A 55564-nucleotide genomic window follows, 5' to 3' on the forward strand; every position below is an offset into this window, starting at 1 on the left:
CGCCGCCGAGTGCGATCGGGGTGATGCCCTTGGCCTTCAACGCCTTGCTGGAGGAGACCAGTTCGTCCCAGGTCTTCGGCGCGGTCAGTCCGGCGTCGGCGAGCACCTTCTTGTTGTGGAACAGCAGCACCGGCTGGGTGCCGCGCATCGGGACGCCGTACGGCTTGCCGTCCACCACGGCCGAGTTGAAGACCGACGGCAGGAAGTTGTCCTTCAAACCGGGGTCCTGGGCGATGAACCCGTCCAGCGGGAGCAGCAGACCGGCCTTGACGAACGGCTGGATGGAGCCGCCGCCCCAGTTGAAGAAGACGTCGGGGGCCTGCGGGGTGTTGATGACGGTCTGGAGCTTCTGCTGGTAGTCCGCGCCGGGGACGGTGTCCAGGACCACCTTGACCTTGGAGGTCTTGTTGAAGGTGTCGACGATCTGCTTCTCGACCTTGTTGGTGGCGTCACCGTAGACCATCACGTGGATCGCCCCGGAGCCGCCGGCGCCTGTGCCTCCGCCGGACCCGCAGGCGGTGACCGCACCCAGAACGAGCGCGGTGAGCGCGCCCATCGCGGCGAATCTCGAACCCATATCCTGCCCTCGGTTTCGAATGTTTCGAGTACATTGCCGAATGTTGTCGGAAACCTAGGGCCGCTCTTCCCGTCCGTCAAGGGCCCGGACGGAATCCGCTCGGGACCTGCGCCGGGCTACGATCCGTCCGACAATGGCCATTCACAGCGGAGTTCGCCCAGCAGGGGCGGTGCAGGAGGATCTCGTGACCAGACCGGCTACCCTCGCCGAGATCGCGCAGGAGGCGGGGGTGTCCGCACCGACTGTTTCGAAGGTTCTGAACGGCCGGGCGGACGTCGCCCCCGCCACCCGGGAGCGCGTGGAGGAGCTGCTCCACCGGCACGGCTACCAGCGCAGGCGCGGCACCGCGCAGGCCAGCCCTCTGCTGGAGCTGGTCTTCCACGAGCTGGAGAGCGCCTGGGCGATGGAGGTGATCCGCGGTGTGGAGAACGTGGTGCGCGAGGAGGGCCTGTCGATCGTCCTCTCCGAGTCCTCGGGCCGGCTCAGCCCGGGCCAGTCCTGGGTCGACGGGGTGCTCGCCCGCCGCCCGACCGGCGTGCTGCTGGTCCTCTCCGGCCTGGACCCGTCCCAGCAGCGGCAGCTGACCGCCCGCGACATCCCGTTCGTGGTGATGGACCCGGCCGGCGACCCCGGTCAGGAGGTGCCCGCGGTCGGTACCACCAACTGGGACGGGGGCCTGGCCGCCACCCGGCACCTGCTCGACCTCGGCCACCGTCGGATCGGCCTGATCAGCGGACCCGGCCGGATGATGTGCAGCCGGGCGCGGGCCGGCGGCTACCGCGCGGCGCTCGACATGGCAGGCGTCGCGCACGACCCCGAGCTGGTCCGCGCGGGCGACTTCCACCACGAGGCCGGGCGACGGGCCGGTCTGGAACTGCTGAGCCTGCCCGACCGGCCGACGGCCGTCTTCGCCGGCAACGACCTGCAGGCGCTCGGCCTGTACGAGGCCGCCCGCGAGCTGGGTCTGCGCATCCCCGAGGACCTCAGCGTGGTCGGCTTCGACGATCTGCCGCTGGCTCGCTGGGTGGGCCCGCCACTGACCACCGTGCGGCAACCGCTGACCGCGATGGCCGAGGTCGCGGCCCGGATGGTCATCGACCTGGCCCGGGGCGCGCGGCCCGCCACACTGCGCGTCGACCTGGCCACCAGCCTGGTCGTACGCAGCAGCACCGCGCCACCCCGCACGCCCGACCGGGCGCCCGCGGCCCCGACGGACGCCTGACGGCACGCCGGAGCTTCCCCCGGGTTCACCGATCAGACTCGGGTCGCCTCGCGACAGTTTCGAGGACGTTGCCACCGGGCCCCGGCTCCGCCGGGAGGCGGCCCGGGGCCCGCTCGGCCAGCCGGATCGCCTGGCCGAGCTGGTGGCTGCGGACGAGCACGTCGTAGCAGAGTCCGCGGTCCCGGACAGCCGCCAACCCGCGTTCGGCATCAGGTCGTTGCAGCCAGCGCGGATCCGGCTCGCCTTGCACGAGATGGCGCAGGGAACGCAGACGGGCGCCGCCGGGCCCGGCGAGCAGCCCGTCGAGCTGGTCAATGATCCCGGGTGACGTGAGGTCGGCCCAGCCGACCACGAGGGCACGGCCGCCGGGGTGTCGAACGGCGTGCGGCAGCCGGGCGCGCCGGCGGGCAGCCGCAGGCCCGGGGTCAGCTTGACGCGTGGCACAGGAGGAACCCCGGCCGGTGCACGGCGGGGGTTCCTCGAGGCGGTGCCGATCAGGCAGGTCAGCGCTTCAGGGTGAGGACACCCGGCCGCCACGGCAGCTGGTCGTAGGGGCCGCCCGCGGTGGGCGACTTGCCCTGGTACAGGAGCTGCAGGTTGCAGGGGTCGATGGTCATGGTCTGGTCGGGGTTGTTGCGGACCAGGTCACCGTGGCTGATGTCGTTGGTCCAGTTGGCACCGCTGTTGGCCTTGCCCGCGAAGGGGTTGCTCTCGCTGGCTGCCTGCGGGGTCCAGGAACCGCTCAGGCTGGAGGCCGTGAACGAGCGGAAGTAGCGCTCCTCGTTGGCACCCCGCGCCTCGACGATCATGAGGTACTGGTTCTGGCCCTGCACCTTGTAGACCTGCGGCGCCTCGAACAGGTTCTTCACCGTGTCGCTCATGACCGTCGTGTACGACGAGCCGAAGTTGCCCGGGAAGTTCCCGATCGGCATGCTCGCCCGGTAGATGCTGCCGTTGTCACCGGCGAAGAACAGGTACATGTTCTGGTCGTCGGCGATCAGGGTCTGGTCGATGGGAGCGGCGCCCGGGATGCTGCCGGTGAACAGCGGCTGCGGCGCGGACCAGCCGTTGGGGTTGGTCGGGTCGCTCGAGGTGCGGTAGATGAAGGGCCACTGACCCCACTGGTACGCCAGCACCCAGATCTTCTTGGGCGCGAAGTAGAACAGGGTGGGAGCCACCGCGGCCTGGTTCATGCCGGTCTGGCCGGCCGACGCCATGTCAGACCAGTTGGTGAAGGGGCTGAACATCATCGAGCCGTACGACGACCCCGCTACGTTCGACGCATAGACGACGTGCTTGCCGTTGTACACCACGTCGGTGAAGTCCTTCAGCGCACCCCACCCGTTCGCCGGCTGCGCCAGCACCCCCGTCGACGACCACCGGTACGTGGACGGCAGAGCGCACGGGCCACCCGTCGGCGCGGGCGTGGTGGGGGTCGGTGTTCCTGACAGACCGGCCCACTTCTGGTTGCTGCCGCCGTTGCAGGTCCAGATCTGCACGGCCGTTCCGTTGGCCGTACCGGCGCCCGCCACGTCCAGGCACAGACCGGACTCCACGCCGACCAGCGTGCCGTCGCCGTTCACACGCCACTGCTGGTTCGCGGCGCCGCTACAGGTCCAGATCTGCACCCGGGTGCCGGCCGTGGTGGCGTGGCCCGGGACGTCCAGGCACTTGTTGCCGTACACGGTCAGCTGGTTGCCGTCCGTCGACGTCCACAACTGGTTGGCTCCGCCGGAGCAGTCGTAGACCTGAAGGGACGTGCCGTCGGCCTGGCCGGCGTTCTGTACATCGAGACACCGGCCGGAACCCGCACCGCGCAAGGCACCGCTGGTGGCCGCTTCGGCCGGGTTGGTGACGAGCAGTGCCGCCAGGGCCACCACGGCCGCGAACGCGGCGGTGAGCACCACCGACAGATGGCTGCGGCCGGAACGTCGTCTGCGCATGGGACCTCCTGTGAGGAACGGATGGAGCCGGCTCACGTGTGCCGGCGTTGACGTGTACGGGGCCCGCCGCTCCGCCCCGGCGGGTCAGCTCACCTGAGGTTCCAGCGCTGGTTCGCACCGCCGTTGGCGTCCCACACCTGGAGCGGGGTGCCGTTGCCGTTCTGTGCCGTGGGACAGCGTGGTCCAAAAGCCGGCCGGCGGGCCGCCGGGGCGGAGACGAGGCTTCTTGTTGAGCCATGACATGGCGGATCGTTCTCCTCGCGTGGGGGGATGACCGCGCACCCGTGGGGACCTGCACCTCGTACGGGCTCTCGTACCGCCAGTATTTGTGAGCGCTAACAATTCACAGAGGCGCAACGTCTCTGACATGTTCAGGTAAATCTCCACCAGGCGATGCGCCGTTGTCAATACGCGGTACGGCGGCGTCGGGGACGGATCACGTCGGCACCAGCCGCCACTGCTGGTTGGCAGGAGTTCGTGCCCGCGTACGGGACGCTCTCGCCGGTCGCGTGGCCCCAACTGCCGGTGCAGGTCACCGCGGAAGCGGCATGGTCGACGGTCCCCGGCGCGTTGCCCAGGCTGAGGTACTCGACCGCGTCGGTGAAGGTGGTGCTGCCCGCCTTCTCGGTCGACAGCACCGGGTGCACCCGGCTGTCGCCCGTCGGCGCGGTGAAGGAGACCGGCTGGGTGACCCGCGAACCGAGCGGGATGGTGAGGGGTGCGTTTCCGGACGCGATGAACGCGCCGTCGGCCCTGTCGCGTCGCGCCTTCCAGGTGAGGTCGACGGCGGTGTCACTCAAGGCGTCGTTGGAGACGGTGATGTTCCGGGTGATGGCGCTGTTGTGGGCGTAGGTGTCCACCGCCTGCGAGAGCGGGAAGCCGCCGTCCGGGTCCGACTGGCCGGAGGCCGACCAAGAGGGCAGGTCGATCGCGGCGACGGGGTGGAACGCGGCCTGGATCCGCTGGATCTGCGGGTTGCTCCACGGGTCGGACAGGTTGTCCGACCCGGATACACCCGCAGGAGCGCCGAGCGGTAGCTGCCCTGTGGGTTCGACTCGGCCCAGTCGGCGGCGTCGGGAACCACGGTCCTGGTCCCCTGCATCAGGCCGTAACGGCCCTTCACGTGCACGCTGATGGTGTGGGTGGTGCCGGGGGCGGCGAGAGCGGAGATGTCGAAGTTCGAAGGGGTGACGGAGGCCGTCCGGGTGGCCACCACCTACCCGTCCACCGACAGCGTCGCCCGATGGTTCACCGCTCCGAACTCGACCCACGTCGCCTGCGGCTGCCCCGTGTCCGGCACGGTCACGGTCTGCGCGGCCGCTGCTTTGCCCGCGGCGGACCCGCTGGTGTCCGCTACCGCCGTGGCGGACGCCGCCCGGGGCGCCGCCAGGGCCCCGGCGAACAGCGCCGCCACTCGTCGTCAACGTCATGACGCCGGCGGGCGTACCGGCCCTGCGGAACCAGTTCCTCAACGGCGCCGTCATCATCGTCGCCCTGGTCATCTCCCGGTTCGCGTCCGGCGAGAAGCAGGAATGGGCACGCCCCCGCACGGCACCTCGCCCGGACGGCATGAATCAAGATTCGGTAACGGCAGGTCCCACCTCTTGTTCGGCCAAATTGTGAGCGTTAACAATCCCCCAGGGGTGAAACGTCGGCGTCATCTCCGGTGCACACAACGAGCGACCTGGAACCAGTGCTGCCCGAACCGCTCGGGGACACACCGTTGACGGAGACCGAGCTTCCCCCGCCGCCTGCGCTCCCCCTCCGCCGGGTGGCACTTGCAGAACGACAGGAGATGTCCATGTCTGCGCTTCGCGCACGGCTGTCGGTGATATTGCTCGCCGTAGGCCTCCTCTTCACGGCCCTGGCCGTGGCCACGCCACAGCGGGCGGCCGCCGCCGCCGACCCCGGTTATCTGATGGTGCACTTCACCGGGGAGGGGTCGGCCAATCAGCAGATGTACCTCTCGCACAGCACGGACGGCGTGCGCTGGAACGACCTCAACGGCGGCGGCATGGTCCTGCGCTCCCCGATCGGCACAAAGGGGGTGCGTGACCCGGCGCTGGTCCGCGCCCCGGGCGGCGACAAGTACTGGATCATCGCGACCGACCTGTGCATCGGCTGCGGACAGTCGTGGGGCGACGCCGTGAACAACGGCAGCCGCAACCTCGTGGTGTGGGAGTCGACGGACCTGGTCACCTGGTCGCAGCCGCGGCTGCTCGACGTCGCCGGCGCGATCCCCGACGGCCGCAACGCGTGGGCGCCGGAAGCGATCTGGGACCCGGAGAGCAACGACTACGTCCTGTACTGGGCGACGAACAAGCCCCTCAACGGCGCCACGAAGCACCGCATCTACTACGCCCACACCAGCGACTTCCGCACCATCACCGCCCCGCAGCTCTACATCGACCGCCCCGGCACCCAGGAAATCATCGACACCCAGATCGTCGAGATGCCCGCAGGCGTCGGCAAGTACCGCTATGTGCGCGCCTCCGGCGACGGGCAGATCACGCTCGAAGGCAGCGACTCCATCCTCGGGACCTGGACCAACCTCGGCGACCTCTCGGGCATCGGCCTCCCCGGCTCGCTGGTCGAAGGCCCGATGTGGATGAAGTTCAACGGGACCAACAAGTGGGCCCTCTACCTCGACCAGTACGCCACGTCCGGCGGGTACATGCCGGTCCTGACGACCGACCCGTCCAACCCGGCCGCCTACCAGAAGCAGGCGGCGGGCAGCTACACCATGGGCGGCACGAAGAAGCGCCACGGCTGGATCCTCAACCTGGCGTCCGCCGAGGAGAGCCGGGTACTCGCCCGCTGGCCCAACACCCCGGCACAGCGGCTCCAGTCGTTCAACTTCCAGGACCGGTACGTCCGGCAGAGCGATTTCGACGTGCGCATCGACCCGAACGTCAACCCCGCCGACGACGCCCGGTTCCGCCTGCGGCCCGGCCTGGCGGGCACCGGCACCGTCTCCTTCGAGTCGGTGAGCTTCCCCGGCTACTTCCTGCGCCACTCCCACTACGACTTCCAGCTCGTCCCCAACGACGGCAGCGACCAGTTCGCCCAGGACGCCACCTTCCGTCAGGTCGCCGGGCTCGCCGACCCGGCCTGGTCGTCCTTCCAGTCCTACAACCACCCCGACCACTACATCCGCCACTACGCCTACCAACTCCGCCTCGACCCGATCACCACCCCGACGGGACGCGGCGACGCCACCTTCCGCGTGACCAACTGACCAGCTGACCAACTGACCGGCTGAACGGCTGACCGGCTGACCGGCTGAACAACTCACCATCCGACCCGAACCGGGACGCCGACGCCTCCGAGGAGAGCTCCTCGACCTGGGGCCGGACGTCACCTGGGCCTAGGGGGTGTCTGACGGATGTCCGCGGCGTCGCGGCGCCCGGCACGCGCTCTCGCCGCACCGACCGAAGACCCGAGTACGTCCAGTACACGGGCCTCCGGTCGGCGCACCGAGAGCACGCACCGGACACCCCTCCTTCCCCACGCACATCCGTCAGACACCCCCTAGCGGGCGGGCAAGCGGGTGGGGTCGGCGATGATCTGTCGCACCGTCGACCACGCCGCGCCCAGGACCGGTCCGCGCCGGCCCAGGGCGGCGGGTCGTACCGCCTCGGGGGCCCAGGGGCGGACCGTGACCCGGGCGGCCAGTTCGGCGCGTACCGGCGGGAGGAGCCAGTCGGCCAGTTCGGCGTAGGCGCCGCCCAGGACCAGGCCGTCCGGGTCGATCAGGTGCACGGCCGAGGCGAGGGCGAGGCCAAGGGCCCGCCCCGCCCGGTCCAGGGCGCGCAGGGTCGCCGCGTCCCCGGCGCCCGCCCGCTCGGCCAGCAGGGCCACCGGGTCGCCGGTGCCCGCCAGCCCCGCCTCCCGCAGCACGGCCGCTTCGCCCGCGTACTGCTCCAGGCAGCCGCGCGCCCCGCAGGCGCAGGGGGCACCCTCCGGGTGGACGGGCAGGTGGCCGAGTTCACCGGCGAAGCCGCGGGCGCCCCGGAACAGCTGCCCGCCGACGATCAGCGCGGCGCCGATCCCGGCCTCGGCGGAGACGTGGACGAAGGTCTCGTCCGGGAGTCCCTGGTGCCACTGCTCGGCCAGCGCCCCGAGGTTGGCCTCGTTCTCCGGCTCGGGCACCGTGTCGGGGTCGGGCCAGTGATCGGCGGGGCGGACCGCCTGCCAGCCGAGGTTGGGGGCGTTCGCGATCAGCCCTCTCGGCGCGTTCGGCACGACCCCCGGCACGGCCAGGACGCGGCCCTCGACGCGCAGGCCGAGGCCCGCGGCCGCGGACTCCGCCTCGGCGCCCAGTACGGCGGCCTCCGCCAGCACCTGCCCGGCCGGTCGGCCCGCGTTGGCCCGCTCCACCCGACGCCACACCCGTGCTTCACCGCGCAGGTCCACCACGCACGCGGCGAGGTGGGTGACGCCGATCTCCAGACCGAGGCCCGCGGGGCCCCGATCGCTGAGGACCAGGGCCCGGCCGGGGCGGCCGACGCGTCCGCTGGGCGCGGTCTCCGTCTCGGTCAGCGCCCCGCGGGCGATGAGTTCGTCGACCATGGAGGAGACGGCCGGCCTGGTCAGGCCGGTCTGTCCGGCGACGTCCGCCCGGGAGAGCGGGCCGTGCGCGGCGACCGCGCCGAGCACCACCGCGAGGTTCTGGCGACGCATCCCCTGCTGCGAGGCGGGCGCGGCCTCCGCGCCCCCGCTCGCCCTGCCGAGCCCCGTCATCGGCCCGCCCTCCTATCGCTGTCCCGGCGCGACCTCCTGCAAGGCCCGCGCCCGCCGCAGCGTACTGGTGATCCGTTCGAGCGTGTCGTCGTCCCGCTCCACGGGCTCCAGCACCCGGCCCTCGGCGGTCCGCCAGCGACGGGCGACGGCGTCGGCGGGCTCACCGGTGAGCAGTGCGGCCGCCTGGGCGGCGGCTCCGAGGGCGACCAGTTCCCGGGCCGCGGGCACCTGCACCGCTCGGCCGGACAGCCGCAGGACGGTCCGCTGCCAGGCCCTGCCGCGGGCTCCGCCGCCGATCAGCAGGAGCGGTTCGTCGGGGGCGGGGTCCTCGCGTCCGGCGCGCAGGACATCGACCAGGGCCGCGAGCAGGGCGTGGGCGGCGCCGTCGTAGGCGGCCTGGAGCACCTGTCCCGGCGTGGTGTCGTGGCGCAGGCCGTGGACCAGTCCGGAAGCGTGCGGGAGGTCCGGAGTGCGCTCGCCGTCCAGGTGGGGAAGCACCACCACCGTGCCCCCCGCCTCGACGTCCTCGCGGTCGCGGCCGACGAGGTCGGCGAAGCGGTCGACGGCGAGGGTGCAGTTGAGCGTGCAGGCGAGCGGCAGCCAGCCGCCGAGGGCGTCGGCGAAACCGGCGACGGTTCCGCTCGGGTCGACGGGCCGGGTCCGGGCGACGGCGTAGACCGTGCCGGAAGTGCCGAGGCTCAGCACCGGACGTCCCGGGGTCAGGCCGAGCCCGAGGGCGGCGGCCATGTTGTCGCCGGTGCCGGCGGCCACCAGCGCACCCTCGCGCAGGGGCGTCCCGGCTCGGACGGCGCCCGCGGGGGCCCCCGGCGGCAGGACCCGGGGCAGCAGCCCGGGGTCGAGACCGATCCGCCCGAGGACCTCATGGTCGTAGCCGTCCGGGCCCCACCAGCCGGTTCCCGACGCGTCACCGCGGTCCGTCACCGCCTCGCCGGTCAGCCGCTCCGTCAGGAAGTCGTGGGGCAGCCGGACGGCCGCGACGCGGTCGGCGGCGGCGGGCTCTTCCGCGCGCAGCCAGGCCCACTTGGCGGCCGTGAAGGCGGCGGTCGGGACGCTGCCGGTACGGCGGGCCAGCTCTGCCGCGCCGAAGGCGGCTCTGAGCGCGCCCGCCTGGGGGGCGGAGCGTACGTCGTTCCACAGCAGCGCGGGGCGCACCGGCCGCCCGGCCGCGTCGAGGGTGACCAGGCCGTGCTGCTGGCCGGCGATCGAGCAGGCGGCGGCGCGGTCGGCCCAGCCGGTGCGGGCCATGGCCTCGCCGAGCGCACGCCACCACTGCTCCGGATCGCTCTCGCGTCCGGCGCCGGTGCTGACGGTGTGCGCCGCGCGGCCCTCGCCGAGGACGGCGCCGGTGTCCAGGTCGACGGCGAGGGCCTTGGTGGACTGGGTCGAGCTGTCGACACCGATCACGACACGCTGTGCGGACATGCGTTCCTCCGATCGGGTTCCTTCTGGCGTCTCGGCATACTAATTTGTTTTTCGTCATTACAAATAGCCCTCGGCCCTGAACCGGAGCGCCTCATGACCAGCGACCCGCTCGCCCCCCGCCCCGCGCACAAGTTCACCTTCGGTCTGTGGACCGTCGGCTGGCAGGGCCGGGACCCCTTCGGCGACGCCACCCGGCCCGTCCTCGACCCGGTCGAGACCGTGCAGCGGCTGGCCGAGCTCGGCGCCTACGGCGTCACGTTCCACGACGACGACCTGATCCCCTTCGCCGCCGGTGACGCCGCGCGCGAGCAGGCGGTCAAGCGGTTCCGCACCGCCCTCGACACGGCCGGCCTGAAGGTGCCGATGGCCACCACCAACCTCTTCACCCACCCGGTGTTCAAGGACGGCGCCTTCACCGCCAACGACCGGGACGTGCGCCGGTACGCACTGCGCAAGACCATCCGCAACATCGACCTGGCCGTGGAGCTCGGCGCCTCGGTCTACGTCGCCTGGGGCGGCCGCGAGGGCGCGGAGTCGGGCGCGGCCAAGGACGTACGCACCGCCCTCGACCGGTTGAAGGAAGCCTTCGACCTGCTGGGCGAGTACGTCGAGAACCAGGGTTACGACCTGCGCTTCGCCATCGAACCCAAGCCCAACGAGCCCCGCGGCGACATCCTGCTGCCCACCATCGGCCACGCCCTGGCATTCATCAACGAGTTGGAGCGGCCCGAGCGGGTCGGCGTCAACCCGGAGGTCGGCCATGAGCAGATGGCCGGGCTGAACTTCCCCCACGGCGTCGCCCAGGCCCTGTGGAGCGGCAAGCTGTTCCACATCGACCTCAACGGCCAGTCCGGCATCAAGTACGACCAGGACCTGCGCTTCGGCGCGGGCGACCTGCGCCAGGCCTTCTGGCTGGTCGACCTGCTGGAATCGGCCGGTTACGACGGGCCCCGTCACTTCGACTTCAAGCCGCCGCGCACCGAGGACTCCGCCGGAGTCTGGGCCTCGGCGGCGGGCTGCATGCGCAACTACCTGCTCCTGGCAGAGCGTTCCCGCGCCTTCCGGGCCGATCCGGAGGTCAAGGCCGCGCTCGCCGCCTCCCGGCTGCCGGAGCTCGCCCTCGCCACCGCGGAGGACGGCCTGGCCGGGCTGCTGGCCGACCGGTCCGCCTTCGAGGCGTTCGACGTCGATGCCGCCGCGAGCCGCGGCATGGCATTCGAGCACCTGGACCAGCTCGCCCTCGAGCACCTCCTCGGCGCCCGCTGAGCCGGTGTCCCGAGGAGCCGGGCCGCGACGTTCCGCGGCCCGGCTCTGTCACGGGGCACCTCCGGCGGCCGACGCCCGCGCCCGGCCGCCGGGTTCAGGCGGGGTGGGCGAGCGTGGCTTCGAGGGTGCCGGCGGGGCGGGCGCGGACGGTTCCGGCCGGCCCGCCGATGCGCACACGTCCACGTTCCTTCCGGGCGGAGCACACCACCGCCTGACGCGTCCATTCCGCGCCGCGACAGGGGGTACGGTCGTCGGCTCCATCCGGGCCCGTCGAATGGAACGGGCACACCACGTCCTGCGGGCCACCACGCTCCCCGTTGCCCGCCGTCGCCGCGCCCGTCGGAGCCGCCGGCGCCGTAGCTCCGTGGCACCGTAGCGCCGTAGCGCCGTAGCGCGTAGCGCCGCTCGTATGCCGAACCGGACGGACACCGATCGAAATCGTCGGCAACCTTTTCCCGTCCTGCGGCGACCAGCCAGTGCACCGAACGTGAATCTTCGAACGGACAGACATGCAGACTGCACGGCAGGCCGCGCGGCAGCGCAGGCGCAGACACAGGCAGATCACCGGAACGGCGCTGGCAGTCGTCGCCGCGGGCGCCCTCGTCTGCCTGGTGACCACCATGCTCCCCGGCCCCAAGACGGGGACGGCAGCGGGGGCCGGGACCGAGGTGGCCGCCTCCACCGCCACCCACGCGGTGACCACGCCCCCGGCCCCGACGAGCCCCGCGTCCCCGACGGGCCCCGCGTCCCCGACGGGCAGCACGAGTCCGTCCGCCGGCCCGACCCCGACGGCCGGTCAGGCCACCGCGACGCCAGGGGCGTCCGCGGAAGCCACCCCCTCCGCGGTGTCCGCCGCGCCGCCCTCGGCAGGACGCATCCAGCCCGGGACCACGTACAAGGGGGTCGCCACCGCCTACGCCGCGGCCGACGGCAACGGCGCCTGCCTGTTCGGCCCGAGCGACGACCTCATGATCGCGGCGATGAACCACACCGACTACGAGTCGTCCAGGGCGTGCGGCGCGTACGTGCGCGTACGGACGGCGAGCGGCGCCGCGATCACGGTCCGGATCACCAACGAATGTCCGCTGCCCTGCGCACCCGGCCAACTGGACCTGAGCCAGCAGGCCTTCGCCAAACTGGCCGATCTCAAGGTCGGCCGCATCCCCATCACCTGGACCCTGCTGAGCTCCCCGAAGTCCGGGACGCTCTCCCTCCGGTACAAGACCGGGTCCAACCCCTACTGGTGCGCCATTCAGGTGATCGACCACCGGAACCCGGTCGCGCGCCTGGAGGTGCGCACCACCCAGGGCTGGCAGAAGCTGCCCCGTACCGACTACAACTACTTCCAGTCCTCGGACGGCAGCGGGTGCGGCGGCGCGGTGAGGATCACCGACATCTACGGAGAACAGCTGACGGTCGACGGGACCAAGCTGTTGCCGAACGTCGCGCAACCGACCGGGGTGCAATTCGCCCCGCACTGATACCGCGCCCCGGCCGCGTGGTGGTGGATCCGGGAGGCGGCGCACCGATAAGCCCCGGTCACAACGGCACTGGTACGCTGCCGCCCGGATGTTAACGCGCACATTTGTCGAGGGGGTCGACCGCCGGACATGGTCCACGAAGACGCGTCCGCGGAGTTCCACGACTTCTTCGAACGCCACTACGCCGGGCTCGCCCGGTTCGCCCATCTCCTCACGGGCGAGGCGGACGAGGCGGACGATCTGGCCGCGGACGCCCTGGTCGCGCTGTGGCAGCGCTGGGACCGGCTGCGCCAGGCCGAGCACCCGCTCGCCTACGCCCGTGGCGTGGTCGCCAACCTCGCACGGTCACGGATCCGCAGCGCGGTGCGCGAGCGCCGCCGGATCACCCTGTTCTGGTCCCGTGGTGCGGAGCCGTCGGACGGCACGGACGTGGCCGCCGTGGTGGACGTACGCACCGCTCTCGCCCGGTTGCCGTTCCGGAAGCGGGCCTGCGTGGTCCTGCGGCACGCCCTCGACCTGTCGGAGAAGGACACCGCTGCCGCGCTCGGAATATCGGTCGGTACGGTGAAGAGCCAGACCTCCAAGGGAATGGCCGAACTGGAACGGATGCTGGGCAGCTCAGAAGCGGCCCGGGAACTGTCGGCGGGGAGGAGGAGCCGTTGAACGAGGAGCTCACCGGGCGGCTGCGCGCGGCCGCCGAGGCCCACCAGCCCGACCGCGCCCGGATGCTGGCGCGCGTGGAACGCGGCATGTCCGGCGCCCCCGCACGCCACCGCGAGTCGTTGGGCGCGCGGTCCTGGACCCGGGCCGCGCTCGCCTCCCTCGGCGCGGTCGGCATCCTGGCGGTCGGTGGTTTCGCCGTCGCCGCCATCGTCCAGTCCCCGCCGGCCCGGCCGGAGGTCCCGGCCGCTCCCGCCTCTCCGTCGGCGCCCTCCACCTCGCCCGGGACGTCCCGCCCGACGCCGACGGCGCCCGCCACCGGCGGCCCCACCGCGCCGGACCGCCCGACCCCGTCGACCCCCGGCCCCACCGCGTCGGGCGACGCGGGCTCGGCCCGGCCCGGCGGCGCGCACGTCCAGGACGGGCCGCTGTGGTCGGCCGGCTCCTTGGGCGCGAACAGCAACACCTACTGGGCGCAGAGCAACGTCACCCTCAAAACGACCCAGCCGCTCACCGCACTCACCATCGAGCTGCGCGTCACGCAGACCGGCGGAGTGCAGAGCACCGGCAGCTGGCGGACACTGCCCGCCGAGGACTTCGCCGTCACCGTGCAGCAGGGTGGCGACGCCGTGGTCTACCGCTGGGTCCTCAAGCCGGGCCGTACGGTCCCGGCCGGGCAGCACGTCTTCGCCGGCCAGTACAACCACGCCGCGGGCGAGCGCGAGGCCAGGCACGACGGCTACCGCGTCGACGCGAACGGCCCCCAGGGCGCCCGCTCGGTCTGGGGCGGCTTCAGCCCGGCACGCTGAGATTCCGGCCGCCCGGCGGCCCTCGTCACCCCGTGTGCGGGGGCCGTCCAGCCACTCGGCGGGGGTGCACCCGACGATCGCCGGATGGTGGACGAAGGGCCCGGGCTTCCAGACTCGTGGCATGACTCACCTTGTATGCGAGAAGGAGCCCGACACCGCCTGCCGGCCCCCGGCCGAGGCGGTGGGGCCCAGCACGGCCAGGCGCCGTAGGAGCCCGCTCTGGGAGTTCCTCGGCATGGCGGTGCCGGCGAGCGCCCTGTGTCTCGCCGTCGTCAGCCCCGACCTCCGCGAGGCGGTCGTGCACATCCTGGCCTCGACGGCCGTCGAACTGACCCGCTGAGCCGGGTTTCCTCCTCCCGGCCGCCGGCCGGATTCGGGCCGGCCCGGTGGTTCGCGCCGGGCCTCACCCGAGCTGGCGGCGGGCCAGTGCGTGGAAGGGGCCGTGGGGGTCCGCGAGGAGGTCGGACGGCGGGCCCTGCTGGACGATCCGGCCCTCCGCCATGACGATGACCCGGTCCGCGTCCATGACCGTGGACAGCCGGTGGGCGATCACGATGCGGGTGGAGCGCAGGGCGCGGGTGGACTCGGTCACCACGCGCTGGGCCTCGTTGTCCAGCGCGCTCGTGGCCTCGTCCAGGAGCAGGACGCGCGGCTTGCGGATGAGGGCCTGGGCGATCATCATCCGCTGGCGCTGGCCGCCGGAGACGGTGCCGCCGCCGTCGGACAGCATGGTGTGCATGCCCATGGGCATGGCCTTGATGTCCTCGGCCAGGCCCGCCATCGCGGCGGCCTCCCACGCTTCCTCGAGCGAGAACGCCTCGGCGCCGCAGATGCAGTCGAGGATCGAGCCGGAGAAGGGCTGTGCGCTCTGCAGGACGACGCCGCACTGCCGCCGCACGGCCGCCTGGTCGAGCGCCGCCAGATCCTGGCCGTCGTACAGCACGCTGCCGGAGAGCGGCTTGTCGAAGCCGATCAGCAGTCGTACCAGGGTCGACTTGCCGCATCCGCTGGCCCCGACGATCGCGACGAACTCCCCCGGCCGCACCTCGAACGACACGTCGTCCAGGACGAGCGGGCCGTCCTCGGTGTACCGGTAGGACAGCTTCTTCGCCTCGATGGCGCCGCTGAGCGCGCCCGGCTGCGTGCGGGAGCCGGACACCTCGGGAGTCTCTTCGAGGAGGGGCCGCAGCTGCTCGAACATCGGCTGCACGGCGGCAGCCGAGAGGAGCGCTCCGGTCAGCTGGGTGACCGAGCCCAGCATCATCGTGACGGCGGTGCTGAAGGTGAGGAACTCGCTTGCGGACATGCTGCCCCGGGCCGGGCCGGCCAGCAGCATGAACATCACGAGCGTGCACAGCGGCAGATAGACCGCGTTGAGCACCGTGACGACGTTCTTGATCCGGCCGATGCGCTGCTGCAGTTCGCGCGTGCGGGCGAACTCCTTCGCCCAGGCGGCGTAGGCGAAGCTCTCGGCCGCCGCCACGCGCAGCTTGGGCAGCCCCCGCAGGGTCTGGAACGCCTGGTTGTTGAGTGTGTTGCCGAGCTTGATCAGCTGTCGCTGATAGCGCAGTTGCCACAGCCCCAGGCCCAGGAAGACCGAGGCGATGACGAGCAGCATGGCGAGCGCCGCCATCGCCAGCGGAACGCTGTAGACGAGCAGCAGTACGAGGTTCATCGCGGCCACGGCGCTCGCCTGTACGGTCACCGGGCCGATGCCGGCCAGTACGCGCCGGATGGCGCTGATGCCCATGGCCGCACCGGCGAGTTCGCCGGTGGAGCGCCCCGTGAAGAACCGCGTCGGCAGCCGTAGCAGCCGGTCCCAGACGGCCGGCTGCAGGGTGGCCTCGATACGGCCCTCCATGCGGAGGATGGAGATGTTCTGGAGCAGCATGAACGCGGCCGACAGAAGGCTGGTCGCGATGAGCGCCACGGCGGTCTGCGCGATGAGACCGTCCTCGGCGTCGGGTACGTATTCGCCGAGGACCCTGCCGGTGGCGATGGGAACCAGGGCGCCCAGGACGACGGCGACCAGCCCGCCCAGGAGGATGTCGCGCAGCTCCTTGCCGGTGCCGCGCACGCTGAAGCGCAGCAGCCTCGGCAGACCGAGCCGCCCGTCGGGCAGCGGGCGGTAGAACATCACGGCGCGCGCCTCGAAGGCCGCCCCGTGGGCCTTCCCCAAGCGTTCCCGCGCGCCGGTGGCGGGGTCCACGGCCTCGTATCCGCCGCGCCGCCACAGCAGGGCGACCGGTGTCCCGTCCTTCTCGCGCCGGCCCACCAGGGGCCCGCTGTTCTCCCGCCACCAGCGGCCGTCGAGCCGGATGCTCCGGGAGCGGACGCGCGAAGCGAGCGCGATGCGTTCGACGGGGTCGAGCTGCGCGGCGGTGGTGGCCGGGCCGGGCTCGGACAGGGTGATGCCCGCCGCGGCGGCGACCAGGCGGCAGGCGGCGAACGTCGCGTCGTCGCCGGCGCCGCGGCGGGAGCTCCCGCGGGAGCGGCCGATGGAGGCGAGCAGCGCGCGGTCCGCCTGGCTGCGGGCGGCCTCGCCGGCTTCGATGCCGGCCGCCGTGCGGTCCTCGTGGGCCCGCTCCAGCCGCTCGATCCAGTCGTCCAGGGCGTACAGCAGCCGGTACTGCTGGTCCACCATGCCCTGCCACATCGCCCCGTCGACGAGGAGCGCTCCGACCGTGCCGTACCCCTCGTACGCCGCGCCGTACTGGATGCTGCCCGGGGTGATCTGCATCCACAGGACGTCGTCGTCCGCCCCGCCCCGGCGGGTGGTGGTCCGGTTCTCCAGGGGCGCCTGGTAGAGCGTGCGCAGACCGCGGCCGATGCCGAGCGCGAAGGCGTGCTCGAGGGGGCTCGGCGGCGCGGCGGCGGCTCCGTACCGGCCCTGGTCGTACCACTGCGCGTCGTACGGCCCCCCGTCGTGTCCGGGGTGGGGCGGCTCGTGCAGCTCGTGCAGCTCGATGCGGCGCAGCCTGCAGCCGTGTACGGGCCGGCCCAGCAGGGTGTGTTCGGGGCCCTCGGGCGGGCCGAGCAGCAGTGTGCCCGCCTCCAGCCGGCCGAGGAAGTGCCAGTGGCCCAGCCGCGCGACGTCGACCGCGAACAGGTCCAGCGCGCCGTCCACGACGAGCCACATCACGAGCGGGCCCTCCAGGGACAGGCCGCGTGTGTCCAGGCCCTCGACCGCCGAGCCGAGGCCGCCCAGGGCCGCCACGACCGGGTCGGGGGCGGGGCCCAGCTGTGCGGCGGTGACCGCGGGGTGGTGCGGGGACGTCACCTCAGTGCTCCTTGACCAGTTCGGCGTACGCGCCCTGCGCGGCGATCAGATGGGCGTGCCGCCCGCGTTCCACCACCGTGCCCCGGTCGAGCACGACGATCTCGTCGCTGTCGCGCACCGTGCTCAGCCGGTGGGCGATGACCACGCAGGCGCAGCCGCGGCGGCGCAGGTTGTCGATGACGACCTGCTCGGTCACCGTGTCCAGGGCGCTGGTCACTTCGTCCAGGATCATCACGCTCGGGCGGCGCACCAGCGCCCGGGCGATCTCCAGGCGCTGGCGCTGGCCGCCGGAGAAGTTGCGGCCGTCCTGCTCGACACGGCTGCGGATACCGCCGGGGCGCCGGGACACCACGTCGTACACGGCGGCGTCCTCGAGGGCGGCGACGACGGCCTCGTCCGGTATGGAGGGGTCCCACAGCGCGACGTTGTCGCGGACGGTGCCCTCGAAGAGGAAGACGTCCTGGTCGACGAAGGAGACGGAGGCCGCCAGCGCGCCGCGCGGGATGTCCTCCAGCCGCATCCCGTCGATGCGGATGGAGCCCTCCCAGGGTGTGTAGAGGCCGGACAGGAGCCGGGAGACGGTGGACTTGCCGCTGCCGGAGCCGCCGACGAGCGCGACCTGCTGCCCGGGGCCGACCGAGAGGGAGAAGTTCTTGAGCAGGGGTGCGTCCAGGGGGCTGTAGCCGAAGGTGATGCCGTCCAGTTCCACCTGGCCCCTGAGACGGCGGGTTCCGGCACGGGGCTCGCGCCGCCGGTAGAGCGGGTCGACGGGGAAGTTCTCGACGTCCTTGAGCCGGGCGACGTCGGCCGCGAAGTCCTGGATCCGTCCGGCGACGCCGTTGAGGCGGGTGATCGGCGAGGTGAAGCTGGTCACCAGCGCCTGGAAGGCGACGAGCAGGCCGACCGACAGGTGCCCCTCCACCGCCCGCAGGCCGCCGATCCACAGGATCAGCGCGCTGTTGAGCGCGGCCAGCGACGGCGCGACGACCGCCAGCCACGCGCTGGGCACGCCGAGCCGCTGCTGCACGTCGAGGGTGACCGCGTGCTGGCCGGCCCAGCGCTGGAAGAAGCCGTTCTCCGCGCCGGTGGCCTTCATCGTCTCGATGAGCTGGAGGCCGCTGTACGAGGTGTTGGTGAGCCGGGCGCTCTCGGCCCGCAGCTTCTGGGTGCCGGTGGCCCGCACCCGGATCACGATGCGCATGGCCACGACATTGAGCAGCGCGATCAGCACGCCCACGACGGTGAGCTGCGGGTCGTACGTCCACAGCAGCACCGCGTAGAGGACCACGACCACCGCGTCCACCCCGGCGGCGGTGAGGTCCCGCGCCAGGGTCTCGGCCACGGCGTCGTTGGACTGCAGGCGCTGGACCAGGTCCGCCGGGTTGCGCTGGGAGTAGAAGGCGACCGGGAGCCGGAGCAGGTGCCGCAGGAAGCGGGCGCTGCTCAGGGTGGAGGAGATGATGCGCCCGCGCAGCAGATTGGCCTGCTGGAGCGCGGTGAGGGTGGCGATGAGCACCAGGGCGGCCGCCATCGACGCGAACAGCACGCCCAGCAGGGACGTCTGGTCGCCGATCAGGAACATGTCGATGTACGTACGGCTCAGCGCGGGCACCGCCGCCCCGACGAGCACCAGCAGGAGGCTGGAGAGCACGGCCGCGAGCAGGGTGCCGGACGTCCCGCGCATGCGGGCCGGCAAGGCGGCCATCACGCCCGGCTTGCGGCCGGCGCGGCGGAAGCCCTCGTCGGGCTGCAGGGTGAGGACGACGCCGGTGAAGCTGCTGTCGAAGTCCTCCATGGGGACGAACCGCCGCCCCTTGGCGGGGTCGTTGATGTACGCGCCCCGGCGGCCGAGCCGACGGCCCATGCCCTCGTAGACGACGTAGTGGTTGAACTCCCAGAAGAGGATGGCCGGCGGGCTCACTTCGGCGAGCGCCGCCAGGTCCATCTGCATGCCCTTGGCCGTCAGCCCGTAACCGCGCGCGGCCTTCAGGAGGTTGCTGGCGCGCGAGCCGTCGCGGGAGACGCCGCAGGCGATGCGCAGTTCCTCCAGGGCGACGAAGCGGCCGTAGTGGCCGAGCACCATGGCGAGCGCGGCGGCGCCGCACTCCACCGCTTCCATCTGCAGCACGGTGGGGGTGCGTACGCTCCGGGGCGTGCGGCCCTTGGGGGCGGACGCGGGCCTGCCGTGCGAGGAGCGGCGTATGCCGTTGCCTCCCCCGGTGTCCGCACGGCGCCGGCGCGGGGCCGGGTGCGACGCGGTCACGGCAGGAGCCAGTCGAGGGGGCGCTGCGCGGCGAGGTGGACGGCGGCGGTGACGGGTGTCGTGGAGTCGAGGGGGTACGGGGGCCCGTCCGCCGAGGACCACCGGTAGCCGGACCGGGTGGCGGCGGAGCGCTCGAGCTGCACGAGCACGGCCACGGGATCGCCTTCCCGGGCGAACTGCGCGGCGAGCCGGTCGTCGCCGAGGAAGCCGTCGAGCTGCGCCCGGGACTGCGGCGCGCGGCCGACGGCCTTGACGCGGCCGCGCAGCACGCCGAACTGCTGCCGGGGCACGGTCTGGACGCTCAGGTCGACCGCGGCGCCGACCGGGATCGCCGCGCCGCTGCCGCCGGGCAGGTAGAGCATGGCCACCAGCGGGTCGTCGGTACCCTTCACACGTTCCACGGTCGCCACGTCCGCCCCGGTCGTGAGGACGGACCCGATCTTCGCGACCAGGGTCGTCACCCGCCCTCCGGCGACCACGCGCACGGTGCGGGCTCCCTGATCCGTACTGACCTGGAGCAGGGGCGCGCCCGGGGGCAGCGGCCGGCCCTCCTCGGCGAGGACCGCGGTGACCTGTCCGGCGAACGGGCTCTGCAGCCGGTAACTGCCGTCGGCGTGCGTGAGGATGCCGCGTGCGCTCAGCTTCGAGGACACGGATCCGGTGCATGCCCAGAAGGTCGCGGCAGCCATGACGATGACGGTGACGGCCAGCACGAGCCTGCCCTGCGGGCGCGCGAATCGTACGGGCAGATCGAGTTCTTCAGGCGATTGCAGCTTGGAAAGCGCCTTTTGACGGAACTGCACGAACCATTCCTTCGACTGCGTTTCGTCACAGGGGTGCCGAATTGCACGGTGAAACCCGGCGGCCGACCGGGCAGGGGGAAGTACGGCGGGCAGCCCGCGCACCCCGGAACGTCAGAATTCCGGGATGCGCGGGCTGCGGGAGATCTCCGGTCAGAGACCGGCGACACCGGCGTTGACGCCGGCGATGCCCGTGGCCAGACCGGGGACGGCCAGCGCGCCCTGGACGGTCTCCAGCGAGGTCACGCCACCCAGCACGGTGTGAACGTCGCTGGTCACGGCGCCGAGGAGGCCGCCGGAGAGGCCGAGGCCGCCGGAGACGGCGTCCAGCTCGGTGTCGGCGATCTCGCGGGTCTCGATGTCGTTACGCATGATGTGCGCACCCTTCATTTGTCTGACTCTTCATCACATGGCTTGGGCGGACCACGACATGACGGTCCGGCCGATTTCCGCGATGGCACGGACGGCGTCAACCACCCTTGCCGTAAACCACCGCGGTGGGCCGATGTAAGCACGTGAACCAGTCACCCGCCCAACCGTGTTGCCGTCTCACGGCATGCGCGGCGACCGCTGCGGAAGATGCCATTCCGATTCATTTATCGGATCACTACAGCTTCTCCACAGGATCGAGTAACAGATTCGCGCGGTGAGCCGCGCCCCACGGACATACCGGAACATAGCCGCGCCAAGCGAAGCGGACATACCCGGCATGGCGCGGAGCCGTGGAAGCGGGCCGCCCCGCCGCCCGCACCCTGTGAAGATTCTCCGAAGCCCGCTGGAGCCGACGGCCGCGGAGGCCTACGGTGGAGTTCCGGCCGTGCCGCGGCGGGACCCGCGGCGGTCGGAGCGGCCGGAGCGGCTGGAGCGGTCGGATGACGAGGCCGGAGAGGTTCTGGAAGCTGCCGTCCCTCGGGCGGGTGGGCAGTGCGGTCCGCCGTGCGCGGGCCGGCCGCCGCTGGGGGCACGTGCGGACGGTGGCGCTGCTGCAGCGCGCCCTCGGCTTCGCGGCCCTCGGCTTCCTGACCCTGGTGCCGCTGCTGATCGTCGTGTCCGCGGCGGACTCGGGCGGCGGCCAGGGCTTCGCGGAGTGGCTCGGGGACGGGCTCGGCGTGTCGGCGACCGCCCGGCTGGAGATCGAGCGGCTCTTCGCCCTGCCCGGCCAGGTGTGGCGGACCACCACGGCCTTCGGCCTCGCCCTGCTCACCCTCTTCGGCCTCTCCTTCGCCACCGCGCTGCAGAGCGGTTACGAGGCGGTCTGGGACCTGCCCCCCGCCCGCTGGTGGGCCAGGTGGCGGCACGTGCTGTGGCTCGGCGTGCTGATCGGGGCCCTGTACCTGTCGGCATTCTCCCCGCCGTGGCGCCTCTCCCCGGCCCGTGGCTTCGTCACGGTCGTCATCGGCACCCTCTTCTTCTGGTGGTCCCAGCGGCTGCTGCTCGCGGGCCGGATCCCCTGGCCCGCGCTGCTCCCCGGGGCGGTGGCCACCATGCTGGGGCTGCTCGGGCTGCGGATCTTCTCCCGGCTCGTCTTCTCACCGCTGATCGCGTCGAGCGCGGTCACCTACGGCGTCTTCGGCACCGTCCTCGTCATCCAGTCCTGGCTCGTCGGCGTCGGCGTCGTGGTGTTCGGCGGCGCGCTCCTCGGGCGCCTGCTCCACGACGAGGTGCGGCGCCGCGCGAAGCCCGCGGATCTCGGGAGCTAGTGCCGCGTACGGTGGCGCGCGCACCCGGGTGCTGTTTGGCTGGAGGAGGCGGCACGCACCACGACGCCGCCCCCGCCCCCGGACCGGAGGACAGCTCATGAGTGATCAGAACCAGCCGAGCGAGCGGGCGCGGCAGATGCGCGACAAGGCCGAGGAGCTGGAGCAGGCGGCCCAGCACGCGGTGGATCCCGCGGAGCGGCAGCGGCTCAGGGACAAGGCGATCCGCATCCGCGAGAAGAGCGAACAGGAGAACGGTCCCGGCAGCGGCACGATGGACCCCATGTAGCCGAGCGGCGCGACCCGCTCTCAGGCCTCCGGCAGGGGCGTGCGCAGGGCGCTGCGCCTCTGGTCCCAGGCCTGCCGGAGGTGGTCGGCGAGGCGGTCCTCCAGGAGGACGGTCGCCGCGCAGCCGAAGGCGACGTCGGCCTCCAGGTCCGGCTCGTCGGCGAGCAGGCCGCCGATGACCTCGTGGCGTACGACCTGCTCGTGGACGGCGTCCGCCTCGACGTGCTCGGTGTAGAAGTGCTCGGCGGCGGGCCCGGCGCCGCAGCGCCGCATGGCGTGCGCGAGCCGCCGGGAGCCGGGTGACGAGGTGACCTCGACGCACGCGAAGTGGCCGACGAGGGCCCCTCGCAGGGCCCGGTGCAGCCCGAAGAGGGACATCAGGTTCACGGTGGCGAGCAGGGGCGCCGGAGCCCCGTCCAGGTAGCGGCCGTACGCGGTGTCCAGGCCCAGGTCCGCCATCAGGTCCGCGAAGAGCCGCGCGTGGATGCGCTCGGCGCGGCCCGCGCCGAACTCGTCGTACTCGATGGCGACCATCGCGGCCTTGGCCCGGCCGGTGAGCCGGGGGATCACCCAGGCGTGCGGGTCGGCCTCCTTGAGGTGGTAGAGGGAGCGCAGGGCCGCGTACTCGCGCAGCTGCCAGAGCTCGCCCTCGGTTTCGAGGCGGTGGCTGAGGCTGCCGGAGAGGTCGACCGGTTCGACGAGGAGCGGGGCGAAGGCGTCCGCGACCGAGCGCGGGGCATCGGCCAGGTCCGCGCGCAGGGCGTGCAGGAAGCGGGCTTCCACGTCCCGGCGCAGCCGCAGCAGGTCGGGGTCCCACTCCCGGGCGTCGTCGACGCCCTCGAACCCGCGGTAGTGCAGTTCGTACAGGAGGTAGAGGGCGAGCTGGAGGTCCTCGCCCCACGGATCGGCCTTGAGCACGGAGCTGGCGGCGCACTCCGGCGGCCCGTCCGACCGCAGCGCCCTGATCACGGCCCCGGACAGCTCGCCGCGCGCCTCGGGGAGGGGCGGGCGAGGCGTGGGGGTGGCGGGCTCGGTGGTCGAGGCGGGCGCGGTCGTCGCGCTCGGGCTCGTGGTCGCGCTCGGGCCGGGAGGGGTCATCGCGGGTTCCTGTCCTCGGGCGGCGCGGCGGCGCGCTCGCGGCGGCGGTGGCTGGTGTCGCACCAGGGGTAGGCGCGGCTGCGGCGGCAGGTGCACACCGCGACCACGAAGCGGTCGGAGCGGGCGACCGTACCGTCGTCCAGGGTGATCTCGACCGGCCCCTCGACCAGGACCGGGCCCTGCGCGTCGACGGAGACCCGGCGGGCCGGCGCCTGCGCGGGGGACGGGCGGGGCGTGCTCGCGCCCGTCGGGCTGTCAGAGGTACCGGGCACGGATGACCACCAGCTCTTCCCGTTCCTCGGCGGCCGCCGCCAGGCCCTGCCGCTCCAGCCAGGCGCGCCGGGACCGCAGGACGGGACCCCACGGCACGTCGGCCCGCGCCGCGACCTCGGCGTCCAGCCGCCCCTCGGCCAGCCGGGCGACGGTCTCCTCGGCCCCGCACATCGCGGAGTGCACCATGAGCAGGACGCCGCCGGGGCGCAGCAGGCCCGGGGCGGCCGCGCAGATGCGGTCGATGATCCCGCGCCCGTCGGGGCCCGCGTCCCAGGACCGCTCCGGGCCGCGCGAGGGGAGCCGCTCGCCCGGGGCGGGCACGTACGGCGGATTCGTGACGACCAGGTCGTAGCGGCGCCCCGAGGTGCGTGCGGCGAAGTCGCCGTGCACGACGCGCAGGGGCAGTCCGCGGCGCAGCGCGTTCAGCCGGGCCGTGGCCACGGCCCGCCAGGACACGTCGACGGCCGTGACCCGGGCGCCGCGCGCGGCGGCCTGCAGGGCGAGGGCGCCGGTGCCCGTACCGATCTCCAGTACGTCCGTACGGGGCCCGAGATCCTCCTGGGCGAGCGCCTCGGCCAGGAGGCAGGTGTCCGCCTGTGGCCTGTAGGTGCCCGGCAGGGCGATCAGGCCGACGGGCAGGGTGTCCCTCGTGAGAGCCGTGCTGGTCACCTCGTACCTCCGGGGTCGAGCGCGGTGCGCGGGCGGACCGCTTCCATGGACGTCACGCTGCGACTGCCCCCGGCAGGGCGCCTCATCCGAAATCCGGCGATCTTCGGATGATCAGACGGAAAACCGCTGGTCGAGGTCGGTGCTCTGAAGCCGGGCTTCACGTGCGGGGCTCGTTCCGGCCGTGCGTCGTGTCCCGGCCGTCCGCGCTGCCCGCGCCGTCCGCGCCGTTCGCGCCGTCCGCGCCGTCCGGTGTCTGCCAGGAGTCTTCGCGGCGCCGGGCCGCGGGGGTCTGTTCGGCGGGCCGCGCGGGGGCCGCGCGCCGTGCGCTGCGGCGGCTGCCGTACCAGAAGGCGCCGATCAGCAGCACGACGACGACCACGCCGGCCAGGAGGAGGAAGAGGGAGCTCCGGCCTTCGGCCGCGAGGAATTCGTTGGCAATCATGACGCGCCCCTACCCGCGATCCGTGGTCTTACGAGGGCGGGGGTCCGAATGGCCCAGCGGCGGAATGGGCGGGCCCGAGAGGGGCGCGCTCACGTTTCGAACAGGGCTTTGCGGCCAGATGAGCCGGTGGAGCGCGTGTTCCGAAGGGCCCGGCTGTAGGAGACGATGGAAATGGCGAAGGTGTCGCATCTGCCCGGGCGGGCGGAGCACCACTGGATATGGCAGACGGACGCCGCGTGCCGGGGCGTGGGTTCGGAGGTGTTCTTCCACCCCGAGGGGGAACGCGGCCCGGAGCGCCAGGAGCGCGAGGAAACGGCCAAGGCCGTGTGCGCGGCGTGCCCCGTACGCGCCCGCTGCCTGGAGCACGCCCTGCGCGTGGCCGAGCCCTACGGGGTCTGGGGCGGCCTGTCGGAGAAGGAGCGGCGCGCGGCCGCCGAATCCGAGACGGCCGCGGCATGACCGCGCGCCGTGACACGGGTTCCGCCGACGGGTCCGGGCGGGGCGGACGGGCCGAGCCGGTCGAGCGGGTCGAGGAGCGGGCTCCCGACCGGCCCTCCGACCTGCCGGGGCGGTCCTGGTGGGCCGTACTGCGCGGGACGGTCAAGGAGTTCACGAACGACGAGCTGAGCGACCGCGCCGCGGCACTGACCTACTACGGGGTGCTCGCGCTCTTCCCCGCGCTCCTCGTGCTCGTGTCGCTGCTGGGCATGGCCGGGGATTCGGTGACCGGAAAGGTGCTGGACAACCTGCGCCGGCTGGCTCCCGGTTCGGTCCGGGACGTGATCGGCGGCGCGGTGGTGCAGTTGCAGGCCCGCAGCGGGGTCGGCTCGGTGATGGCGGTCGTGGGTCTGGTCGTGGCGCTGTGGTCCGCCTCCGGCTACATCGCCGCGTTCATCCGCGCCTCCAACGCCGTCTACGACGTGCCCGAGGGCCGTCCGCTGTGGAAGGTCCTGCCGCTCCGGCTGGCGCTCACCGTCGCGCTGATGGTCCTCGCGTGTGCCGGTGCGCTCATCGTGGTGTTCACCGGGACCGTGGCGCGGCAGGCGGGCGCCCTGCTCGGCATCGGTGACAGCGCGCTGACCGTGTGGTCGATCGCGAAGTGGCCGGTGCTGGTGCTCCTCGTCACGATCATGATCGCGCTGCTGTACTGGGCCGCGCCGAACGCCAGGGGCCGCGGCTTCAAGTGGGTGACCCCCGGCAGCTTCCTGGCCCTGCTGATCTGGATGACCGCCTCGGCCGGGTTCGCGTTCTACGTCGCGAACTTCGCCTCCTACAACAAGACGTACGGCGCCATCGCCGGTGTCGTCGTCTTCCTGGTGTGGCTGTGGATCACCAATCTCGCCGTCCTGCTGGGGCTGGAGTTCGACGCGGAGATGACCCGCCAGCGGGCGATCGCGGGTGGCCTGCCCAAGGACGAGGAGCCGTACGTCGAGCCCCGCGACACCCGGGCCTGGACCGACGAGGACCGTCACCGGATGGAGTGACGGGTGACCGTGCGTCAGCCGTCCATGGCTGTCGTGGAGTTCGCACTGCCCGTACTGCGGCAGCCGGGGTCGGCGTTCGCCCCCGGCCGTCCGCGTCGTCCTGCCTCCGGCGGCGCGGCTGAAGTTCGGTCGCCGTCGGGGTGGGGTCAGCCTGGCCAGGTACCGGTCATGCGGCGTGTGGCCACGGCTCCGGAGCGGTCGACGGCGGCTTTGACCACGGCGAAGATCGCGCCCTGGAGGGCGGCGGCGATGAGGATCTCCTTCCAGGAGCGGTCCTCGTCGGTGGCGTCGGGGGCGTCGCCCTCGCCCTCGATCAGTTTCCAGGCCTTCTTGAACGCCATCCCGGCGGCCATGCCACTGACCGCGCCCAGGGCCAGCCCCACCGGCTTGTACGCGATCGCGGACGCCTTCACTTGCGCCCCCGGCCCCGGCCACGACCCCGACGCACCAGCAAGAACACGACGAAGGCCGCGCCCAGCGCGAGCAGCGGGGTGCGGTTGGCCTTCGCCGTGGTCGCGACCTGGGCCGTCGCGTCGAGGACCGGCTCGGGGGTCTTCTGCTTCACCAGCCGCGCGGCCTGCCCGGCCGTCTCGCGGATCTGGTCGCCGACGAGGGCCGCCTTCTCCTTGGCCTGTGCCGTGACGTCGGCCTTGCTCGCGAGTGCTTCGACGGTGCGGCCGAGCTCGTCGCGGGTGTGCTCGATGCGGTGCCGCAGCTCCTCGGGCGAGGGCGTGGCGACGGAAGTGGGTACGGGAGTGGGGTCGTTGCCGCGCGACGGGTTGCTCATCGGTGGGTCCTCTCCTTGATCTCGGCCAGATCGGCCTTGACGCTGTCGATGGTCTGCTCGGGCACGGGCGGGACGGCCCGCGCGATCTGCTTCCTGCCGGCCCCCGCCATCCCGGCGGCGATCGCCGCCAGCAGCGCGGCGAAGACCAGGGCCGAGGCCCACACCGGCAGTACCAGTGCGAGGGCGGCTATGACGGCCGCGACCACCGCCTGCGCCGCCAGGACGCCGAGCAGTCCGGCGCCGCCGAGCAGGCCGCCGCCCGTCCCGAACCGTTTGCCCTTGCGGCTCAACTCCGCCCGGGCCAGGCGCATCTCCTCGCGGACCAGCTCCGAGATCTGCTCCGATGCCCGCGAGACCAGCTCGCCCACCGAGTCGTCCGCGGGGCGGGGATGCCGTTCGGCCGTACTCACGATGCGTGCCCTCCTCTCCGTCGTCCTGCTCGCTGTCCTGCTCGCCGTCGTGCCGGAAGGGGGCCCGGACCGGGTGCGTCCGGGCCCCCTTCGCGTGCGGGTCAGGCGGGGCGGCCACCGAACGGGATGTCCGGGCCGTAGTACGTGCCCAGTTCGTCGCGGTAGCCGGGGTCGGTGAGGTGCTTGTCGCGGTGGAACTCGGGAGCGTTCTTGATCTGCTCCTTCGTCCGGCCGACGAAGACCTTCTCGTTCTCCCGGTCGATCCGGATCACGGTGCTGGCGGGGAGGAGGACCTCCTTGCCGAAGATCCAGACTCCGGTGTCCACGACCAGGTAGGCGTCACCGACTTCGTCGGAGTGCTTGTCCACCTTGCCGATGCTGCCGTCGGTCGCCTCGACCTTGTACCCGGTCAGATCGGTACCGGCCAGGTGGCCCGAGGCCGACGTGTAACTCCACACATGCTCAGTCACGCGAAAACAACTCCTCCGGTAAGCGGAGGGCGGCGAGGGGTTCCCCTGCCGTCCTTCCATTTCCGTTGCCGTGCGCGGCGGTTGTGTGCTCCGCCTCCACTCCGCCTGCCCCGCCCCCGGCAAGTCATTCGCCCGGCTCCGCCGCCGCCCGGCGTTTCAAGAACGCGCGGGAGGCCAGACGGGCACCGAGCGCGTGTCCGCGTCCGAACCGTCCGAAGGGAGCCCGCCGTGAGCGACGTATCGCGTCCGCCGCGCCGTGCCCGGTCCCCGTGGCCGGGGCCGTGGCCGGAGGAGGCCGAGTGCCGTCGGCTCGGCGCGCGCCTGTTCTTCCGCGCCACCGAGGGGCGGCGCGCCGGAAGACGTGAGCGCGACGGCCCCGCCGACGCGACCGCGACCACAACCGCCGCCGCGGCCACCGCCACCGCCACCGCCACCGCCGCCAAGGAGGCGTGCGCGCTGTGCCCGGTGCAGCCGGAATGCCTGCGGCACGCGCTGGGGGCGGCCGTGCCGGACAGGGTGTGGGGCGGACTCGACGCGCGCGAACGGCGGCGTCTAGCCCGGCTGCGCCGGGCCCCTGAGGTGGTAGATGGCGAAGGCGCCGCCGATGACGGGCATGGCCACGTTGCGCACCCGGATCCCGCCCGCCGTCATGCCGTGTTCGGTCCCGGCGTGGGCGTGGCCGTGGACGGCGAGGTCGGCGCCCGCCCCGTCCATCGCCTCGGCGAGGAGGTAGCTGCCGAGGAAGGGGTAGATCTCCAGGGGCTCGCCCGCGAGGGTGTCGGGCACGGGTGAGAAGTGGGTGAGGGCGATGCGCAGCTCGGCGCCGTCCTCCCGCAGCTCGGACAGGGCCTTCTCGAGCCCTTCGGCGCAGGTGCGGGTGTACCGGATGAAAGCCTTCATCTCCGGTTCGCCGAACTCGCTGCCGCTGCGCCCGGCGAAGCCCCCGCAGAAGCCCTTGGTCCCGGCGACGCCGACCCTCGTACCGTCGATGCCGAGGGCGACGCCGGTGCCCTCCAGCACGTGCACTCCCGCGGCGGTCAGCTCCGCCGCGACGGACTCCTCCTGATCGCTCTGGTAGTCGTGGTTGCCGAGCACCGCCACCACGGGGACGTCGAGGTCCGCCACCTCGGCGGCGACCACCCGGGCCTCGTCCGGGGTGCCGTGCCGGGTCAGGTCCCCGGCCAGCAGCAGGAGGTCCGCGCAGTCGCGCAGGGTGTCGAAGGCGGGCCGGAGGGTGCCCGCGCTGCCGGGGCCGAGGTGGATGTCGCCGACCGCGGCGACCCGGATCACCACAGCTCCTCGGAGTGGTCGGGCGGCCCTGGCCGGCAGACGGTGACGTCCTCGCGCCACTCCAGTCCGGCGAGCTCCTCCGCGGCGATGCGCAGCACCTCGGCGCGGTACTCCGCGCTGGCGACGGTGCCGCGGACCATGGCTCCCGCCCCGTGGGCTTCGATGCGTACGCCCAGCTCCGCGAGGTCCTCGCGGGCCAGCCGGTCGTACAGGCGTCCGATGCGGTACTCCGTCATTCCGCGATCCGCCGTTCCGTGGTCCGTCGTTCCGTGGTCCGTCATGACATCGCCTCCCTGGCGCCGGCCCGGTCGTCCGGCCCGCACGCGTGGTCGTCCCGGACGACGACGCGGCCGTCCCGGGCGCCGCCCCGGTAGCCGATGACGCGGAGCCCCTCCAAGAGGTGGAGGAACGCCTCCGGCAGCGGCTCCGAGCGGTAGGCGCGGTCCAGCCGGTCCCAGTCGATCTGCTCCCGCAGCATGCGCGCCATCGGCAGCAGGTCCCCGAAGTCGCAGTAGTGCTCGCAGAGCGCGGCGAGGCGGCTGTCCATCAGGTCGGTGGGGGCGAGGACGGGCATCCACACCGAGTCCACCGCTTTGACGTGCGCCCGCTCCAGGAGTTCCGTACTCACCGGTCGCCGGGCCAGCTCGAAGATCAGGTCGATCTCCTCCCCGCCGGACCGTCCCTTGACGAGCCAGTCCTCGGGGGCCCGGCGCATCTCGATGCCCCCTTCCTCGAGGGCCTTGATCGCCGCGTCGGCGTCCTGCGGCCGGACACAGAAGTCGGTGTCGTGCTGGAACCGCGCGGCCATGCCGTGGCCGAAGGCGGCCACGCTCCCGGCCAGCGCGAACGGCAGCCCGGACCGCTTCAGCAGCGCGGCCACGAGCTTGGTGGTTTCCAGGATCGCCTGGGTGTGGTCCATGGGCAGGGGGCCGTCGGCGGGCGCGGGCGGGCTCAGTCCTTCGGGACGGGCCTGGCCCGGGCACGCGTCCAGTGGCTCGGGGGATGCGTTCACCGGCTTCGCGGGCGTCATGGGGAGCGGGTACCCGCCCTCGCCGCCGAAACACACCGCGTACGGATCCGGTCGGCCGGGACCCGGGGGCCGGCCGTGACGACCGGGGCGGGGCCGGGGCGGGGTCGTTACGACACGACGCCGGGGGTCGGCTTGACCAGGTGGTCGGCGGCGGCGGCCATGAGGTGCCGGGTGCGCTTCCGGTCCCCGGCGAGCGGGGCGGTGTCCATGCCCGCCCCGGACCGCAGGCCCGCGAGGAACTCCTCGATGGCGTCGGCGGAGGTGTGGGCGGGCTGCCAGGAGAGCTCCTCCCGGGCGCGCGTCGAATCCAGCAGGGGCAGCCGCAGTACGGCGTCGAACAGGTCCGGGGAGGCCGGTACGAGGTGCAGCCGCCAGGCCGCGGCGAGGGCGGCCCGGACGGGGCCCGAGGGCATCGCCAGTTTCCGCGCGTCGAAGAGGCGGACCAGCAGATCGGCGTCCACGGGCGGGTCGGCCGCCAGGTTGAACGCCCCGCGGACCGGCAGGACGACGGCCGCCCGGTAGGCGGCGGCCGCGTCGTCGGTGTGCAGGGCCTGGAAGCGCAGCCCCGGCAGGTCGGGCACCGCGGGGAGGAGCCGGGGGCGTACGAGACGGCCCGGCAGCAGCCGCCCCGCGAAGATCCGGCGCTGCTCGGAGGCAGACTGCCGCTTGAAGAGGAAGCCGGGCCGCATCCGCACCACGCGCAGGTCCGGGTGCCGCTGTTCGTAGGCGTCGAGGACGCGTTCGAGGTAGGCCTTCTCCCGGGTGTAGGCGGCCTGCGGCCAGCCGTGCGTCGGCCAGGACTCGTCCACGGCGCGGTCCTTCGGGCCGGGCGAGTAGGCGCCGACCGAGGAGGCGTGGATCAGGGCGGGCACGCCCGCCTCCGCCACCGCGTCGAACACGCGGATGCTGCCCAGGACGTTGGTGCGCCAGGTCTCGGCGGGGTGGTGGGTGGGCTGGAACTTCCAGGCGAGGTGGATCACGGCGTCCGCCCCCGCGAAGAGCGGGACCAGGTCCGCGCCGCCCGGTTCGACGTCCACGGCGTGCCACCGCGTCCTGGCGGGCCGCCAGCCGGGGACCCTGCGAGCCAGACCGGTCACGGAGTCCACCGCCGGATCCTCTGCGAGGGCCGCCACGACGCTGGTCCCCACGTTTCCGGTGGCCCCGACGACCACGACACGGAGCCCCCCGCCGCGCGACCCGTCCGCGCCGGTGCGCTCCGTGTCGGTGCGTTCCGTGTCGGTGCGTTCCGTGCCGGTGCGCTCCGTGCCGGTGCGCTCCGAGCCGGTGCGCTCCGAGCCGGTGCGTTCCGCGCCGGGCTCGCCTTCGCCGGTCTCGCCGAGGTCCGCCGCCCGTGTGCGTCGCGTCATCGCGTGACTCCTCTCCCGACCGTGCCGGCGCTCGCCGGAGCACGCGCAGAGCGCCTACCCCTGCCCCCGGCCCGCATTCGCCGGGCGGGGCGGGGCCCGGCGGGGCACGGACGCCCGTGCCCCGCCCGGGTCCGGGGCCGCGCCGTCTAGGGATGGGCGGCGTGTTCGTGGGAGGGCGGTGCGGGGGCAGGGGACGCGGGGAGCGCAGGGGAGGCCGCGGAGGTGGCCGGCGAGGGGGTGGACGCCGGTTCGGGGGGCATGTCGTGCGAGCCCATGTGGGTGGCCCCGGACTGGATGGATCCGCCGAGCCGGTTCTGGGCCGGTGCCAGGGCTTCGGCCGAGGCGGCGGTGACGACCCAGCGGGCGCCCACCAGGTACGTACCGCCGTACGTCTGCGATTCGGCCAGCCAGGCCGTCTGGCCCGCGTCGGCGGTGAAGGTGGCCATGCGGTAGGCGTCCTTGCCCGATCCGCAGGCCCCTTCGCGCAGTTCGTCCGCGTCGACCGTGACCTCGGCCGTGCAGCCGAGGGCGGTGGCGAGGTCCTGGAGCGTGAGCGAGCCGGGCGGCGCGGACGCGGCGGCCGCCCGCTGCGCCGCCTGGCCCGTGTGCGGCCGCGTCTCGGTCGGGTGCGAGGCGCAGGCGGCGCAGAGGAGGGCGAGGGAGAGGCCCGCGGCCACGGGCAGGAGGAGGCGGCCGGGGCCGCGCGGAGGATGCGGCACGGATCAGCCCGCCGCCGGGACCTTCTTGCCCGCGTCACTGACCGCGAACCAGAGCCCCTGCTTGTTGTGCCCGTTGGTCTGGCCGGGCGCGGTGTCGCCGGTGAACGTGTAGACCGGCCAGCAGTCGATCGTCAATTGCATCGTGCCGTCGGGCCGCTTCACCGACCCGACCAATGCGGCGGCGATGCCGTTCACCTTGCTCTTGTCGACTGCCGCCGCGGGCTTCCACGTGTCGAGGCAGGCGCCCAGGCAGCCGAATTTCATCGGCCAGGCACTGTCCTTGTTGAACCGGTAAAGAGTCCGGCTCTGACCGTCGACGAGAATGTTCCCGAGTTTCGCGTCATTCATGACGGACACCCCGGCGCCCTGCTGATCCCCGCCCTTTTGTTCTCCGCCCTTTTGTTCTCCGGAGTTCCCGTCCGCCGGTTTCGCCTCCGTGGCCTTCTGGTCGATGGCCTTCTTTCCGTCGGCGGCCAGCGCGTGCCACGTACCGCCGACTCCCTCGCCCTTCGCCTCGCCCGGCTGTGCGTCCTTCGCGTAGCGGTACACGGGCCAGCCCGCGAGGGTGAGCTGCCGGGTGCCGTCCGGGCGGACGACCGCGCCCAGGAGGTCGGCGGACATGCCCGCCGAGGCCGTGGCGTCGTCCGCCGGGACCGCGGGCCAGGTGGTGGCGCAGGCCCCGTCACAAGCGGATTTCGGGGGCTGGGCGGTGTCCTTGTCGAAGCGGTAGAGGGTCGCCCCGGCGCTGTCGGTGACCACGTTGCCCACCGCCTGGACGGCCCGTACGGCCAGCTGGCCGGCCGGTGCGCCCTTCCCGCCGGCGGCGAGCGCCCCGGAACCGGCGGCCGGGTCCGCCGCGGAGTCCGCGCCGTATCCGGAGCCGGATCCCGATCCGTAGCCCGAACCGTATCCGTCGCCGTTTCCGCTCCCCCCGCTCGGGGATTTCGCCCCGGCCGGCTGCGCCGCATTCGCCGTACGGAAGTTCTCGGTGTCACTTCCGCATCCGGCCGCCAACAGCACCACCGCGGCCACTGATCCCAGCATTACTCCACGTCGCCTGTTGTTCACGATGACTCCCTCGAATGAAGACGGGCGCTTTTCACGTCCTGTTCCATTCATAGGGCCCGCGGACCCCATTCCCTTCGGATCACCCGGAATTTGTCAGATCGCGCCAAACGCTGAACTACTCCTGAATACGCAGAGCGAGCGCGGGACAACGGCGCACCGCCCGCAGGGCCTTCGGGCGCAGCGGGGCGGGGACCTCCATGACCCCCTGGGCCGGATAGCCGTCGGCGTCCAGCCGGACGACGTCGGGCAGCAGGTCCACGCACAGCCCGTGCCCCTTGCACAGGGTCCAGTCCACGACGAGCCGTTCGGGGTTGGCGTCGGCGGGCAGCGGCAGGGCCCCCAGGACCCGGCGTCCGCAGCCGCTGCCCACGGCGTGGTCGCGGAACTCGTCGGGGAACACGGCGAGCGCGGAGGCCACGAAGGACGACGTACCGTCGGGGTGGCTGCACGCGCCGCGCCCGCGCACCCCGCGCATCCGGGCCTCCACCGCTTCGAGGGCGGTCCGGCCGCCCCCGCCCACGAGGTCGGCCACGGCTCCGGCGAGGGAGGGCAGCCCGCGGACGCACGGACCGCACTGGCCCGCGGTCTCGTCGGCCATCCAGCGGACCACGCGGGCCACTTCACCCGCCGGGCAGGTGTCCTCGGGCAGCGGCAGTACGGCGCCGGCCCCGAGCACCGCGTCGAACGAGGCGAGGGACTCCCGGGAGAGCACGGCCGACTGCGCGGCGCCCGGGGTCAGCCACCGGCCGTGGTAGCCGCCCACCAGCACGCCCTGGCCGGGACTGGCTCCGCACAGCCCCAGGACGTACGCCAGGGAGGTCCCCATGGGCACCTCCACCACCGTGGAGCCGGAGACCGTCAGCAGGGTCGTGCCCGGTTCGGCGGGCAGCCCCACGGACCGGTAGTCCAGCGCGCCGAGCCGTGCGGCGACGGCGAGCTGGGCGTACGTCTCGGTGTTGGACAGCAGGGTCGGCAGCCCGCCCAGCCCGCGCTCGCTCGTGCGCACCTTCTGCCCGGACGGGAGGGCCTTGCCGCCGTCCAGTCCGGCGATCAGCGCGGTCCCCTCGCCCGTGACGAACCGTTCGGGGAGCCGGGTCACGCGGACCCGGCTGCCGGTGGGGCCGCGTTCGGCCACGGCGGCGCGCGCGGAGCGCTCCACGTCCTCCCGGGTCACGCCGACGACCACCTCCTCCGCGCCCAGCGCGGCGGCGGCCAGCAGCGCGCCGTCGAGGACCAGGTGCGGGGCGTGCAGCCACAGCGCGGCGTCCTTGAGGCAACTGGGCTCCCCTTCCGTGCCGTTGACCACGACGGCGGAGCGTCCCTCGCGGCCGCGGGCGGAGCGGATGACGGCCTGGAGTTTCCGGGCGAAGGGGAAGCCCGCTCCCCCGCGCCCGCGCAGGTCCGTGTTCTCGGCCAGGGCGAGGAGTTCGTCGGGGCGGTACCGCGGCACGCTGCCGTGTACGGCGAGGTGGCCCGGCCGGTCGAGCCGGTCGGCCGCGTCGAGCCCGGCCAGCAGCCGGGGCTGCCCGACGCAGCCGAGGGCCGGGTGGGGCGCTTGCGTCACTGCCGGCCCCGGATTCCGTCGAGGGGCTCCCCGGGCCACTCCACGCCCGCCTCCTGCCCGCCCGCGCTGAACACCGGGCTGTACGGCCCGAACTGCTGCGGTTCGGGCCAGTTCGGCAGGAGGGGCATGGGCGGCGGCGCCGAGCGGCCGGCCACCACCGGCGCGGCCGCCACCCGCGGAGCGAGCGGCGGGTCGGCCTGCGCACCCTGCGCCCCGGCGCGCCGGTCCTGCTGGCGCGCCAGGCGGGCCGTCAGCCGGGCCGCGGGCTGCTCCACCGGCTGGTGTACGAACGCCCGCGCCGCGGCGGGGCGTTGGCCGGGAATCCGGGCGGGGGCCGGGGCCGGGGCCGGGGCGGCGGGACGGGCGGTCAGGGCGCGCAGCCTGGTCCGCAGCCGCAGCGCCAGCAGGACCGCGACCCCGATCAGGCACAGGGCGTAGGACACGCTCACCCAGCCACTGGCGGCGCGACCGGACTTGAGCCCGTGCACCAGGGAGGCGCCCCAGGCCGGGTACGCGCCCATGTGGAGGGCCCGCCACCACAGGGACCGGCCCTTGGTGGCGAACGCGCTGCGGACGGCGCCGGAGACCGCGACGGCGACGAAGAGGTAGCCCGCCAGCGTGCCCAGCCCGATGAGGACGGCCTGGTCCGCGTCGGCGAACGGCACGACCACCGCGGCGGCGGAGGTCCGCGATTCGGCGACCTTGACCCAGACGTGCAGGGCGAGGAACCCCAGCCCGGCGACGGCGAGGCCGCGGTGCGCGCCCTGGGCGGCTATCCGGTGGCCGGAGGCGAGCACGCGGCGGTCCGTGGCGGCCAGGCCCCACAGGACGGCGGAGGTGAGCGAGACGAGCGAGAGGACGCCCGCCCCGTAGTCGAGGAAGTCCCACAGGTGGGACAGGGCGCCCGCCTGGGCGGCCACCCCCAGGGAGACCAGGGCCGCGAGCGCGGCGGCGGCCAGGGCGCCCGGGTGCGGGCCGCCGCCCGCGGAGACCAGGGGCGGCCGTCGCAGGGCGCGGCGGCCGACCGCGGCGGCCGCGGCGGCGCCGGCGTGGCGTCGGGTGCGGCCGGCCCGGTGTGAGCGGGGCGCACGGATCTGGGACAGGGGCATCGAGTTCTCCCATACGCCAGGACCGAGCACTCCACGTCACGCGCTCGGCGCCCGGGGTGATCGTCGGAACTGCTCGGCAGCGGGCGGCGGATGGGTGCCTCGCCGACCGGGGAGCGGGGGCCGGAGTGCAGAAGCATCGTGGAGCTTCGCAACGTCTCCACAGGATTTATCGAAACGTGACAACTTCTGGTGCCCACAGCGTCATCGCATCGAGTATCCCCGGAAGATTCCCTTCCAGTGGTGCGGATGTGACCGGACTGACGCCCGGTTCACCGCTACACAGGGGGAGGCGGGCCCCGACGGGGCGTGCCACCCTCCCACGGGACAGGCCGTACCCCGGCATGAACGAGGTAACAATGTGCGAACTTCTCAACCGCATCTGGTCCCGCCCCCGCGGCGAATGGACCCGGGTCCTGCGAAAGGAACTGCCCGCGCTGGCCGCCGGCATCATGGAGGAACTCCGCGACGAGCTCCCGGAGTTCTCCGCACTGGTCGAGGACCTCGGCGACGAGGTGGTCAGACAGCAGGTGGAGTCGGCCCTGCTCACGGTCCTCGGTTACCGCGAGCCCGCCGCCCGCACGTCCGGCGCCCACCCGTCCGGCGCCGCGCCGGAGAACGCGTCCGAGCACGAACCCGAGCACGCATCCGAGCACGCATCCGGGCACGCACCGGACCAACGGCGGATCCCGGCCCAACGGCGCGCGGCGGAGCCCCGGAAGGCTCCCGAGCCCCCGGGGACTCCCGAGCACCAGAGGGCCTCGGAGCACGGCGACGACGAGCCCGGTGCGCGCGCACCGCGTCCCGCCCTCGCCGCCGTTCCCGCCCAGGGATCCGGCAGCGCCCCCGAACGCGCGCGGCGGGAGCTCTTCGCCGCCCTCACGGGTGACATGACCATGGCTGATTCCGCACTCTGTGAACTGGCCGCGGCGGCCCACTGGCCCCTCCCCGCCACCGTCCGGGCCATCGTCCCGGCCGCCCCCGGGGAGACCCAGCAGCTGGCGGCCGTCCTGGACGACGCCCTCGTGGGCATGGTCGGCGGCCAGCCGTGCCTGCTCGTGCCCAGCCCGGAGCCGGACGCCCGGGGAGCCCTGGAGTGCTCCCTGCGCGGGCGTTCCGCGGCCGTCGGCCACCCCGTCGCGCTCCGCGACACCGCCTCGTCGCTGCGCTGGGCACTGCGGCTGCTGGCCCTCACCCCGACCCGCGCCGGACTGGACGCGCGGGCCGTCTTCGTCGACGACCACCTCTCGACCCTCCTGCTGCTGCAGGACGAGCCCCTGGCGCACGCCCTGGCCGCGCGCTGGCTGTGGCCCCTGAACGACCTCACCCCCCGCCAGAGCGAGCGGCTCGAAGTGACCCTGCTCGCCTGGCTCGAGGGCGGCGGCGCACCCGAGGCGGCGAAGGCGCTGAGCGTGCACCCGCAGACCGTCCGTTACCGCATGCGGCAGCTGGAGAAGCTCTTCGGCCCCGGGCTGCGGGACCCCCGCACCCGTTTCGAGCTGGAAATGGCCCTGCGCAGCCGCCGCCTGATGGCCCAGGTCCGGCGCCAGCACTCGCGGGTGGGCCGCAGGGCCCGTACCGTCACGGCGGACTTCCGCCCCCTGGACGTCATGGCCCGCGTCAACGGCCTCTGATCCGCGCCTCCCTCCCCCACACCACAGGCCCCGGCCCCTCCCCCGCCAGCACGGCGGAGGAGGGGCCGGAGCCACGCTCGGGGCGGCGCGGGGAGGTGGGAGGGGACGCCACCCCGAGGGTCCGGGGGCCGTGCGGCCCGGCTGGGGGCCGCACGGCCGGGGCGGGCGGGCCGCCTCAGCGGCAGGCGCGCCCGTCGTTGATGCAGCGCACCGCGTTCGCCATCAGGCCGTCCGACATCACGTTGATGAAGTCACCGTGGTCGGTCACCGGCTTGTGCAGCTGCTCCGGGAAGCTGTCCACCGCGAACCGCGCGCCCGGCGCCACCCCGTAGACGATCCGCTGCACCAGCTGCGGGATCGCCTTGAAGCCGGCCGGGCAGGCGCCGTTCTTCCCCGCGAAGGCCACGTGCGTACGGTGGTTGGCGCTGTCGCTGTTGCGGCCGTCCCAGCAGCTCTGGAACGAGAAGGTCCGCACGACGTCACTGCCCTTGGGACAGATCGGGTACTTGTCCTTGAGCTGACGGTTCTCGAATCCGGTGCAGCTCCATGACGCGTTGGCATTGGCGGTGCCGTTGGTCAGCGCCTTGGCGTCACCGGTGATGATCCGCAGGAACCGGGGCATGGCGGTGACCTTGGCGGCCGCACTGCCCTTGAACTCGGTGGTGACCTGCTTCGGCTTCAGGATCGTGCCCACGTTCGCGTCCTGGCCGCCGCCGGGCGCCTTGGCGTCCTGCTCCGCCCGGCCGTCGCGCAGCCGCAGCACCGGCCAGTAGTAGGTGGACTGGTCGCCGTTGGTACAGGTGGTGCCCGCGGCGGCCAGGCTGTTGTTGGTGGAGAAGGCGTCCGTGGTCTTGTTGCCGACGTAGTCGTGCATGTGGTGGGCGCCGTTGCCGACGCCGGGCGCGACGATCACGTTGTCGGGGTTGAGGTGCCGGTTCTCGTTGCGGCCGCAGTTCACCGCGAGGGAGCCGGTGGAGGCGCGGGCCGAGGGCGGGGGCGTGTTCACGTTCGGCCGTACGGTGTTGATGGCGACGAAGTCGCTGCGCGCCGGGCCCCCGCTGCCCGCACCCCCCTTGCGGGCGGCGTTCAGGGCGTTGCCCCCGGCATCGGCCGCGGCCGGTTCGTCCGCCGGATCCGCGGCCGCGGCCTGCTGCATCGAGCAGGCGCCGAGCGCCTCCAGCCCGTCGGGGCGCGCGGAGGCCCGCCCGAGCGCGTCGGTGAGGCGGCCGATGGTCGTGCCGCGCTGCTGCTTCAGCGTGCCGAGCAGAGCGTCGCCGCCGGCGCGGCCCGAGGCGAGCTTGGTGTAGGCGTCGGCGACCTGCGCGTCCAGCTGCGCGAGGTTCTCGTCGACCGCGGACCGGGCCTGTTCGGGGACGTCGCGGAGCTTGTCGCCGACGTCGGGACAGTCGATGGTGGCCGTCACCGGGGCGCTCCGGGCGGAGTCCTGGCCCGCGGAGGCCTGCTGGGTGACGATCACGACTCCCCCGCCGCCCAGGACGAGGGCGCTGACGAGGGCGAGGGCCTTGTGGGACGGCCTGAGACGGCGTTTGTGGCCGTTCTTGCTCATGCGATCACTTCACTTCACTTCGTCGGTCGGGGGGTGGAGGGGGAAGGGGAGGGTGCGGCATCGGCGAGCCCGTCGAAATCGACCAGCCCGCTCGCTTCGAGGACCGAGATGTGGTCCAGCACCGTGGTGTTGGCGTCCGTGGCCAGGGCCCGGACCATGGAGTTGCGTGTCTGGGCCCGCACTTGGGCGACGAGGGCGAACACCTTGCCGTGCGCCCGGCGCAGCAGCTGGATGAACAGCCGCTCGTACTCGGCGCCCTGGGCGCGGTCCATCTGGGCGAGCCAGCCCTGCTGCTGCTCGGTGGGCCGGTCGGGCAGGTCGACGCCGAGGGCCTCACCCACCTCCCGGACGCGCCGGTCGAGTTCGGTGTGGCCCTCGACGAGGTGGTCCCCGGCCATGCGCACGCTCGGCCGGATGCCGCGCTGCTGGGCCTGGCGGCCCGCGGGCAGCTCCCAGAGTCCGGCGAGCCGCACCTTGCGGACGAAGTCCCGGTCCTGCGGGCTCAGCGGCCCGAAGGCCGTGCTCAGCGTTCCGGCGCCGTCGTCGTCGGCGGGGGCCTTGGCGGCCGTGGTCGCGGCCGACGCGGTCCTCCCGCCGAACTTCTGCACGGGGATCAGCAGCGCGATCAGGGTGCAGAGCAGGGCGCCGATGACCGCGCCCGTGCCGATCACCTGCCTCGACGCGAGCGACATGCCGCCGGCGGACGAACGACGGAATGACAGCACTGTGCCTCCTTGTGCGTGGTCCGGGAGGCCGTGTGTGTCTGCCTGTACTCCCGGGTGCCAAGGGACGCTAGGCGAGTCCGGGGGCGCGTACGGAAGGGCCATCACGAACGGACAAAGTTCCGGGCGCCGCCCCGGGCGGGTGGTACGGTCCGCCCGTTCGCCCTCGGGCCCGACGGTGAATCCAGCGGTTCCCAACTGCCCTGCCACGCGCCGTGATTGAGTGTGTACGCGACCACGTGACAGGAGATCCGCCATGCGCCGGTACCGCCATGCCCAGCCCGTCCGCCACGCCCTGACCACCGCGGCCGCCCTCACGCTCGCCCTCGCCGCGGCCGGCTGCGGCGCCGACGACGGGACGAAGGAGGTCTCGCAGGAGGGCAAGGGCGGCTACCCGTGGGTGGCCACCGACGAGATCTGCAACTCCCTGCCGTACGAGAAGCTCGCCGACCCCCTCGGCAACCGCGAGGAGGTCGCCGACCGGGCCAAGCGGACGGGTGGTGGCGCCCCCGGGTTCACCTGCACCCAGCCGCTGGCGGAGCGGGGCGCCGCCCGGTACGGGGGCGTCAAGGTCGAGCTGGACTTCGCCTTCACGGAGAGCGTGGATTTCGCCAAGGAGGTCTTCGCCGCCGGGCGGAAGGAAACGCACCCCACGGCGCCGGAGGGCGCCCAGACCGAGGTCAAGGACGTGGGCCGGGAGGCGACCCGGTTCGGCTACGACAAGCCGAACGAATTGCACCAGGTACGGGAACTGCGGCTGCGGGACTCCAATCTGCTGCTCACGGTGGTGGTCACCGCGGACGCCCGCACGGAGCCGACGCCCGAGAGCCTCAAGGCGATGGACACGGCGGTCGACGGCTTCACCCGCGGCGTCCTGGACGCCGTCCGGAAATAGCCCCGGATGGGAAACCCTTGACGCAAGGTTGACCGGACCTTTCGACTGTCGTGGCGGCAGGGGCCGTTACGGTCCCTCCCATGTCCCTACGCCCTGCCGCCCTCCCGGTCCTCCCGTACCGCAAGCCCACCCGCGGCCGCGACTACTGGGTCCTGGACGACGTACTGCCCGACCCGGACGCGGCCCGCGAGCGTGCGCTGGCGAGGGACGACTGGACCGAGGGCTACCCGCACAAGCCCGAGAGCTGGCCCGGGCTGCGCGCCATGCCCGGACTGGACCCCGGCGAGCTGGAGCGGGTCGAGCGCCTCGTCCGCAAGGCGACCGGCGCCCGCGAGATCTGGGCCGAACGGCCCGCCGGGGGCGGCACGTTCAACCACAACTGCGTCCAGGTGGTCGGTGCGGGCGAATGCGAGCCCCGCCCCCACACCGACTCGCGCAGCCTGTGCCGCTACGCCGCCGTGCTGTACCTCAACCCCCGCGTCCCCAAGGGCTGCGGGACCAGCTTCTACCGTCAGAGCCTGCCCGGCGGGGTCCTCGGCGGCAACCAGGTGATCGCCCCGCACAACACCCTGGTGGACGCGCTGGGCACCCGCTTCGTCGCGCCGGACTCCTTCGTCCCCGACGTCGAGGTCCCCCACCGCGCCAACCGGTTGCTGCTCTACTCCGCGAACATGATCCACAGCGCCACCGACTACTGCGGCACCACCCTGGAGGACAAGCGGATGACCGCCGTCTTCTTCTGGAAGGCCTGACCCGCCGGCAGGCCGGACCCCGCCGGCAGGCCGTACCCCGCCCGCCGGGGTCCGGGAGCCGGGCGGCCCCCGCTCAGCCGAGTCCCTCCGGGAGCCGCCCCGTGTGCAGGACGCCGAGCGTCTGCGTGGCGCGCGTGAGCGCCACGTACAGGTCGCTCGGCTGCAGTTCGGCGGGCTCGGCCACGATCACGGTGTCGAACTCCAGGCCCTTGGCCTGGCGCGGATCGAGCAGGACGACCGGCCGGGTCAGGTCCGGCTCCTCCCCCGCCCGGACCGGCGCCCCCGCGCCGGACAGCGCCCCGGCCAGCGCCCCGTGCAGCGGGCGCGGAGCGATCACCGCGAGCCTGCCCTCCGCCCCCAGGTGCCCCGCGACGGCCTCGGCCACCGCCCCCGGAAGGTCGCCGGTCTCCCGGATCCAGGGTGCCACCCCGGTGGACCGCACCGAGCGGGGAGGTTCGAAGCCCGGGTGGTGGGCCCGCAGCACGGCGGCGGCGAGCTCCATGATCTCGGCGGGCGTCCGGTAGTTGACCCCGAGCCGGGCCAGCTCCCAGCGGTCGCCGACGTACGGCGCCAGGATCCGGTCCCAGGATCCGCAGCCCGCTTCGTCGCCCGTCTGGGCGGGGTCGCCGACCAGGGTCATCGAGCGGGTGGGAATGCGGCGCATCAGCAGCCGCCAGGCCATCTCGGACAGCTCCTGCGCCTCGTCCACGATGAGGTGCCCGAAGGCCCAGGTCCGGTCGGCGGCGGCCCGCTCGGCCGTGCTGCGGTGGTCGTCCTCCTCGTGGCGCTCCGCCATCCGCTCGGCGTCGATGAGGTCGTGCGCGGCGAGGAACTCGCTCTCCTCGTCCTCGAATTCGTAGGACTCGGAGCCCTGCGAGAGGTCCAGCACGCCCTGCGCGTACGCGACGCGACGCTCGCGGTCCTTCTCCTCGGCGGCGCGCAGCGCGCTGTCGTCGGTCCCGAGCAGCTCGGCGGCCTCGTCCAGGAGCGGAACGTCCGCCGGCGTCCAGTCGCCGTCCGCGCCGCCTGAGCGCCGGATCAGCGCGGCGTCCTCCGGCGCCAGGTGCGTGGGCTCGGCGAGGAAGTCGGCGATCAGCCGTTCCGGGGTGAGGGCGGGCCACAGGGTGTCGATGGCGGCGTGCACCGGGCCGCTGGTGGCGATCTCCTTGCCGAGCTGGGCGACGTCGTCGGGGCCGAGCAGGTTGGGGCCGCCGTACGGGTCCGCGCCGAGCCGGTCGGCGAGCTGCTCGGTGAGCGCGTCGATGATCCGGAAGGCGAAGTAGGGGCGCGCCAGGTTGTGCGGCAGGCCGGTGGCGCGGGCCCGGTCGCGGGCCTCGTGCGCCATGGTGCGGTGCAGCAGCAGGGTTCCGTAGTCGTCGTGGTCGATCTCCAGGGCGGCCTCGGGGACCGTGTCGGAGTCCTCGCCGAGGCCCGCCGGCACCTCCTCGGGCAGCGTCTGGCGGTCCTCGACGACCCGCGCGAGTACGTCGGCCATCGCGGCGCGGCCCTTGACCGCCGCGGCGCCGGGCCGGTCGGCGGCGGTGGCGTGCACCCCGGGGAAGAGTTCGCCGAGCGTGGCGAGCAGGACGCCCGTCTCGCCGAGGGCGGGGAGCACCTGGCCGATGTAGCCGAGGAACGCGGGCCCGGGGCCGACGATCAGGACGCCGCGCTTGGCGAGCAGCTCCCGGTGCGCGTAGAGCAGGTACGCCGCCCGGTGCAGGGCGACGGCGGTCTTGCCGGTGCCCGGGCCGCCCTCGACGACCAGCACGCCGCGGTACGGGGAGCGGATGATGCGGTCCTGCGCGGCCTGGATGGTGCGCACGATGTCGTGCATGCGGCCGGTGCGGGCGGCGTCGAGCGCGGCGAGCAGGACGGCGTCCGCGTCGGCGCCCTCGTGGCCCGTGCGTTCGGCGTCGGTGAGGTCGAGGATCTCGTCGTGCAGGGCGGTGACCCGGCGGCCACGGGTGGTCAGGTGGCGCCGGCGGCGCAGCCCCATGGGGTGGTGGCCGGTGGCGAGGTAGAAGGGGCGCGCGACATCGGCCCGCCAGTCCAGGACGAGGGGGGTGCGCTCCGCGTCGTCCTGGCGGATTCCGATGCGGCCGATGTGGTGGTCGCGGCCGTCGGAGAACTCGAGCCGGCCGAAACAGAGGCCGTTCTCGCCCGCGTTCAGGGCGGAGAGCAAGCCCGATTGTTCGGCGACCATGACATCGCGCTCCAGCCGGGCCTGGAAACCGGTCCCGATGTCGCGCAGGGCGCCGTGTACGGCGCGTTCGGCCTGCTCGCGCAGGCCGTCGAGCCGTTCGTACAGCTCGGTGATGAATTCCTGCTCGTTCTCGAATTCCGCGGTTGACAATTCCACTCCCGACGCGATACAGTGTTCCCATAAGCTTCTTCACGGCTTCGCCATGCCCGTCAGGGTTCGGGAGTCGTGAATCAATAAATATACGCAGAGAAATACCCCGGTCGTCAATCCGACCGGGGTATTTCTTTTATGCGGGGCTATGCGGGGCTCCGTCGCTCAGGCGTTCAGAGACGGCACCACTCCACCGGGGTCAGGTCCTTGACGTAGCGCGCGGAGACCCAGGCCTCCTGCTTGCTGTACAGGCGGTACCAGAGGTGGTTGTCCCCCACCTTCTCGCCGCGCTCCTTGCAGAGGATCCTGACCTTGTGGTGCGGGTAGACCTTGCCCAGCTCGCGCGAGCGGGTGGTCGGCTCGCTGCGGACGGTCAGCGGGCCCTTCGACACCACCTTGCCGAGGGCGTACTCGCGCTCCCGGTCGTCGTCATCGGGCCTCGGCGCGGCGCCCGGGTGGCGCGCCGCCATCTGCTCGTTGGACATGATCTGCGTCGCCGGACCGTCGTCCGCCACCGCGGCGCCCGCACCGGAGAGGCCGAGCAGCAGGCTGCCGGCGGCAAGGGCGAGGACCGTCCTGGTGGGCTTCGACGTGATCGAGATGAACGGCATGAGCGGCTCCCGTACGAAGACTTCCGGCGACCCGTCCGGTCGCCCGGGACGACTATGGCGACGCCGCGCCGCGTCGCCGGGCAGGCGCACCGCCCTTTCCTCCCGATCCGCCGGATCTCATCCGATTGACCCCCTCCCGTCCGCGCGCGCGTCCGGTCCGGCGGGGCGTACGTCGACCGGGGCGCCGAGGGCTCGGGCCCGCTCGGCGGCCCAGACCAGGCGGTGCGTGGCCAGGCTGGTCCGGGGACCGGAGAGCAGGAGGTCCCCGTCGCCGCTCGCGACGGCGGCCAGGAACGCCTCGGTCAGGGCCAGGTCCCCGCCTCCGTGCCCGCCCCCCGGCGCCCCCGCGGCGGGTTCGACCCGCTCCTCGCGGCCCGTCCGGAAGTCGGTGATCCGCAGGGCCGCCCCGTCGCCCTCGATGTGGCCGTGGGTGCCGAACAGCCGGGTGCGGCGCTCCGACATGGGGGTGAAGGCGCTGACGGTGAAGGTGGCGGTGGCCCCGTCGGCGAATTCCATGGCGACGACCTGGTGGTCGGCCGCGTCGTTGTCACAGGCGTACACGCAGCGGCCGTACGGCCCGGTGCGCAGCGCCTCCTCCACCCCGGCCCGGGTGGGCTCGGCGGTCACCGCGGACAGCGGCCAGAACTCGCGGTGGGGATCGCCGAGGCAGCCCAGGTAGAGCCGGGGCGCGGAGTAGGGGCAGTCGGGCTCGACCGGGCAGTCGCCGCAGCGGGCCGTGGCGCCGGGCGGGGCGCCCTCGGGCCGGAAGTGGGTGCGGCTGCCGTAGGACATGACGGTGCGCGGGGTGCGGCCGAAGAGGTGCACGAGCCAGTCGAGGTCGTGGCAGGCCTTGGTGAGGAGCAGCGGCCCTGAGGTGTCGGAGCGGCGCCAGTTGCCGCGGACGAAGGAGTGCGCGAAGTGCCACCAGCCGACGGGTTCGAGGTGCTCGGCGCCGACGAGGCGGCCGATCCGGCCTTCGTCGAGGAGGGCCTTGAGGGTCCGCGTGTAGGGGGTGTAGCGCAGTACGTGGCACACCGCGAGGAGGACGTCGTGCCGCTCGGCGGCCTCGGCGATCCGCTCGGCCTCCCTCTCCTCGGCGGCCATCGGCTTCTCCACCAGCAGGTGGTGGCCGGTGGCGGCGAGGGCGACGGCGGGATCGGCGTGCATCCGGTCCTGGGTGGCGATGATCGCGGCGTCCGCCTGCCGGCCCGCCGCCGCCAGCGCCCGCCAGTGCGGGTGCACCCGCTCGGGCGGTACGCCGAATTCGGCCGCGGCGGCCGCGGCGCGCACCGGGTCGGGTTCGGCGAGGGCGGTGATCCGTCCGGCGCCCGTCGCGTGGGCGTGCCGGGCGTACGTCAGCCCGCGCAGCCCGGCGCCGACCAGGGCCAGGGTCACCGGCGCGGCGGGCGGGCGGGGGTGCGTGGTCATACGGGCCTCCGGTGACGGGCGGACGGGCTGCGGTCGGCGCAGGGCGGCGTGGGCCGGGCAGGATCCGAAAGAGACGGCCCGGGCGAGCCCTGCCCCGCCGGGCGGCTCGCGAAGCGCGGCGCCGGGCACCGGTTCGTACGGCGCGGTGCCGGGAGGACCGGGAGAGGGGCGCCGTAGAGTCGGCGCGGGCGTCTCCACCAGCCCGAGGGGGGTCCGGGGCCGTCCGGCCGCGGGACGCGCAGCGGCAAGGAGCAGCAGTGGTGCCGACCGATCCCCTCACCTTCCCCCGCGACCCGGCGCGTCTCGGGGCACCGGGCCGCGAGCCCCTGCACGTGCTCGTGCTGGCGGGCTCCTCCCGGACCAAATCGGTCAACTCCCGCCTCGCCGCGCTGGTCGCGGGCATCGTGGAGCGGGCCGGGGCGAGCGCGGACCTCGCGCACATCGGCGACTTCCCGATGCCCCCCTACGACGGTGACGCCGAGGCCGGGGAGGGGCCGCCCGCGGCGGCCGAGGCACTGCGTGACCGGCTGAAGGCGGCCCAGGCCCTGGTCATCGCCTCCCCGGAGTACAACGCGTCGGTGCCGGGCGTGCTGAAGAACGCCGTCGACTGGGTGTCACGGCTGCGCCCGCAGCCCTTCAAGGACAAGCAGACCCTGCTGGTGTCGGCGTCCCCGTCGATGGTCGGCGGCAATCGCGGCCTGTGGGCGCTGCGCGTCCCGCTGGAGCACCTCGGGGCCCGCGTGTATCCGGACATGTTCAGCCTGGCGATGGCGCATCAGGCGTTCGGGGCGGACGGCGCGCTGGAGGACGCGGGACTGGGCGAGCGGCTCGCCGCGACGGTGGACTCGTTCCTCGCGCTGGCGGAGGCCGACACCCGCTACCTGTGTCTCCAGCGGCGTTGGTACGAGTTCCTCGGGGACCGCAGTGACGCGCCGGTGACGGCCCGCGCCCAGGACTGAGGGCGCTCGGTGCCGGTCGGTCGCGGAAGTCCAGGACGGCACTCCGCTTTGTCCATGGGCCTGCCCCGGCAGCGGTCCGCAAGCTGACGTGATCAGCGAGCGGCCGGCCGGCCTCCACGTCGTGCGGTCGTCCGCGCAGGAAGCGCCGACTCCCGGAGGTCCGATGCGCACCCCCCTCTGGCCGGCCGCAGCCGCGGTGGCCGGGCTCATCGCCACCCTGGTCGTGGCCGTGCCCACCGCGACGGCGGCCACGCCCGTGACCCTCACCTCGCCCGACCTGTCCGTGCGCGTGGACCCCGCCTTCCCCCGGGTCATCGACTACACCCGGCGCGCCACCGGCGACGTGCTGCACGGCAACGAGGACCCGGTCTCCACCGTCCTCGTCAACGGCGCCGCGTACACCCCGACGGTGACCTCCAGCGCGGGGGCCTCGGGGATCGACTACGTCATGTCGTTCTCCGGGGTCAGCGTCAAGTCCTCGCTGTCGGTGACCGGTTCGGTCGTCGAGTTCAAGGTCACCGCGATCGAGGACACGGCCGCCCTGCGGGTGCGCGGCTTCTCGATACCCGACCACAACCTGGTCAGCGTGCGCAGTGACCAGCCGGGCGCCGCGCTCTCGACGGCGTCGATGTACACCGCCACCGCGGGGACGGGTGATGTCTTCACCCCCGTCACCGCGAGCACCCCGGCCGACGCGGCCGCGAAGACGGTGATGTACGGGCTGGTGAACACCGGCAGGCTGGCCGCCGCGATCGATTCCAACTCCCGGTACGACCAGCCGTCCGGGGGCACGGCCCGGGAGAACGGCCGGATCAGCGAGCGGGTCACCGACAAGGGCGCGTACCGCCGGGCGGGCCTGTGGAGCGGGGACTGGCTGTACCGGGCGAGCGGCGCCCCGCTGGACGATCCCGAGCCGCTGCCGTACGCCCGTGTCGCGATCACCGGTGACCGCAACGCCGATGCGGTGGTGGACTGGCAGGACGCGGCGATCGCCTACCGGGACATCTGGACGCCGCCGACGGGCTGGCAGCGGACCGCCGACCGGGTGGTGCAGAGGATCCCGTTCAACTTCGCCTCGGCGGCCACCCATCCCTTCTCGGAGACCCTCGACGAGACCAAGCGGGTCGCGCTGGCCACCGACGGGCTCGGCCAGTTCGTGCTGCTCAAGGGGTACGCCTCGGAGGGCCACGACTCGGCGCACATGGACTACCAGAACATCGGGTCGAAGCTGGGCGGCGCGGCGGGCCTCAACGCCCTGACCACCGCCGGCCACGCCTACAACGCCGACTTCGGCGTGCACATCAACGCCACCGAGGAGTATCCGGTCTCGGCCACCTTCGATCCCGCGCACCAGAGCGGCGGCCTCGGCTGGGACTGGCTGGATCAGTCGTACTACGTCGACACGCGCAAGGACGGCCAGTCGGGCGACCGGCTCCGGCGCCTTCAGGACCTCAAGGCGGCGGCTCCGGGGCTGGACTTCCTCTACGTCGACGTCTGGTACGGCGACGGCTACGTCTCGCGGAAGCTGGAGCGGGAGATCGGCGGGCTCGGCTACCAGCTGGCCACCGAGTTCCCGAACACGCTGACCGAGCAGTCCCTCTGGCACCACTGGGCCACGGACGTCGACTACGGCGGCAGCGACCTCAAGGGCATCAACTCGACCATCACCCGGTTCATCGCGAACCACACCAAGGACGACTGGATCGCCCGCGATCCGCGGCTCGGGGGCGCCGAGGTCAGCGCGTACGAGGGCTGGCAGGGCAAGAAGGACTACACCGCCTTCCTGAACACGACCTTCGCCACCAACCTGCCGACCAAGTACCTCCAGGAAGCGCCGATCGTGAAGTGGACGGCGGACACGGTCACCCTGGCCAACGGCACCTCGGTCACGACCGCCGGGGGCGGCCGGAGGATCACCACGGCCGGGCGCACCGTCCTGGACGGCTCGGCGTACCTGCTGCCGCGCGACGGGAAGCTCTACCACTGGAACGACAAGGCGGCCTCGACGACCTGGACCCTCCCGGCCGGCTGGAGCGCGCCCAAGCTGTACCAACTGACCGACACCGGGCGCCGACTGGTGGGGGACCTGCCCGTCACCGGCGGCAAGGTGACCCTCGCCGCCGCCGCCCGCACGCCGTACGTCGTCACGAACGGGGCCGCCCCCGCGCAGGCCGACCCGCGCTGGGGAGAGGGCACGCCCGTCAAGGACCCCTCCTTCTACTCCGGTGACCTGAGCGCCTGGAACGTCACGGGAGCGGGCGCCGCCGTCAGCCGCAACGCCCAGGGGCAGAACGAGCTGACGCTGGCCCCGAACACCGCGCCCGCAGTGTCGCAGCAGCTCACCGGCCTGACCCCGGGGACGTACGCCGCCTCCGTGTGGGTGTCCACCGCCACCGGGCGGGCCGTCACGCTGAAGGTGACGCCCGCCGGGGGCACGGCCGCCTCCGTGTACGCGGACTCCTCGCCGCTGACGAACAATCTGGGCGGCAGCGAGAAGAACGGCACCACGATGCAGCGGATGAAGGTGTTCTTCGACGTGCCGACGGGCGGGTCGAGCGCCACACTCCAGTTGTCGGCCGCCGCCGGCCCGGGCACGGTCTTCCTGGACGACGTACGGGTGGTGCGCGGCGCGCGCACCCCGCTCGGCGGGCACTGGTTCACCGAGGACTTCGAGAACCTGGACGCCGGCTGGGGGCCCTTCGCCTTCGGCGGCGCGGGCGGCGCGGCGACCGACCCGCGCACGCATGTCGCCCAGCTCAACGCGCCGTACACCCAGGCGGGTTGGAGTGGCAAGCTGGTCGACGACGTGATCGGCGGGCGGAACTCCCTCAAGTCGCACGAGGAGCGGACCGGCCTCGTCTACCGCACCCTGCCGCAGACCCTGCGGCTGGTCCAGGGGCGCTCGTACAAGGTGAGCTTCCGCTACGAGAACGGGTTCGCGGGCGACTACCGGTTCGTCACCGGCGCCGGGAGCACGGAGAGCGCCACCGCGCTGGGCCAGGCCCGGACCGCGACCACCTTCACCCAGACCTTCACGGCCGGGGCGGACGCCTGGATCGGGATCCGGAAGGTGAGCGCCGAGGACTCCCACAACGAGGCCGACTTCGTCCTGGACGACCTCGCGGTGGACGACCTGGGACCGGCGGGCGGCGGTGAACTCCTCGTCCCGCAGTCGCAGATGAGCGTGGCGGCCGTGGACAGCGAGGAGACGGCGGGCGAGAACGGCCGGGGCGCCAACGTGCTCGACGGGGACCCCGCGACCCTCTGGCACACCCAGTGGTACCGGGCGACCGCGCCGATGCCGCACGAGATCACCCTGGACCTGGGGGCCCCGTACCGCGTGTCGGCGCTGCACGTCCTGCCGCGGCAGAGCCAGAGCAACGGCCGGATCGCCGACTACCAGGTCCTCACCTCCGCCGACGGGGTCACCTGGACCGCGGCGGCCTCGGGGACCTTCGCCGACTCCCCCGCGCAGCAGGACGCATCCTTCGCGGCGCGCTCCGCGCGCTACCTGAGGCTGCGGGCCACGAGGGAGGTGGCCGGCCATCCCTGGACCTCGGTCGCCGAGCTGAACGTCGGGTACACGCCGTGACCGGTCAGGCCCGGCCGGCCTGGCTCGGCAGGGACTGCTGCTCGCGGAAGCGGCCGGGGGCCACGCCGACGCGGCGGCTGAACAGGCGGCTGAAGTAGGCCGCGTCCTCGTATCCGACCCGCCGGGCGACGCCGGCGACCGGCAGGTCGGTGCGGGCGAGGAGTTCCTTGGCCCGGCTCAGCCGGATCCCCAGCAGGTACTCCTTGACCCCCTCGCCGGTACTGCGCCGCACGGCCCCGCGCAGTGCGTACAGCGGCATCCCCAGGCGTGCGGCGTGCTCCGCCACCGAGATCGGCAGGAGCGCGCCGCGCGCGAGGGCGTCCATCACCGCGTCCCCGTGCCGGGAGACCTCGGCGCGGGCGTAGCGCAGGGCCACGAAGAGGCCGTGGACGGCGGCCGCGGCCTCGACGTCGAGCAGCGGTCCCCCGCGCCGGGCCGCGCGGACGATCCCGTCGACGATGTGGCGGACCTCGGCCGTCTCGGTCAGCGGGACCACCGGCCGGTCCGGGGTGATGTACCCGAGATCGGTGTAGGCCTCCACGCTGCGGCCCGCGAAGTCGACGAAGCTCTCGTCCCAGCCGATGGCGGGGTCGGGCCCGTAGTGGTGCACGACCCCGGGCATCAGCCACAGCAGCGCGGGCCCGACCACCCGCTGCGGGGGCCTGCCGCCGTGGCTGAACCAGCCCCGGCCGCTGGTGACGATCACCGCGACGTGGTGGTCGAGCACCCGCGGGCCGACGACGGGCAGGGCGCCCCGCTGCAGGCCGACGCCGAGGCAGACCAGACCGAGGCGGCGGTGGTTGGCGGTGGGCGCGAAGTACCGCATCCAGCTGCTGTAGGGCGGCGGACCGGTCGGCGTCTGCGTGGGGGCGGACATCTGCGGATTGTGATCCACGACCGTGCGCGCCCTCAAGGGGTCCGGTCCCGCCGACGGGCGCCCGGCGGGGTCAGGTGACGGTGATCGCGTCGAGTTTCGCGCGCAGGTAGTGGTGGGAGTCGACCGGTTCGTGGACCACCCGGCCGGTGGGGGCGGGCAGCGACTCGACCCGGGTGTGCGGGTCGCACTCGTAGAAGTAGACGAGGGAGACCAGCTCCTCGGCCGGTGCCTCGGCGGGCGGCGGCAGCACGCGGTGGCGGCCCGCGCGCCAGCGGTCCCCGGTCCAACGGGCCATCAGGTCACCGATGTTGACGGTCAGCGCGGCCGGGTCCCAGGGCGCGTCCTGCCAGCCGCCCGCGTCGGTGTGGATCTGCAGGCCGCCTGCTCCCCGCTCGCGGTCCAGGACGGTGACCGTGCCGAAGTCGGTGTGCGCGCCGATGCGGAACTGGCCGGGCAGGGGCGGTCCGACGCGGTCGGCGCCCGGGTACCAGTTGACGTTGAAGCCCCAGGTGGGGTGGCCGGTGTGGCGGGTGAAGAGGTCCTCGTCGGCGCCGAGGGCCACCGCGAGCAGCTCCAGCAGCTCGTCCGACAGGGCCCGCATCCGGGTGAGGTACTCCGTGACCAGGGTGCGCAGTTCGGGGACCTCGGCGGGCCAGACGTTGGGGCGGAACCACTCGGCGTCCACGGCGGCCCGGCCGGTGGGGTCCTCGGCCGCGCAGGACCAGGACTCCTTGAGGTCGGGCGGGGAGGCGGCGCCCTCGGCGTAGCTGTTGGCCTCCGCGCCCGGGCCGAGCCAGCCGCGGCCGCCGACGGCCACGGCGTACGGCTCCTTCACGGCGGCGGGCAGCAGGAAGAAGGCGCGGGCGGCCGCCCGGATCCGGGCGGGCAGGGCGGGGTCGATGCCGTGTCCGCGGACCAGCAGGAATCCGGCCTCCTGGAGGGCCTCGTCGACGCGGGCGGCGGTACGGGCCCGGGCGCCGGGGTCGCCGGAGCGCCAGGGCGGCAGATCGATCACGGGAACGGGCGAACGCGTCATGCACGGCCTGCTTTCCGGGCGGCGGCGTGACGCCGTCAGGACGGCGTCACGGGGGACGGCGGGTGCGGGTCCATGCTCGCAGCCCGTCCGCCGTCCAGGTGTTGACGACCCGCTCGGCCGGTACCCCGCATTCCACGGCCCGTTCGCAGCCGGTCGGCTGCCAGTCGAGCTGCCCCGGGGCGTGCGCGTCGGTGTCGATCGCGAACAGGGTGCCCGCGGCCACGGCCTGGCGCAGCAGTCTGCGGGGCGGGTCCAGCCGTTCCGGGCGGCTGTTGATCTCCACGGCGGTGCCGGCCTCGGCGCAGGCCGCGAAGACGGCGGCCGCGTCGAAGGTGGACTCGGGGCGGGTCCGCCCGGTGACCAGCCGCCCGGTGCAGTGGCCGAGGACGTCCACGAGGGGGTTCCGCACGGCCGCCAGGAGCCGGCGGGTCATGGCGGGCGATTCCATGCGGAGTTTGGAGTGCACGGAGGCGACGACGAGGTCGAGGGAGTCCAGCAGCTCCGGTTCCTGGTCGAGGGAGCCGTCGTCGAGGATGTCGCACTCGATTCCGGTGAGCATCCGGAACGGCGCCCAGGTGGCGTTGAGTTCGGCCACGACCTCCAGCTGTTCCCGCAGTCGCTCCGGGGAGAGGCCGCGGGCGACGGTCAGCCGCGGCGAGTGGTCGGTGAGGACCGCCCACGCGTGGCCGATGTCCCTCGCGGCCTGCCCCATGGCCTCGATGGGGCTGCCCCCGTCGGACCATTCGGAGTGCAGGTGGCAGTCGCCGCGCAGGGCCGCGCGCAGGGCGGCGGCCGCGGGGCTGGGCGGCGGTTCGCCCTCGGGGTGGGCGGCGACCTCGTCCTCCAGCCGCTGGAGGTAGCCGGGGACCGCCCCGGCGAGGGCCTCCTCGATGACCCGGGCGGTCTTGGGTCCGATGCCTTTGACGGACTCCAGGGTGCCCGCGGCGGCCCGCTCGGCCGTCTCGGCCGCTCCCATGGCGGTGATGGCCTCGGCGGCGCCGCGGAAGGCCCGTACCCGGTAGGTGGGGGCCTGGGCGCGCTCCAGCAGGAACGCGATCCGGCTCAGTGCCGCGACCGGGTCCATGCGCCACCTCCTGCCATCACCGCCGTGCGGGGGCCCGTACCCCCACAGTCTGGCAAGGGACGCCGGGTGGGGCACGCCGACCGCGCGTAGGCTGGACTGTGGACTCGGGGAGCGCTCCGCCCGAAGGCGGTGGATCATGACCGGACTGGTGCGCCGGAGTTTTGACTCCGCGGACGAGACGAGGCCGTTCGAGGACGGCAAGGGCAGGCTGGACCTGCTGGAGACCGAGGGTGGCCCGGTGGGCCGTGCCGTGTTCGAGCCCGGCTGGCGCTGGTCCGAGCACATCAAGCCGTTGGCGGGCACCGAGAGCTGCGAGGCGGCGCATACCGGATACATCGTGAGCGGCCGCATGAATATCGCCATGGACAGCGGGGAGAGCGCCGAGGTCGGCCCGGGCGACTTCATCCAGATCGCGCCCGGGCACGACGCCTGGGTGGTGGGCGAGGAGCCCTGTGTGGCCCTCGACTGGACCGGTTACGGAACCTACGCTCAGCCCAAGAGCGCGTAGACCGTCGAGGCGGTCGCCGAGGGTTCCGCGGCGCCGTCGGGGGTCAGGGTGACGTCCGCGAAGGCCATCCGCTTGCCGAGCTTGGTGACGCGGACGCTGATCAGTACGTCCACGCCCACCACCGGCCGCTGGAAGCTGGTGGACTGCTGGACGGTGGTCATCGGGCCGTAGCCGCCGCGGGCCGCGGAGATTCCGATGACGGTGGCGGTGTCGGCCGCGGCCATCAGGGCCTGCCCGCTCAGGCCGCCGCCGTCCCGGGCCAGGCGGTCCGACCAGGGCAGGCGCAGCACGGTGCGCTCCGGGCCGGTCTCCTGGACGACGAGTCCGAGGTCGAGCACCCAGGGGGCGAAGTTCTCGGCGAGGATCTTCTCGCCGTCCTCCGGGGTGAGGGACGGGGCGGGGGCCGGGGTGAGGGGAGTCTGTGTCACAGGGTGATTGTGGCGGCCGGTCACGGCCGCCACAACACCCCGGGTGAGCGGCGAACCGTCAGAGCCGCGCGGCGAGTTCGGTGCCCTGGCGGATGGCGCGCTTGGCGTCGAGCTCGGCGGCCACGTCGGCGCCGCCGATGAGGTGGGCGTCGATCCCGGCCGCGATCAGTTCGTCGAACAGGGCGCGGCGCGGCTCCTGTCCGGTGCACAGCACGACGGTGTCGGCGGGGACCAGGCGCTGTTCGCCGTCGACGGTGATGTGCAGGCCCTCGTCGTCGATGCGGTCGTAGGCGGCTCCGGCCACGGAGACGACGCCGCGGTGCTTCAGCTCCGCGCGGTGGATCCAGCCGGTGGTGGTGCCGAGCCCGGCGCCGACCTTGGTGGCCTTGCGCTGGAGCAGGTGGACCTGGCGCGGGGAGGCGGGGCGCGCGGCGGCGGTGAGCCCGCCGGGGCCGGTGTACGAGGTGTCGACGCCCCAGTGCCGGAAGTAGACCTCGGGGTCCTGGCTCGCGCCCTCGCCGCTGTCGGTGAGGTATTCGGCGACGTCGAAGCCGATGCCGCCCGCGCCGACGACGGCGACGCGCTCGCCGACCGGCGCCCCGTCGCGCAGGACGTCGAGGTAGCTGACGACCGAGGGGTGGTCCACGCCCTCTATGGCGGGGGTGCGGGGGGTGACCCCGGTGGCGACGACGACCTCGTCGTAGCCGGTCAGGGTGGCCACGTCGGCGGCGGTGTTCAGCCGGACGTCGACCGCGCGCTCCTCGAGCTGGGTGGCGAAGTAGCGGATGGTCTCCTCGAACTCCTCCTTGCCCGGGATGCGGCGGGCGATGTCGAGCTGGCCGCCGATGTGGCCGGAGGCCTCGTAGAGG

At 73.4% G+C, this 55564-nt stretch carries 53 protein-coding genes and 3 pseudogenes (1 of these 56 cut by a window edge); 19 read left to right on the forward strand and 37 right to left on the reverse strand.

What is annotated here, in order from left to right; translation table 11 throughout:
• The coding region (locus tag ABT084_RS24785) for an ABC transporter substrate-binding protein (RefSeq protein ID WP_351047843.1) at positions 1–577 on the reverse strand (577 nt) is incomplete at its 3' end.
• A 184-nt stretch (positions 578–761) separates the two neighbouring features.
• Here ABT084_RS24785 and ABT084_RS24790 point away from each other — a divergent pair.
• On the forward strand, positions 762–1799 hold the full coding sequence (locus tag ABT084_RS24790; RefSeq protein ID WP_351047846.1) for a LacI family DNA-binding transcriptional regulator: 1038 nt from the start codon (positions 762–764) through the stop codon (positions 1797–1799).
• A 103-nt stretch (positions 1800–1902) separates the two neighbouring features.
• Here the strand turns inward: ABT084_RS24790 and ABT084_RS24795 are convergent.
• From ABT084_RS24795 to ABT084_RS24810, 4 genes and pseudogenes are all read right to left on the reverse strand, one after another.
• Positions 1903–2151, reverse strand: a pseudogene (locus ABT084_RS24795) (amidohydrolase family protein); the annotation flags it as partial.
• A gap of 151 nt (positions 2152–2302) precedes the next feature.
• Positions 2303–3742, reverse strand: coding sequence for a non-reducing end alpha-L-arabinofuranosidase family hydrolase (locus ABT084_RS24800; RefSeq protein WP_351047849.1), 1440 nt, complete (start codon positions 3740–3742; stop codon positions 2303–2305).
• A gap of 404 nt (positions 3743–4146) precedes the next feature.
• Entirely contained in the window at positions 4147–4602 is a 456-nt protein-coding gene (locus ABT084_RS24805) for a hypothetical protein (RefSeq protein WP_351047852.1), read from the reverse strand.
• 356 nt (positions 4603–4958) lie between these two features.
• On the reverse strand, positions 4959–5156 hold the full coding sequence (locus ABT084_RS24810; protein ID WP_351047855.1) for a hypothetical protein: 198 nt from the start codon (positions 5154–5156) through the stop codon (positions 4959–4961).
• On the opposite strand from ABT084_RS24810, the pseudogene ABT084_RS24815 reads away from it, so the two are divergent.
• Together ABT084_RS24815 and ABT084_RS24820 are read left to right on the forward strand one after the other, a co-directional pair.
• A pseudogene (locus ABT084_RS24815) lies at positions 5156–5275 on the forward strand (ABC transporter permease); the annotation flags it as partial. The gene ABT084_RS24810 and the pseudogene ABT084_RS24815 overlap by 1 nt on opposite strands.
• A gap of 268 nt (positions 5276–5543) precedes the next feature.
• Entirely contained in the window at positions 5544–6980 is a 1437-nt protein-coding gene (locus tag ABT084_RS24820) for a glycoside hydrolase family 43 protein (RefSeq protein ID WP_351047858.1), read from the forward strand.
• A gap of 293 nt (positions 6981–7273) precedes the next feature.
• Here ABT084_RS24820 and ABT084_RS24825 read toward each other — a convergent pair whose 3' ends face one another.
• Both ABT084_RS24825 and xylB read right to left on the reverse strand, forming a co-directional pair.
• Complete coding sequence (locus ABT084_RS24825; protein WP_351047861.1) at positions 7274–8485, reverse strand: ROK family transcriptional regulator; 1212 nt, start codon at positions 8483–8485, stop codon at positions 7274–7276.
• 12 nt (positions 8486–8497) lie between these two features.
• The gene (xylB, locus tag ABT084_RS24830) at positions 8498–9928 is read right to left on the reverse strand and encodes a xylulokinase (protein ID WP_351047863.1); all 1431 of its coding nucleotides are present in this window, start codon (positions 9926–9928) and stop codon (positions 8498–8500) included.
• Between the two features lie 93 nt (positions 9929–10021).
• On the opposite strand from xylB, the gene xylA reads away from it, so the two are divergent.
• The 5 genes from xylA to ABT084_RS24855 all read left to right on the forward strand — a co-directional run bounded on the left by xylA (position 10022) and on the right by ABT084_RS24855 (position 14484).
• Positions 10022–11194 carry a xylose isomerase gene (gene xylA, locus ABT084_RS24835; RefSeq protein ID WP_351047865.1) on the forward strand — a complete coding sequence of 391 codons (1173 nt, stop codon included), beginning with the start codon at positions 10022–10024 and terminating at the stop codon, positions 11192–11194.
• Positions 11195–11703: 509 nt separating this feature from the next.
• Positions 11704–12675: an expansin EXLX1 family cellulose-binding protein gene (locus tag ABT084_RS24840; protein ID WP_351047868.1), complete on the forward strand. Its 972-nt coding sequence runs from the start codon at positions 11704–11706 to the stop codon at positions 12673–12675.
• Between the two features lie 129 nt (positions 12676–12804).
• Entirely contained in the window at positions 12805–13338 is a 534-nt protein-coding gene (locus ABT084_RS24845; RefSeq protein WP_351047870.1) for a SigE family RNA polymerase sigma factor, read from the forward strand.
• Entirely contained in the window at positions 13335–14144 is an 810-nt protein-coding gene (locus tag ABT084_RS24850; protein ID WP_351047872.1) for a hypothetical protein, read from the forward strand. Before ABT084_RS24845 ends, ABT084_RS24850 begins: the two co-directional genes overlap by 4 nt.
• A 121-nt stretch (positions 14145–14265) precedes the next feature.
• Positions 14266–14484 carry a hypothetical protein gene (locus ABT084_RS24855; protein WP_351047875.1) on the forward strand — a complete coding sequence of 73 codons (219 nt, stop codon included), beginning with the start codon at positions 14266–14268 and terminating at the stop codon, positions 14482–14484.
• Positions 14485–14547: 63 nt separating this feature from the next.
• Here the strand turns inward: ABT084_RS24855 and ABT084_RS24860 are convergent, their stop codons facing one another.
• From ABT084_RS24860 to ABT084_RS24875, 4 genes are all read right to left on the reverse strand, one after another.
• On the reverse strand, positions 14548–17424 hold the full coding sequence (locus ABT084_RS24860) for an NHLP bacteriocin export ABC transporter permease/ATPase subunit (protein ID WP_351047878.1): 2877 nt from the start codon (positions 17422–17424) through the stop codon (positions 14548–14550).
• A 1-nt stretch (position 17425) separates the two neighbouring features.
• Complete coding sequence (locus ABT084_RS24865; RefSeq protein ID WP_351048013.1) at positions 17426–19543, reverse strand: NHLP family bacteriocin export ABC transporter peptidase/permease/ATPase subunit; 2118 nt, start codon at positions 19541–19543, stop codon at positions 17426–17428.
• Between the two features lie 140 nt (positions 19544–19683).
• Positions 19684–20490: an HlyD family efflux transporter periplasmic adaptor subunit gene (locus tag ABT084_RS24870; protein WP_351047881.1), complete on the reverse strand. Its 807-nt coding sequence runs from the start codon at positions 20488–20490 to the stop codon at positions 19684–19686.
• A gap of 150 nt (positions 20491–20640) precedes the next feature.
• Positions 20641–20859: a hypothetical protein gene (locus ABT084_RS24875; protein WP_351047883.1), complete on the reverse strand. Its 219-nt coding sequence runs from the start codon at positions 20857–20859 to the stop codon at positions 20641–20643.
• 500 nt (positions 20860–21359) lie between these two features.
• Between ABT084_RS24875 and ABT084_RS24880 the strand changes: the two genes are divergently transcribed.
• Both ABT084_RS24880 and ABT084_RS24885 read left to right on the forward strand, forming a co-directional pair.
• Entirely contained in the window at positions 21360–22187 is an 828-nt protein-coding gene (locus ABT084_RS24880) for a YhjD/YihY/BrkB family envelope integrity protein (RefSeq protein WP_351047885.1), read from the forward strand.
• A gap of 97 nt (positions 22188–22284) precedes the next feature.
• Entirely contained in the window at positions 22285–22473 is a 189-nt protein-coding gene (locus ABT084_RS24885; RefSeq protein ID WP_351047888.1) for a DUF6381 family protein, read from the forward strand.
• Positions 22474–22493: 20 nt separating this feature from the next.
• On the opposite strand, the gene ABT084_RS24890 is transcribed toward ABT084_RS24885, so the two are convergent.
• The 4 genes from ABT084_RS24890 to ABT084_RS24905 form a co-directional block, all read right to left on the reverse strand.
• Positions 22494–23570, reverse strand: a complete 1077-nt coding sequence (locus ABT084_RS24890) for an iron-containing redox enzyme family protein (RefSeq protein ID WP_351047890.1) — start codon at positions 23568–23570, stop codon at positions 22494–22496.
• Positions 23567–23842, reverse strand: coding sequence for a CDGSH iron-sulfur domain-containing protein (locus ABT084_RS24895; RefSeq protein WP_351047892.1), 276 nt, complete (start codon positions 23840–23842; stop codon positions 23567–23569). The genes ABT084_RS24890 and ABT084_RS24895 overlap by 4 nt, the downstream gene beginning before the upstream one ends.
• Positions 23826–24512: a HemK2/MTQ2 family protein methyltransferase gene (locus ABT084_RS24900; RefSeq protein WP_351047895.1), complete on the reverse strand. Its 687-nt coding sequence runs from the start codon at positions 24510–24512 to the stop codon at positions 23826–23828. The genes ABT084_RS24895 and ABT084_RS24900 overlap by 17 nt, the downstream gene beginning before the upstream one ends.
• A gap of 157 nt (positions 24513–24669) precedes the next feature.
• Positions 24670–24954 carry a DUF6479 family protein gene (locus tag ABT084_RS24905; protein WP_351047898.1) on the reverse strand — a complete coding sequence of 95 codons (285 nt, stop codon included), beginning with the start codon at positions 24952–24954 and terminating at the stop codon, positions 24670–24672.
• A 171-nt stretch (positions 24955–25125) separates the two neighbouring features.
• On the opposite strand from ABT084_RS24905, the gene ABT084_RS24910 reads away from it, so the two are divergent.
• Together ABT084_RS24910 and ABT084_RS24915 are read left to right on the forward strand one after the other, a co-directional pair.
• Entirely contained in the window at positions 25126–25413 is a 288-nt protein-coding gene (locus tag ABT084_RS24910; protein ID WP_351047901.1) for a WhiB family transcriptional regulator, read from the forward strand.
• On the forward strand, positions 25410–26438 hold the full coding sequence (locus ABT084_RS24915) for a YihY/virulence factor BrkB family protein (protein ID WP_351047904.1): 1029 nt from the start codon (positions 25410–25412) through the stop codon (positions 26436–26438). Before ABT084_RS24910 ends, ABT084_RS24915 begins: the two co-directional genes overlap by 4 nt.
• Positions 26439–26584: 146 nt before the next feature.
• Here the strand turns inward: ABT084_RS24915 and ABT084_RS24920 are convergent, their stop codons facing one another.
• From ABT084_RS24920 to ABT084_RS24935, 4 genes are all read right to left on the reverse strand, one after another.
• Positions 26585–26851, reverse strand: a complete 267-nt coding sequence (locus ABT084_RS24920; protein ID WP_351047906.1) for a DUF4235 domain-containing protein — start codon at positions 26849–26851, stop codon at positions 26585–26587.
• On the reverse strand, positions 26848–27225 hold the full coding sequence (locus ABT084_RS24925; RefSeq protein WP_351047909.1) for a DUF3618 domain-containing protein: 378 nt from the start codon (positions 27223–27225) through the stop codon (positions 26848–26850). The genes ABT084_RS24920 and ABT084_RS24925 overlap by 4 nt, the downstream gene beginning before the upstream one ends.
• A complete protein-coding gene (locus tag ABT084_RS24930; protein WP_351047911.1) occupies positions 27222–27635 on the reverse strand; it encodes a phage holin family protein in 414 nt (137 codons plus the stop codon). The genes ABT084_RS24925 and ABT084_RS24930 overlap by 4 nt, the downstream gene beginning before the upstream one ends.
• 101 nt (positions 27636–27736) lie before the next feature.
• Entirely contained in the window at positions 27737–28105 is a 369-nt protein-coding gene (locus tag ABT084_RS24935) for a PRC-barrel domain containing protein (RefSeq protein WP_351047914.1), read from the reverse strand.
• Between ABT084_RS24935 and ABT084_RS24940 the strand changes: the two are divergent.
• Positions 28094–28648, forward strand: a pseudogene (locus ABT084_RS24940) (WhiB family transcriptional regulator); the annotation flags it as partial. The gene ABT084_RS24935 and the pseudogene ABT084_RS24940 overlap by 12 nt on opposite strands.
• A 9-nt stretch (positions 28649–28657) precedes the next feature.
• On the opposite strand, the gene ABT084_RS24945 reads toward ABT084_RS24940, so the two are convergent.
• From ABT084_RS24945 to ABT084_RS24980, 8 genes are all read right to left on the reverse strand, one after another.
• On the reverse strand, positions 28658–29395 hold the full coding sequence (locus ABT084_RS24945; protein ID WP_351047917.1) for a metallophosphoesterase family protein: 738 nt from the start codon (positions 29393–29395) through the stop codon (positions 28658–28660).
• Entirely contained in the window at positions 29392–29631 is a 240-nt protein-coding gene (locus tag ABT084_RS24950) for a hypothetical protein (RefSeq protein ID WP_351047919.1), read from the reverse strand. The genes ABT084_RS24945 and ABT084_RS24950 overlap by 4 nt, the downstream gene beginning before the upstream one ends.
• Before the next feature lie 41 nt (positions 29632–29672).
• Positions 29673–30425, reverse strand: coding sequence for a nucleotidyltransferase family protein (locus ABT084_RS24955; protein ID WP_351047922.1), 753 nt, complete (start codon positions 30423–30425; stop codon positions 29673–29675).
• A gap of 107 nt (positions 30426–30532) precedes the next feature.
• Entirely contained in the window at positions 30533–31597 is a 1065-nt protein-coding gene (locus ABT084_RS24960; RefSeq protein ID WP_351048016.1) for an NAD-dependent epimerase/dehydratase family protein, read from the reverse strand.
• A 341-nt stretch (positions 31598–31938) separates the two neighbouring features.
• The gene (locus ABT084_RS24965) at positions 31939–32511 is read right to left on the reverse strand and encodes a hypothetical protein (protein ID WP_351047924.1); all 573 of its coding nucleotides are present in this window, start codon (positions 32509–32511) and stop codon (positions 31939–31941) included.
• A gap of 3 nt (positions 32512–32514) precedes the next feature.
• The gene (locus ABT084_RS24970) at positions 32515–33555 is read right to left on the reverse strand and encodes an SCO0930 family lipoprotein (protein WP_351047926.1); all 1041 of its coding nucleotides are present in this window, start codon (positions 33553–33555) and stop codon (positions 32515–32517) included.
• A gap of 139 nt (positions 33556–33694) precedes the next feature.
• Positions 33695–35143, reverse strand: coding sequence for an NADH-ubiquinone oxidoreductase-F iron-sulfur binding region domain-containing protein (locus tag ABT084_RS24975; RefSeq protein ID WP_351047929.1), 1449 nt, complete (start codon positions 35141–35143; stop codon positions 33695–33697).
• Positions 35140–36252, reverse strand: coding sequence for a hypothetical protein (locus tag ABT084_RS24980; protein ID WP_351047932.1), 1113 nt, complete (start codon positions 36250–36252; stop codon positions 35140–35142). The genes ABT084_RS24975 and ABT084_RS24980 overlap by 4 nt, the downstream gene beginning before the upstream one ends.
• 356 nt (positions 36253–36608) lie before the next feature.
• Between ABT084_RS24980 and ABT084_RS24985 the strand changes: the two genes are divergently transcribed.
• Positions 36609–37883, forward strand: a complete 1275-nt coding sequence (locus ABT084_RS24985; RefSeq protein ID WP_351047934.1) for a PucR family transcriptional regulator — start codon at positions 36609–36611, stop codon at positions 37881–37883.
• A gap of 175 nt (positions 37884–38058) precedes the next feature.
• Here the strand turns inward: ABT084_RS24985 and ABT084_RS24990 are convergent, their stop codons facing one another.
• Entirely contained in the window at positions 38059–39450 is a 1392-nt protein-coding gene (locus ABT084_RS24990) for a DUF1996 domain-containing protein (protein ID WP_351047937.1), read from the reverse strand.
• A 14-nt stretch (positions 39451–39464) separates the two neighbouring features.
• Complete coding sequence (locus ABT084_RS24995) at positions 39465–40142, reverse strand: DUF4142 domain-containing protein (RefSeq protein ID WP_502969153.1); 678 nt, start codon at positions 40140–40142, stop codon at positions 39465–39467.
• A gap of 286 nt (positions 40143–40428) precedes the next feature.
• Between ABT084_RS24995 and ABT084_RS25000 the strand changes: the two genes are divergently transcribed.
• Entirely contained in the window at positions 40429–41067 is a 639-nt protein-coding gene (locus tag ABT084_RS25000) for a hypothetical protein (RefSeq protein WP_351047943.1), read from the forward strand.
• 80 nt (positions 41068–41147) lie between these two features.
• Complete coding sequence (locus tag ABT084_RS25005) at positions 41148–41819, forward strand: DUF6445 family protein (RefSeq protein ID WP_351047945.1); 672 nt, start codon at positions 41148–41150, stop codon at positions 41817–41819.
• A 73-nt stretch (positions 41820–41892) separates the two neighbouring features.
• Here ABT084_RS25005 and ABT084_RS25010 read toward each other — a convergent pair whose 3' ends face one another.
• The 3 genes from ABT084_RS25010 to ABT084_RS25020 form a co-directional block, all read right to left on the reverse strand.
• Positions 41893–44172, reverse strand: coding sequence for a HelD family protein (locus tag ABT084_RS25010; RefSeq protein WP_351048018.1), 2280 nt, complete (start codon positions 44170–44172; stop codon positions 41893–41895).
• 173 nt (positions 44173–44345) lie between these two features.
• Entirely contained in the window at positions 44346–44783 is a 438-nt protein-coding gene (locus tag ABT084_RS25015) for an SH3 domain-containing protein (protein WP_351047948.1), read from the reverse strand.
• A 117-nt stretch (positions 44784–44900) separates the two neighbouring features.
• Positions 44901–46211: a Gfo/Idh/MocA family protein gene (locus ABT084_RS25020; RefSeq protein WP_351047951.1), complete on the reverse strand. Its 1311-nt coding sequence runs from the start codon at positions 46209–46211 to the stop codon at positions 44901–44903.
• Positions 46212–46537: 326 nt separating this feature from the next.
• On the opposite strand from ABT084_RS25020, the gene ABT084_RS25025 reads away from it, so the two are divergent.
• The gene (locus tag ABT084_RS25025) at positions 46538–47170 is read left to right on the forward strand and encodes an NADPH-dependent FMN reductase (RefSeq protein ID WP_351048021.1); all 633 of its coding nucleotides are present in this window, start codon (positions 46538–46540) and stop codon (positions 47168–47170) included.
• Between the two features lie 163 nt (positions 47171–47333).
• On the forward strand, positions 47334–50762 hold the full coding sequence (locus ABT084_RS25030; protein ID WP_351047953.1) for an endo-alpha-N-acetylgalactosaminidase family protein: 3429 nt from the start codon (positions 47334–47336) through the stop codon (positions 50760–50762).
• Between the two features lie 4 nt (positions 50763–50766).
• On the opposite strand, the gene ABT084_RS25035 is transcribed toward ABT084_RS25030, so the two are convergent.
• The 3 genes from ABT084_RS25035 to ABT084_RS25045 all read right to left on the reverse strand — a co-directional run bounded on the left by ABT084_RS25035 (position 50767) and on the right by ABT084_RS25045 (position 53759).
• Positions 50767–51639 carry a helix-turn-helix domain-containing protein gene (locus ABT084_RS25035; protein ID WP_351047956.1) on the reverse strand — a complete coding sequence of 291 codons (873 nt, stop codon included), beginning with the start codon at positions 51637–51639 and terminating at the stop codon, positions 50767–50769.
• 70 nt (positions 51640–51709) lie between these two features.
• A complete protein-coding gene (locus ABT084_RS25040) occupies positions 51710–52675 on the reverse strand; it encodes an isopenicillin N synthase family dioxygenase (RefSeq protein WP_351047959.1) in 966 nt (321 codons plus the stop codon).
• 46 nt (positions 52676–52721) lie between these two features.
• Positions 52722–53759 carry a PHP domain-containing protein gene (locus ABT084_RS25045; RefSeq protein WP_351047961.1) on the reverse strand — a complete coding sequence of 346 codons (1038 nt, stop codon included), beginning with the start codon at positions 53757–53759 and terminating at the stop codon, positions 52722–52724.
• Positions 53760–53895: 136 nt separating this feature from the next.
• On the opposite strand from ABT084_RS25045, the gene ABT084_RS25050 reads away from it, so the two are divergent.
• Positions 53896–54267: a cupin domain-containing protein gene (locus ABT084_RS25050; protein WP_351047964.1), complete on the forward strand. Its 372-nt coding sequence runs from the start codon at positions 53896–53898 to the stop codon at positions 54265–54267.
• On the opposite strand, the gene ABT084_RS25055 is transcribed toward ABT084_RS25050, so the two are convergent.
• Positions 54249–54695, reverse strand: a complete 447-nt coding sequence (locus ABT084_RS25055) for a PaaI family thioesterase (protein WP_351047967.1) — start codon at positions 54693–54695, stop codon at positions 54249–54251. The genes ABT084_RS25050 and ABT084_RS25055 overlap by 19 nt on opposite strands.
• A 58-nt stretch (positions 54696–54753) precedes the next feature.
• Positions 54754–55564, reverse strand: partial view of an oxidoreductase gene (locus ABT084_RS25060; protein ID WP_351047970.1) — the 3' end only. 1205 nt of this gene lie beyond the right edge of the window; 811 of the gene's 2016 nt are visible here — the last part of the coding sequence; its start codon lies beyond the right edge, outside the window; the stop codon is at positions 54754–54756.

This window comes from Streptomyces sp. NPDC002138 (assembly GCF_040296485.1).
Lineage (GTDB): Bacteria > Actinomycetota > Actinomycetes > Streptomycetales > Streptomycetaceae > Streptomyces.

Coding starts and splice junctions, on each gene's coding strand:
- ABT084_RS24880 (WP_351047885.1), top strand. CDS start 21,360: ATGACGAGGCCGGAGAGGTTCTGGAAGCTGCCGTCCCTCGGGCGGGTG.
- ABT084_RS24990 (WP_351047937.1), bottom strand. CDS start 39,450: ATGAGCAAGAACGGCCACAAACGCCGTCTCAGGCCGTCCCACAAGGCC.
- ABT084_RS24865 (WP_351048013.1), bottom strand. CDS start 19,543: ATGGAAGCGGTGGAGTGCGGCGCCGCCGCGCTCGCCATGGTGCTCGGC.
- ABT084_RS24855 (WP_351047875.1), top strand. CDS start 14,266: ATGACTCACCTTGTATGCGAGAAGGAGCCCGACACCGCCTGCCGGCCC.
- ABT084_RS24800 (WP_351047849.1), bottom strand. CDS start 3,742: ATGCGCAGACGACGTTCCGGCCGCAGCCATCTGTCGGTGGTGCTCACC.
- ABT084_RS24985 (WP_351047934.1), top strand. CDS start 36,609: ATGTGCGAACTTCTCAACCGCATCTGGTCCCGCCCCCGCGGCGAATGG.
- ABT084_RS24905 (WP_351047898.1), bottom strand. CDS start 24,954: ATGATTGCCAACGAATTCCTCGCGGCCGAAGGCCGGAGCTCCCTCTTC.
- ABT084_RS24875 (WP_351047883.1), bottom strand. CDS start 20,859: ATGCGTAACGACATCGAGACCCGCGAGATCGCCGACACCGAGCTGGAC.
- ABT084_RS25020 (WP_351047951.1), bottom strand. CDS start 46,211: ATGACCACGCACCCCCGCCCGCCCGCCGCGCCGGTGACCCTGGCCCTG.
- ABT084_RS25050 (WP_351047964.1), top strand. CDS start 53,896: ATGACCGGACTGGTGCGCCGGAGTTTTGACTCCGCGGACGAGACGAGG.
- ABT084_RS25045 (WP_351047961.1), bottom strand. CDS start 53,759: ATGGACCCGGTCGCGGCACTGAGCCGGATCGCGTTCCTGCTGGAGCGC.
- ABT084_RS24845 (WP_351047870.1), top strand. CDS start 12,805: ATGGTCCACGAAGACGCGTCCGCGGAGTTCCACGACTTCTTCGAACGC.
- ABT084_RS25015 (WP_351047948.1), bottom strand. CDS start 44,783: ATGCCGTTCATCTCGATCACGTCGAAGCCCACCAGGACGGTCCTCGCC.
- ABT084_RS24910 (WP_351047901.1), top strand. CDS start 25,126: ATGGCGAAGGTGTCGCATCTGCCCGGGCGGGCGGAGCACCACTGGATA.
- ABT084_RS24995 (WP_502969153.1), bottom strand. CDS start 40,142: ATGTCGCTCGCGTCGAGGCAGGTGATCGGCACGGGCGCGGTCATCGGC.
- ABT084_RS24820 (WP_351047858.1), top strand. CDS start 5,544: ATGTCTGCGCTTCGCGCACGGCTGTCGGTGATATTGCTCGCCGTAGGC.
- ABT084_RS24955 (WP_351047922.1), bottom strand. CDS start 30,425: ATGACGCCCGCGAAGCCGGTGAACGCATCCCCCGAGCCACTGGACGCG.
- ABT084_RS25030 (WP_351047953.1), top strand. CDS start 47,334: ATGCGCACCCCCCTCTGGCCGGCCGCAGCCGCGGTGGCCGGGCTCATC.
- ABT084_RS24825 (WP_351047861.1), bottom strand. CDS start 8,485: ATGACGGGGCTCGGCAGGGCGAGCGGGGGCGCGGAGGCCGCGCCCGCC.
- ABT084_RS24890 (WP_351047890.1), bottom strand. CDS start 23,570: ATGACCCCTCCCGGCCCGAGCGCGACCACGAGCCCGAGCGCGACGACC.
- ABT084_RS24885 (WP_351047888.1), top strand. CDS start 22,285: ATGAGTGATCAGAACCAGCCGAGCGAGCGGGCGCGGCAGATGCGCGAC.
- ABT084_RS25040 (WP_351047959.1), bottom strand. CDS start 52,675: ATGACGCGTTCGCCCGTTCCCGTGATCGATCTGCCGCCCTGGCGCTCC.
- xylB (WP_351047863.1), bottom strand. CDS start 9,928: ATGTCCGCACAGCGTGTCGTGATCGGTGTCGACAGCTCGACCCAGTCC.
- ABT084_RS25005 (WP_351047945.1), top strand. CDS start 41,148: ATGTCCCTACGCCCTGCCGCCCTCCCGGTCCTCCCGTACCGCAAGCCC.
- ABT084_RS24970 (WP_351047926.1), bottom strand. CDS start 33,555: ATGCTGGGATCAGTGGCCGCGGTGGTGCTGTTGGCGGCCGGATGCGGA.
- xylA (WP_351047865.1), top strand. CDS start 10,022: ATGACCAGCGACCCGCTCGCCCCCCGCCCCGCGCACAAGTTCACCTTC.
- ABT084_RS24950 (WP_351047919.1), bottom strand. CDS start 29,631: ATGACGGAGTACCGCATCGGACGCCTGTACGACCGGCTGGCCCGCGAG.
- ABT084_RS25000 (WP_351047943.1), top strand. CDS start 40,429: ATGCGCCGGTACCGCCATGCCCAGCCCGTCCGCCACGCCCTGACCACC.
- ABT084_RS25035 (WP_351047956.1), bottom strand. CDS start 51,639: ATGTCCGCCCCCACGCAGACGCCGACCGGTCCGCCGCCCTACAGCAGC.
- ABT084_RS24925 (WP_351047909.1), bottom strand. CDS start 27,225: ATGAGCAACCCGTCGCGCGGCAACGACCCCACTCCCGTACCCACTTCC.
- ABT084_RS24915 (WP_351047904.1), top strand. CDS start 25,410: ATGACCGCGCGCCGTGACACGGGTTCCGCCGACGGGTCCGGGCGGGGC.
- ABT084_RS24980 (WP_351047932.1), bottom strand. CDS start 36,252: ATGCCCCTGTCCCAGATCCGTGCGCCCCGCTCACACCGGGCCGGCCGC.
- ABT084_RS24840 (WP_351047868.1), top strand. CDS start 11,704: ATGCAGACTGCACGGCAGGCCGCGCGGCAGCGCAGGCGCAGACACAGG.